The following is a 57671-nucleotide window of genomic DNA, read 5'->3' on the forward strand; positions in this document are numbered from 1 at the left end:
ACCAATTTTAATTGCGATACTCAGATTTTAATTGCATTTTTACCAATTTTAATTGCGATTCTCCTCTTATTTAAACTTTATTTGCGGTTCTCCCATGTTTATTTGCACCCCTTCGTTTATTCAACGACACCCTCTTTTTATTTGTACCAATTAAGAACATTAACGGACCTCCCATGTTTATTTGCACCTATTGAGAACTTAATTGTGGTCCACCCAAATTTACTTTCACCAATAAATTCCCCATAAAAACAAAAAAGCCTAGAATCACTAAAATTCTAAGCTACTTTCATCATTTACTTTGTTGATTGTCTAATTTGAAGATGATGCGGAAGAATGACTGTATGATCTTCCACTGTCTCTTTATTCATATACTTCGTTAATAATCTCATTGCAACTGCACCAATATCATACATTGGTTGAGCAACAGATGATAATTTTGGACGCACCATTAATGCCAATCTTGTATTATCAAACCCAAAAACCTCAAGATTATTCGGAACTAATATACCGTGGTCTTGGGCACTGTGGATAACGCCAATCGCCATTTCATCAGATGCTACGAAAATCGCGGTCGGAATAATATTACGCTCATGGAAAGCTTCAAAAGCTTCACTTCCTGATTCATACGTATTATCACCATAAGTTACTAACTCTTCATCGAATTCGATTCCATTTTCTTGTAAAGCACGTTTATATCCTTCTAACTTACTTAATCCGATAATATTCGTTTCAGTAGGTCCGTTTACGAATGCTACCTTTTGGTGACCTTTTTTAATTAAATAATCTACTGCATCAAATGCCGCCTGAGTATAGTCGATATTTACTGAAGGGATTTTATTAGCTTCATCATATGTAGTCGATAATACGATTGGAACGCCAGCCTTTTCGTACTCTTCTTGATGAATATCCGTAATTGTTCCACCAATAAATAAAATTCCGTCAACCTGTTTTGCTAACATATTATTCATTAATGTAATTTCTTTCTCAACATTCTCATCTGAGTTACTTAAGATAATATTGTATTTATACATTGTTGCAATATCTTCAATACCACGTGCTAGTTCTGCATAAAAAGTATTTGAAATATCTGGAATTATTACACCAACTGTAGTTGTTTTTTTACTTGCTAGTCCTCTTGCTACTGCATTTGGTCTATATCCTAAACGACTGATCGCTTCGTTTACTTTTTTTCGTGTAGTAGGTTTAACATTTGGATTACCATTAACTACTCGTGAAACTGTAGCCATGGAAACGTTTGCCTCACGTGCTACATCATAAATCGTAACCGTCATATTCATCACTCCTCTATTTTATTCTATCTATTATGTAGTTTGTTTTTTATTTAGGTAAAATAGTCATAAAACGTAATATTCCACAAAAATAGTGCTTCATTCTATCTTATAGTGAAACGAATATTCGTTCAATACACCTATTAGAAAAAAATGTAAATTATTCGTAGTTTATCACTATATATTGCTAATTTAAAACAAACGTTCACAAATTATTCAAAAAGCGCCGACTGATTTTGTTCAGCCAGCGCTTTTATGTTGATTATCGATTTATGAAAGAATTAACTTCAGACATAAATTGGTCAAATTGATCAAAATTCATTTGCTGAGATGAGTCACTTAAAGCAGTAGCAGGATCTGGATGAACCTCTGCCATAATACCATCAGCTCCAATTGCTAGTCCCGCTTTTGCTGCAGGTATTAGTAAGTCTCTTCTACCTGTCGAATGTGTAACATCTACTAATACTGGTAAATGTGTTTCTTGTTTTAAAATTGGAACAGCTGTTATATCTAATGTATTCCTCGTAGCTTTTTCATAAGTTCTTATGCCACGTTCACATAAAATAATTTCTTGATTGCCTTCTGACATAATGTATTCAGCTGCATAAATGAATTCTTCGATTGTCGCTGATAAACCTCTTTTTAATAAAATTGGTTTATTTACAGAACCTGCTGCTTTTAGTAATTCAAAGTTCTGCATATTTCTTGCGCCGATTTGAATGATATCAACATAATCTAATGCCATTTCAATATGTTCTGGGCTTACTATTTCACTAATAATTGCCAACCCATGGTTTTGGCCAACTTCTTTTAAAATCTTTAAGCCCTCTTCACCTAGTCCTTGGAAGTCATAAGGCGAAGTACGTGGTTTAAATGCACCACCACGCATAATTTTTATTCCTTGTTCCTTTAATACTTTCGCTACTGAATCAACTTGTTCATAGCTCTCGACTGCACATGGACCAGCAATAATAATTGGGCTTCCATCACCAATATTAACACCATTTACATTTACGATTGTGTTTTCTGATTTTCTTTTTCTTGAAACAAGGAGAACTTTTTTATCGTCTTCTTCTTGAAGCTCTAAGCTACTTTTAAAAATTTCTTTAAAAATATGTTGGAGGGTAGCCGTACTAAAAGGACCTTCATTGATTTCGGCAATATGATCTAGCATCTTACGTTCCCTCACTGGGTCATAACGTTTAACACCTTGATCAATTTTTGCTATACCAATTTTCTTAGCGATTTCGCCTCTTTTATTTAATAACTCAAATATTTGATGATTAATCTCGTCTATTTCAATTCTAAGTTGTTCTAAATCATTTTTAGTCAAATTAAATCCTCCTTGCAAATACCAATATCCAATATCTCATTTGTTATTATGACACTTTATTGAAAGCTAATCAAAACATGAGCATTATTTTAAAAAAATGTTTTTTTAGTGAATATTTTGTATTCTCGTTGGGGATATTTCCGACGCAAAATAAAAAGAAGAGTTATCAAAGTAACTCTTCTTTACGTTGTTGAAAAAAGAAGTTGTCAATTAAATAAGTAATGTGATGTGGATTTCCACTACAGGGTGCTCGCTTTCCGCGGGGCGAGACCTGAGCCTCCTCGGCTAGCCTGCGGGGTCTTTAGCCTTCCCGCATATCCCACAGGAGTCGAGCCCCCTTTCGTTCCAATCAACTTATTCATCAAAAAAAGTTTATATTTAAAAACTTTAGAATAAATTTTCAGGTATTAAGATAAAAAGAACAAGAAATATAAAAATAGAAATTACGTTAAAATTTAAAAATAAATAATCCTCTAAATTCGTATCCAAAAAAGGCCATAACTTTTTATCAAAAATTTATGTATTATAAACAAAAATAACTCTAAACCAAAGAAGACCAAAATCTTTATCAATTAATTTTACTTAGTAATCCATTCTTTAATATTGACTGTTTTTTTAAACAAGCAAAAAAAGAAGAGTTGTTAAACAAACTCTTCTTTTTTAATCTTAGGAAATACTACGTCCTTCTTCGACATCTAATACTCTGTCCAACCATTCGTTAATCAGTGAGTTGAATAGATTCTCTTGTTCTATTTGAAGATTATGGCCAGCTTTATCTAAAATTGCAAATGATGCTCTTGGAAAATTTTCAAGAATAGTAAATGCGTCTTTAAACCCTACGACCGAGTCTTGTAATCCTAATAAAAATAGGCTAGGTTTATTAAACTTAATTTTATCTATTTCAAATGAAAATCCGTAGTTATTCCTTATTTTAGATAAAAATTCTTGATCAGCAATTGAACATCCGCTAACAATTTCCTCCTTATAGCGAACCCAAGTTTTTTCATCTAAAATTACGTTATTTGAACGAAAATCAGTTTTTTCAAGTTCATTTAATTGATTTAAAAAAGTTTTATCTTCAACTATTATAGTATGTCTTGGTAACGACCTTTTCTCAAATTGTGGAATAATCATTGGGCAAATAATGCAACACCTTTGACTTTTTCAGGTCTATTAGCAATAATTCCTCTTGCTAAATATCCCCCGTAAGATTCTCCGGCTAATAAAAATGAGTGACTCGGTATGATCGTATCAATAAATTTTAAGACGATATTCAGCATATCATCTGTCGTATTAATGTTTGTTCCGCCCTTAGTTTTACCCATACCTGGAAGGTCAAAGTAAATCCTTTTATAACCGTTTTTCTTAGTAAAAATCGGTTCCATGCAACCTTGCATTAACCTAGAGTCTGGAGTAAACCAATGAATCATAACGATTGGTTTTCCGTTGCCAAAAATTTATAAAAATCAATAAATAACTATTATTTTTATAGATTTCGTTTATTTCCCTTTTCTACGTGTCAGATTTTGCCTAGTCAGGCTACTTTCGTTTGGTATAACACTCCAAGGGCGTAAATTCGGATACAACGAATCCTACATGTTCAGTTATGACGTTTAGGTAACATTTACTAATTTATATCGTGACAAGTTGATCGCACCGTTTAAATCTCGATCAATTTCATGACCACATTCACATTTGTATATTCGGTCTGATAGCCTTAAATTTTTTTTCAAATTCCCACAATTTGAACACATTTTAGAAGATGGGTACCAAATATCAGCTTCAACAAATTCAATGCCATATTTTTCACATTTATATTGAATTTGGCGTTTGAATTTCAATAAACACTGCTTTGCAATTGCTTTTGACAGGTGCTTATTCTTCATCATCCCTTTAATATTTAGAATTTCCATTACGACGCGATAAGGTTTGGTTTTCACGATCTCGCTCGTGGATTGATGAAGATGATTTAGTCTGATATTTGTCAATCTTCTATGGAGGTGTTGTATCTTTTTTTCGATTTTTAGTATGTTACTTGTTTTGACGAAACGGTTTTCCTCCTTATTCATTTCATATTTACGAGAAACTCGACGCTGTAACCTACGTAGACGTTTCTCTGCACTTTTAGCAGTATCTGTCTTGTTAATATTGTTCTTCTTGGTGCCATCTGAACAAACGGCTAATTTTTTTATCCCTACGTCAATACCAAGTGAGACATCTGTATGTTCAATTGTTGGTTTTAATTCTTCAATCCCTACAGATATATACCAGTATTTCCCATCGTTACTAATTCTAGGATTAAAGTATTTTTCATCCGGTATCAATTCAGAAGTTACAACCCAACCGACTTTTTCAATCAACACTTTCTTTCCTTTTACTTTTAACTTTACATTATCGTTATAAAAGGATGGTTTTGATTTTCTTTTACTTTTGAATCGTGGTTTATCTGCTAACCCTCTAAAGAACTTTTCATACGCATGACAAAGATCTTTTATCGCTTGTTTTGTAATATTATTTGATACCCCATACAACCAAGAAAACTCATCAGTTTGTTTTAATAAAGTTAATTCTTTTCTTAATATGCCATTAGAAATAAACTTCCCACCGTTTTTATAACTTTCTTCTTGTTTGGACAAGGACCAGTTATAAGCCCATCTGGCAGTTCCCACTGATTTCCATAATTGTGTTTCTTGTTCTTTAGTTGGTCTTAATCTTACTCTTTTCGCAAGTATCATTGTTTTATTCACAATATTAAGAGTTTGTTTAGTTCCACCGACCCAATCAACTTTCAAATTACTCACCTCATGTATTCTATATAAACACAATGAGTGATTTGCATTTAGAACAAATTGTGATATTTTTATAAACTTTTATAAATTTAAATTAACTTTTGTGACCCTCCAATTTTCAAATCTATTCATTCTTATAAATTGAAGTGATATTAATATTATGAGGCAAAACAGCATGGACACCCTTAACATGGTTAACAATTTGAGTTATTCTCAAATCAACACAAACACTAGCTAAAGCAACCGCTTCTGTTTTTTCAATAGCATATAGCTCTTGAATTAATTCGACCATACCATTTAATGCTGTTTTAGTTGCTTTATTTAAGTCTTCATCAAAGCCAAAAGTAAGCCACCCTACCGGCGTGTTAGCTCGTGGCATATTAATCTGCATGTCTTCTCTTACTGTAAGAGTTAGATTCACTTTATCAAATGGAGATTCGATCGCTTGACCAGATACTTCCCCATCTCCTTGTGCAGCATGTCCATCACCCGCAGATAAAAGTGCTCCTTCAACGGCTATAGGTAAATACAAAGTACTACCTTCTACCAACTCTTTACAGTCGATATTTCCCCCACAATATCTCGGCGGTATAGTCGAATGTACACCTGATTCAGTAGGCGCTGTACCTAGGACTCCTAAAAATGGTACTAATGGTACTGAAACTTCCTTATCTCTAATTTTAGTATTCGCCGTATTGTTTTCTTCATTGATTAGCCAATTTAATGTCACTTCTAGTTCTTCTGAAATACCTAATGCGTTATTTTGCCAGTTCTTTTTACCACCTGCACAATTCCAGCCGTACCAGCCAGCTTTTAATTCGTTTATTTTAACTTCAAGTGTCATACCCGGTTTAGCACCTTCTACAAAAAATGGACCAATCATAGGATGACCCCATTCTTCTTCCTTTTCCCTTGACACGAATTTTACTCTTTCTCCATTTTGATGCGAATAACCCCACCCGATATCAATCGTATCAAACTCAATCGAATCACCAGAACGAATGATTTGAATTGGTTCATATTCGTTACTAAAAGATGCATGCAAATGCTGATCTGATGTCTTAAATTTAAATGTTTCTGGCATATTTACTCCTTCTTTCAACGCTCGATTTTAATATGTAAAAATAATTTAACTATAAATAATTTCTGCACGTAACTTCATTTCCCTTGTTTTAATTATAAATTTTCATTACTTTTTTCCTATAAACCCTATGATTTGCTCCATCAATTTGAATTGCATAAGACTTTCGGTGTATTGTATAGATGAGATTTCCAAATTTAGGGATTTCTAATTTCATTATACTGGAGGAGTAATAATGGCAATTACTTTTAAACAAATGGTTGCAGAAGCACGTGACAATGTACAAGGAATCAGTTCAGCAGATGCTCGTGAAAAAATTAATTCAAATCCTGAAACATTAGTAATTGATGTTCAAGACGCAGCTGATGCAGGTGCATGCGGATTAATACCAAGCAGTTTGAATATCTCACTTGGAATGCTACCAATCCGTGCTGATTTAGAATTACCTGAACATTTACGCGAGCCTAAATTAGCAGATCGAAATCGCCCTGTTCTTGTTACATGTGGCGCAGGTGGTCAAGCATCTTTAGGAGCATATATACTTAAAAAAATGGGATTCACTGATGTTGCATATATCGATGGTGGTACTGCTGCGTGGAAAGCTGCTGGTTTTGACGTAGAATAACTCTCTGACTGTCCGCCAAACGCTCGCTTTCTTCGTTGCTTCACCTGCTGAGCGGTGCTCATTACCGATAAAGGTAACTCCGCTCCTCATCAGGCTTCGCGCCTCGAAAGGCAAACGTTTTCAATCAGTCTGAGAATCAAACTTTTTGGGTATTTTTCAAACTACATAAAAAAACTGCACCTTAAGTTACGATTTAAGGTGCAGTTTTTTTATTTTTTTAATAAAGCATTTTCAATTGAATCTTTCTTAATTGAAAAATGAGAAGTATTATAAACTGCTTCTCCATTTTCAAAAATAAATAATTGAGGAGATTCATGTTTGATTGCCGTTTTCTCAGCAATATAGTTAGACAATTCTCTGTCATCTTGAACTTGTAAAAAATACAATGGTACATTCTCATATGCAGATGCAAATGCTAAAAATTCAGTATAAGCTGCATGACTAATTGGGCATGTTGTACTATGCTTTAAAAATACAAATTTCTCTTCGTTGTTAATTAGTTCATCAAACTGTTGAATCGTTGATATTCGATTTACCATTTCTCTTTTTTCCCTCACGCTTCGTTTTATACTTTTCCCATAAATCCATTGCTGTATTACCCCAATTAACTACTTGGGACATTTTTTCAGTACTAACTTTTACAGTATTCGATACATTATTAGCAGTATCTCGTACTTTTTCATTCATTTCTGAGATTGTAACTCCGACTTCTTCGACTGATTTAGCTAATACATCAAGGGATTTTGCTCGTTCACGCATATCTTTCGTAAGTTCATTCGAATTATTCACAAAAATTTTAGCCTCATTTGCTAAATGATTCGAAGTATGTACTAATTGAACGGCTTCAACACAAACATTATGTAAATCTTTTTGTGTTTCAGCAATAGTAGACTCTACACCTCTAAATACCCTTTCTAGTCGGAATAAAGTACGACTAATAAATACAACTAAGATCACAAATGCAACTGCTGCGATTAATGCACTAATTGAAATTAAATCCATTCGAAAAAACCCCTTTCATTCATAGCCTTCCACAAATTTAATCACTTATTTCGTATTATACTACAAATTTTACCAAACACTAAACTAGTCGTAAAACAAGTTTTCAAATTCTTTAGTAAAAAAAGAATACTTTAGTAAACAAAACTGACTAAATAGTTTACAATAGGTATATAGTTATAATTATTGGAGGGAATTTTCAATGAAAGATCCACGTATTTCAAAATTAGCTAAAAACTTAATCAATTACTCAGTAAAATTACAACCAGGAGAAAAAATCTTAATTGAAAACTTTAAGCTAGAAACTGAATTAGTTACAGCTTTAGTTAAAGAAGCATATGCTGCTGGTGGTTTTCCTTTCGTATCAATCAAGGATCATAAAGTAGATCGTGCATTATTAATGGGTGCTACTGAAGAACACTTTAATAAAGTAGCAGAATACGAAGCAAATGTAATGAAAGATATGGATGCTTATATCGGTTTACGTTCAGGTGTTAATATTAATGAACTTTCTGATGTACCAGATGAAAAAACTAAAATCCATGGTAAAACTGTAGGCCAAAAAGTACATAGAGCAATTCGTGTTCCAAAAACTAAATGGGTTGTACTACGTTACCCAACTGATTCAATGGCTCAATCAGCAAAAATGAGCACTGAAGCATTTGAAGATTTCTATTTTAATGTATGTAATTTAGATTACGGAAAAATGGACAAAGCAATGGATGCTCTTGTTGAATTAATGAACCGTACAGATAAAGTTCAAATTAAAGGACCTGGAACTGATCTTACATTCTCAATTAAAGATATCCCAGCTATTAAATGTGCTGGTGAAATGAATATTCCTGATGGTGAAGTATTTACAGCACCTGTTCGTAATTCAGTAAATGGTACACTTTCTTATAACACGCCATCTCCTAACAATGGTTTTACTTTTGAAAATGTTCAACTTAAATTCAAAGAAGGTAAAATTGTTGAAGCAACTGCTAACGACACTGAGCGTATCAATAAAATCTTTGATACAGATGAAGGTGCACGTTTTATCGGTGAATTCGCAATTGGTGTAAATCCATACATCTTACACCCAATGGGAGACATCTTATTCGATGAAAAAATCGATGGAAGCTTTCACTTTACACCAGGTCAAGCTTATGATGAAGCTTACAACGGTAACAACTCAAATATCCACTGGGATATGGTTTGTATCCAACGTCCTGAATACGGTGGAGGAGAAATCTATTTCGATGACGTTTTAATCCGTAAAGATGGTCTTTTCGTAATCGAAGAATTAAAAGAATTAAACCCTGAAAACTTAAAATAATTTTTTAAAAATGAGAACACATATTAAGCTATGTGTTCTTTTTTGTATCGATTAATTTGAAATATATCTTGCTTCTGATGGCTCTACTTATGTAACAGGCCAAGTACTTCATGTAAATGGGGATATTATGACTGAAACTTGAAAAATGAGAAGACAAGGAATAATACTCTTACAAAAATAAAAGACTGGGAGATTCCCAGTCTTCGTTTTTATGCAGCCTTTTTCCCGTTAGTCAATCTCTCAACTAACATGCTTACAGATAAATCACCTGTTGCATTTAACATTGTTGCAGGCGGATCAATTAACGTACTAATTGCCGCAAGAATTGGTAAAGATTCTACTGGTAAACCAAACAGAGAAAGAATTAACATTTCCCCAATCATTCCACCATTCGGAATTGCTCCCATTACCATACCAACTAGTAATGCAATACCGATTGTTACAAGATAAATATTCAAACCAGAGAAATTCATTCCAAATACACCAAAGGCAAAAGCAATTTTTACGACTCCACCCATAACAGATCCATCTTTGTGTAATGCACTAGCTAAAGGAATAACAGTCTCTCTAATATTTTTAGATACGCCCATTTGTTCAGCTGATTCAAAATTTGTTGGTATCGTTGCTGCACTACTACAAGTTCCTAAAGATGTTAACGTTGAAGGTAATACATTTTTCCAATAAATTCTAAATCCATAACTACCACCGGCCATATAAGCAATAATACTATAAACAATAAAATAAAATAGAATAGCAGTTACATAATATAAAACAAAAACTCGCTCATATGAACCTAGTAATTCCTTTCCGTATGTTGGAACAAGATAAGCAAAATAAGCTCCTAATCCTACAGGTGCAAGATACATAATATAGTTAACCATATTCATGATCACTACATTACCACTTGATAATAATTTTTTAACAATGTCTGCTTTATCGCCAGCTTTATTCGTTGCTAAACCAACTAATACAGCAAATACAATAATTGCTAACATGTTACTTCTTGAAAACAAGCCTGAGAAATCATTCACCGTAAATGTATTTACAATTTGCTCGGCTACTGATACTTTATCAGTTGCATCTGGCTTAACAATTGGGATATGAACCCCATGTGCAGGTGGATAAAACTTCATAACAACAAGCATTATGATCGCTGCAATAATACCTGTAAATAAAAATACTCCTGACATATTTCGCATAATCTTACCGAATTTTTCTCCTCCACCATTTGCAAAGCTTGAAGCTACAGAGAAAAACACAAGCGGTACAACTACTACGAATAATAAGTTTAAAAAGAAATCCCCTATTGGTTTAAGGGCTATTCCTACGCTTTCGTTAGTGTAACCGATGACTGAACCTATGATGATACTACTTAGTAAAATCAAAGGGAAAGCGTAATTTCTAAATGAAAATTGCATAAGCTTCCTCCTAATATAATTGCTATTTGTAGTATACCGAAAATTTAATAGTTTGTACTCCTAATTTTTAATAAAACCTACATATTTCTACATAAACATACAAAAAAGAACACTTTGTATGATCTACAAGTGTTCTAATTTTATTAAAATTATGAAATACTTCCTATTCCTTTACCCGTATTCCAATGCTTTAATCCTACTTATTTCTGATCTTATTATCTTAAGACTTCATCAAAAGCAGCTGAAACTTTTTCAAACTCTTCTTCTGTTTCTATATCGTAAAACTCGCCATCTTCTTCGACTCTTAGGAAGAAAACATCAATATCCTCTTCACTTTCTTTTTCTACTTCTTCTAGTAAACCTACTGCTATGTATTCATGACCCTCAATCGTAATTGAGCCTAGTACTTCGTAATCTTGCTCGTCTCCTTCATCATAGCTAAGTGTAAGAATTTCGCCTACTTCAATCTTTTCCATAAATCTTTACCTCACTTATTTCAAATTCATTTTGCATAAAGAAAAACCTTTATGTTCCTTTAGTGTAACAGAATGATGCAAAACGTTAAATTGTAAATACACTTAAAGCTTTTCTAAATCGTTCTATTTTTAAACCATCTTTTTCTGGAGAATCAATTTTAGTAAAAAAAATTGATTTTTTAAAAATTTACATGAATATACTTACCAACGCTGTAATAAGATTTAGAACAACCAATTCTTAAGTTTCTTTCAAGTTTATTAAGTTGGACAAGCCTATGTCTTCAAATAGTAGATATTTTCTATATTTAGGGAGGATTACAGAATGTCAAAATTAATAACGAGTCAAGAACAAATTAGTAGAAAAACTGAAAAATTTAAATCATTCTTTCAACGTTTTACTAAAAACCAAATAATTGATGAAACGCCATCACAACTTTTACATAATGAGTTAAGAAGCTTACAAAAACTTTTAGAGCTAAAAGAAATTAATTTTATTTATGCCGATCCCGAATACATTGATGTGGCTATTATGGAATTAGAAGCTATACGTACAAAATACAGTATTACTGTTAGACAATTAAAGGAAATACAGTCTGCTAGTGTTGTATGAAAAAAAGAGATAAATAGCATAGTAGCTATTTATCTCTTTTCATACTGTTGAAAAAAGAAGTTGTCAATTAAATAAGAATGTCTTGTTGATTTCCACTACGGGATGCTCGCTTTCCATGGGGCATGAGCTGAGCCTCCTCGTTCCTGCGGGGTCTCACCCTTCCTGCATCTCCCATAGGAGTCGAGCATCCCTTCGTTCCAATCAACTCTTCAAATATAAAAATTAATCTTTAAATCATTAGAATAATCATTATAGCCTTTTATTGTCTAAACTGTACCTAAAAGTCAAATTCAAATTCTACTTATGCAACCTTACACAAATATGTAAATACCTTTATGATCTTACTCTTTCGCTCAAATAATTTTTTAGCGAAATCATTATTAGATCAATTAAAAACGTAAAAAATAATACTTTATTCAACGAGTAACAGAGCCTCTTATATAAAGTTAAACATACTTTTCATATTTACTTTAATATTATTCAACACTCTGAAAAGAGATAAATTGCATAGTTAGCTATTTATCTCTTTTTCTATGTTAATTTCTCTAGAATTAAAATTTTTCCTGATTAAGAACTAGCCTCATACTTAGTTTCATATGTCTTAACTTTTTTAAATACATTAATGACAATCGTTAAGCACGGAAGAAGCCATAAGAATATTGCATAAGGTAAATACTCATGTAACTTCATATTAATGACTGTACTACTCATGATTGCAAGAACATTCCAAGGGATCATCGCTGGAAATAATAAAGTTGTATCCGCCATTAACCTCGCCAATTCTTCTTTGTTATATTTAGTTGACCAATGCGTTAAAAAAGATCTCCCTGTTAAAATAATAGGCATCGTTTGGTTACCTGCTATTACACATATAACAGCAGTAGCACCAATTGTTTTCAAAGAATCGGATAACATCGAAGTTGAGGTTTGTAGCCATTTATCCAACATAGGCTGAATGATATTAAGCTCCTCTAATAACGCATTATAAATACCTGCTACAGCAATAAACAATAACAAGCTATACATATGACTTAGCCCTCCACCAAGTCCATTAATTCCGTGCCAAAAAGAATTCACAACTTTACTAAAAGAAATTCCATTAAACAAAGCTATTAAACTTCCAGACAAAATACTAATAACATACGAGTAAATAATATTGATTCGAAATAAAACAAGTACAACTAATAAAATCGGTGGAATAAATTGAATGAATGAAATATCCTTGCTGCTTACGACTGCATGATGAGCCTCAGTAATTCCTTTGGCAAATTGTAAATCCATTATACTAAAAAATAAGATTGTAGCGATTACAGCAGTAATTGATGAAAAGAGCATCGCTTTACCTTGTTTTTTTACAGTTGTTTCAAGAATATTAGCTAAAAGCTGATGTGCGCTCGAAAATGGTGACGTACGATCACCGACAAATGCACCTGATATTACCGCTCCCGCTGAAATTTCCACCGGTATATGCAGTAATATAGCACTACTAATCAGTGGAACCCCTAAGGCACTTAATGTTCCAATCGACGAACCCAAAATCATTGAAAAAATCATCGTCGTTAGAAAACAAAACACAAAAAAATGATGTGGATTTATTGCCTGTAAAGTAATCGAAACCATCGATGTGATCGTTCCTGATAAATACCAAGATGGAAGTAAAAAGCTAATTAAAAATAAGATAAAGAGAACAATTTTAACTTTTCCCATCCCTTGATAGCTTAACTTCATAATCTTTCTAACTGCATATCCTCTTTTTAAACTTAATACGATTAAAAAAATTAATCCTGGTAAAATTCCAAATACGAGAGAGATATGTAATATGACGGAACTAATAATTCCAGTCAAAGTTACTAATATTAGGAAACTTGCCTGTTTAACTGAAAATTGATTCTCCATCCTTCTCCTTCTTTCAAACAGATTTACTACACTAAAATTGATTAAATATCATTCATTAATTATATTAGCTTTCAAGTAATAATACACTTATATTTCAATTAAAAAGCACTACTTCATTTTGAGAAGTAATGCTACTTAATGTTCTTAAATTTAAGATGGCTAATTCTTTTGACATATCAATTACATATTCTCTGGTGGCACAATTCCGATAAAGAACTGCATTTAAATCCTCCTTTAACGATCTCAAGAGAATTATTTCTTAATATAGGTCAATTCAATTTATACATCCTTAACTAAAATGTAAATCCGTTCCATATTGAACTAATTTTAATTTTCGTGCGACTGCCTGCGATGCATAATTATCCCAAGAGGTACTATACAAAGCAGTTCGTCCTTGGCCTTGGATGTCCGCAGCCCATGCATTTGAAACGATTAATCCATACTCTTTTCCACGAAAGTCCTCGAGTGTGTATACGCTAGCTTCAGCAGCTTCGGGTGATTGTCTGGCACTACAGCAAATCGATACGGCTATGTCATTTTCAATAATTGCATAACATGGTTCTTTAATTTCTAGCTCCTCATATGTATAAGGAAAGTTTGGTAATAATAATTGTTTATTTGCCTGGGTAATTTTAATGGCATTCCATGATGCCTTGCCAACTGTTTGAAATACATATGCCGGTCCCATCCATAAACTGTCTATCTGATGATTTTTACTTAAAATCCGCATGATATTTACTAATGGTATACTAGAGTTTGTGTCTAAGGCTTCCTCTAATTCAGTTAATTCCTCTTTTTTGAGACAATCCAAAAACCTTTTCACATTTCCCATTTTGGTGCTTCCTATATAAAATCTTGGTGCTTTTGTATATGGTGGTTCATTTATCTGTGTTATTTTTCCAACTTCATCGTGTTTAAATAATACGTTAATATGCATTTCCAAAAGTTCTAGCTCTGATTTCAAAAGGACTCCCCCTAGCTTCAAACTAGATAATTTACATACTTCAAATTTCTTTTTACTTTATCTTTTAATTTTTACAAATGTTCCTTTTTCAGACTTTTCAATTGCGATCTTATTCATTTTAGCAATTTTGTCTGATAAAAGAGATGATTGTTGGACAGTTTTTCCGTCTACTGATACAGACACATCGATAATCCTTCTTTTACCTTTTCGATGAATATCATAATCCTGATCATTTTCTTCGAGCTCAACTTTTGCATTTAAACTGTTTATTAATTCTAGAATTTCTTTATCATTGCTTTCTTGAATTAATGTCATTAACTGCATATCGTCCAATAATAAATCGTTTAAATTGATCATTTCTTTTTGTAATGCCAGTTTAATAATCTTTGCAAGTGAATCATATGAATAAATGCTAATCGGGCCTAAAAAATAATCAATAGCAAGTTGATAGTAAATCACTGTAAACCACTCCGCCATTTCAATAGAGTTTACACAGATTTCTCCATCTACAATTACTAATGAATTTAAAAATGCTTCAATTTCTTTTTTAGGTGTTCCAAAATAAGTATGCATATCTCTTAATGTATAATCTATTCGATCTGCACATAGCTTCGGAAGCTCTTTTTCAAGTATTTCCCATTTATCAATATCAAAAATTTCTTTAATATCGATATGATATTTCTCAAGTATAGAAGGGATCTCTGAATCTAAAATTACTTTTTCAAAGATTGTTTCATGATAATTTTCTTCACTATTATCAAATACAAAATCAATAACATGAGAAAATGCCGTGTGAGAAACATCATGTAATAAACCCGCTATTTGTTCGTTGACCGAACCCCCTAACCTTTTTATTAACAACATAACGCCAATGGAATGGTCATATCGAGTTCCATTAAAATGTTGATCCACTAAAAAGGTAGCACCAGCTTGGTGAATTTTTTTTAACCGTTGAATTGGTTTTGTATTGATTAATTCAACAAGTACTTGATCAATTTTGTATTGCCCATAAAGTTCATCGCTCAAAACCATATACTATACTCCTATTCAATTTATATTTGAAATTCCATCTCTTTAACATAAACAGCATTTCCAGTAATTTCTATATCATAAGTAGAATTTATTTTTTTAACATTTACTTTTACACGTCCGTCTTTCTGAATTTCCGTACCTTGTTCAACAACTAATTCAATTACATCATTAGCATCATTATCAATATATTTAGCATAATAAGCTCCCATAATCCCAGAAGCAGTCCCTGTAACCGGATCTTCAATCGTTCCTGAAAATGCAGAAGAGAAATGGCGAGCATGAAAATCTGCTTTTGAATCGTATGTTTCTAAACAAAATGGATGAACTGACGCTTTTGGAATTTCTTTCAAAATACTAGGAAAAAGTAGATTATTAGGTTGCATATTTTCAAATGAAGATAATTTTTTTATCGGTAAAAGTAAATTCCAGGCACCTGTACTTCCATAAAGAGTTGGTAGACTTGTATCGATTTCTTCTACACTAAGACCAATTGAGGACGCTACATCATTAATCGAGCCTTTAAACTCTACAAATTCTGGTTTTTTTTGTTTCATCGTTATGTAGATCTCATGATTCGAATTGTGAATCTTGATTGGCAAAATCCCAGCCTTTGTTTCGATCGTTAACTCACTTTTAAACTCAATTACCCCTCTTGTGACCAAAGCATATATTACTGCCATTGTCCCGTGACCACATAAATCCATTTCATGCCCTGGTGTAAAATAACGAATTTTATGATCAGCGACTTTCGAATTTAATAGAAATGAAGTTTCATTAAATCCCACTTGTTTTGCAATATCCTGCATTTCATAATCAGTCAAAGAATCGCAATCTAAAACGACTCCAGCCGGATTACCTTTATTGGGCTCTTTACTAAAAGCATCGTAATGGTATACGGTAATATTTTTCATTTTCTCACCTCATTAAGTTTTTATATTCTATTCTCTACCATCAAATCAAACATAAACTAATTTTTTTAGATTGTTAGATTAGTACTTCTATTCAATTGAAATATACATTATTAAACTAATTAAATAAAACGATTACATTTTCTATATGATAATACATTTTCCCAATATTTTTAATTTTAAAAGTTTGATAAAATATTATTAATCATTAAAATTTGGAGGAAAATATGTCATTATTCATAACAGCTTTCGGAGTAAAACTTTTAGTATGCTTAGTCTTTACCTTATTCTGTTTCTTAATTGCATGGCCAGTCGGATTATATTTTCGATACAAAGATGGACAGAAAATGAAAGAGGTATTGCGCGACCAACCAATCAATCGACGCAGTTACTGGCTTAAACAATTCTTAAAATTAAGTCTATCGATTATAGTTTTATATTTTATATCTTTTTTAATTGCACTTTATTTTGATATGTCATTTTCATCTACTGCACCGTTTGTCGGTCTTTTTGCTCTATTACTCATGCTTTATATTAAATTTGCTCCACGTACAACCGGTGAAGCAACACCTGATATTGGTGGATGGCATACAACATCTGTGATCATTGATCCTGATGAATATTTCACTTCAACAGGAGCAACCATTATTTTTGGATCTTTTATTTTTACGGCCTTTGAATTTATAGGCGTTCTATATTAAAATCTTTAGCAATTATTTTATATTTTTCCAAAAAAGCATTAATGATCAAACTGATTATTAATGCTTTTTTTATTACTTTTTTCATTTACATGGTTAGTTGTCGAAAATAAAAATGAAATAAAGTGAAGGGATTCTCAGGAATAAAGTTAAATATATTCAATTATCAAAGCTTTAGGAGGAGAAGAAATGTCAAATTGGAAGACTGCATTATTTGAGTTACAAAAAACAGATATGTCTTTTTCTACATTTAATGAAGTAAGAGCTGAACACTTAGACTTTAATAATGTAAGCTTGGTGAATTCGAAATTTACAAATGCAAACATGAGAAATCTTGAATTAAATGACGTGAATTTATTCGGAACTCGCATTTCAGATGTTAATTTATCTAATACAAAAATAACAAATGGTAATTTAAGAGACTTAGTAATTGATCATGTTCATTTAGCTGGTACAAGCTTCCGCAACATTGTCATTCCGGAAGATCTAAATCTTGACGATCACGCTAATTCTATTAAATTTGAAAAATGCAATTTAACAAATAGTCAGTTCACGGACTGTGATTTAAGTCATATCGAAATTAATAACTGCAATTTATCAGGAATGAAAATTAATGGCATTTTAATTGAGGAATTGTTAAAGAGTTATAGTCAGAGAAAATAGTTTCTACATACAAAAGAAGTAGTCAGTTAAATAAGTAAATCATGTTGTTTTCCAAAAAGTGTTATGAGTAAGGTAATTTCTTCTTTTTTGCTGTTTTACTTACTCTTGAACCCCTTGAGTAACCTACACATTTCAACGCGCAGTAAAAAAAGAATCTTTAATCAGATTCTTTTTTCGTGTCTATTTTTGTAACTTGCGTTGTTCTTAATGGTCGTCCAGTACAATATTTCTGTTTCCATTCCCTGTTAACTGTGCTTCGAACGCGTCAATTATATGCAAAAATCGGTCTGCTTCTCTAAATACATGGTCAGCCAGCAGTGGGTGAATGATACTTTTAATTCTACAAGCTTCTATTAGGTCGCGAGCTGTTTTCTTAAAATCTCTAAGTGATTTTACCGATACTCGGTTTTCATCAAGGAATTGGTCAAGTATCGGAACAGTTTCCGATTGTGGTCTCATTGATTCTAAATCTACGGCTTGGTATAAAAGTTGATCAAAATCATGGCTAAATTCCCTGGCTTGATCTACTAATTTTCTTTCTGACGGATCTAATAAATGCCCGATAAATTTTGCATGGTCTGCCATAATTCTTAAAAAGAAAACATTTTCCTGGATAATTGCAGCAGGTAGTGGCTGGAGTTGACCATTATTTAATTCAGTCAAGCGATTTGCAAAATAAGCCGCTTCCCTACTTGTATGGTCAACTAATAAAGGAAAGTTATTGCCCGTTATTTTACAAGTAAGGAGTAAATTAAGGATTTTCCGCTTATACGCCCAAATCATGGAAGCTGCCTGGTGAACCTCATTATTAAACTGTTTAATTTGCTGAGGATCCGTTTGAAGCGAAAATGATTGGGCTTTATTTCCTATTGCTTCAAAAACTTGATAAAATTGATCTGCTTCTTGTATTAGCTCAGTATCATCACAATTAAAGCCTAATTTAAGAAATAGTGAATGCTCTTTCATGATCCTTGACCAAAACAGGATCTCATCTAAAGATCGTGCTATAAATGCATCCGACAATCGGACCCCTCCTAACATAATTCATTTCACTTTCTAATATATTTATGAAAAAATGAATTATTACAGATACATCTTTATTACGTAGATTAGCTATTAATCTCATAAAATTTAAAATTAGTTTATAAAAAAAGCATTACTTCGATAGAAGTAATGCTAAATTATTTATTTAATCATAAATTATGATTTCAAAACATCGTGATCAACATATCGCTTCCCATCTAATTGACTAATAACATTAATCGCAACTTTTGCTCCATCACCTGCTGTAATAATCGTATGAACACTTGTTCCTGCAACAGTTCCCGCTGCCCATACTCCTTCTATATTTGTTTTACCATTCGAATCTACATCAAGTACGGTCTTTATGCGAGGTTCTGTTCCAGCCTTTGTTTTTAGTCCCACATTTTCAGCTATATCCACACTTAAGCCTGTAGCTAAAATCACTTGATTTGCTTCATAAGTTGCTTTTTCAGTTTCAATATTGAAGCCATTTTCTGTACTCACAATGTTACCTACAGTACCTTGGATAATTTCAGCTCCAAATTTTCTAACTTGATTTTTTCCTGTTTCTATTAAATTTGGGCCTGTAATTTCTGAAACCCCATAATGATTTTCAATCCAAGCTTTTTTCGTTATACTCTTGTCGTTGTCTAAAACTAAAGTTTTTTTACCAGCTTTTGCTGCAAATAAAGCAGCACTTGCTCCCGCCGGTCCGGCGCCGATAATTACGATATCATACATTATTAAAATCGCTCCTTTTTACATATAAGATTGATTTAAGTACTGTCACTATTATTCTGTCGTCGCCTTATTAATCCCTGCATATATAGATCGCAAATTAATTAAATCCCGGGAAACTTGAGAGATCAGAATAATTAATCCATAAAAGTACAAACGCAATAATACCTAATAATAATATTGTAAAAGTTTGTTTAAACGAATCCTTAACGCGGATATGTGATATTATTCCACCAATTGCCACAACTCCTAATAACAAACCACCCGCTGGAACCCAACTTTTTTCCCAAAATCCAATAATTAATCCAACTGCTCCAATCAATTCTACTAATCCAGTGATTACTCTAAACCATTGTGCTAATTTCAAGTGATTAAAACTTTCAACACTCGTTTTTGAACCAAAAACTTTACCCAAACCAGCAATTAAAAACATAAGAGCTAATAAAATTTGCAAGATAATTGATAAAATATCCATTTTTTTATCACCCCTTTACTAATATATATGCAATTGAAAAAAGCACATATTACTACAAAAGTAACTATTCAATTTAAAATTTTGATTAGAATGCAATTTAATTTCTTTTTCCTTCATTTTTATAAAAGCAATTTAAAAAACAGAATTTAGACAAAATAAAAAAGCAGTGTCACCTGCTATATTATTTAGTACTTTTAATTCCTTATCAAGCTAGTATACTAAGTTTAATCCTTAAAAAAATCAATTCGATTCATAACATCTTCAATTGTAAATTGCTTTAAATAATCTAAAGCCCGGCGTTCCGCTTCAAATAATATTCTTTCTATTTCTAAATCTAGCTGTTCTGCAGCTTCACCACAGTCAACTGACATTTCTTGTTCTATGGACCCCCTATAAACAGCAGTATAGATTTCACCTAAGGTAATCGAATCAATCGCCTTTTTTAAAATATAACCACCTTCACGGCCACCTTTGGAATCTACAATACCTGCTGAGGATAAAGATTGCATGACTCTTCGCATAAATGTCGCATGAGAATCCACTTGCTCTGCAATCATTGCGCTTGATAACATTCCACCACTATTTGCCAACCAAACTATTGCATGAACTGCTATTTTAAAACGAGGTGGACCAATATTGACACCTCTGTTTGCACTACTCATTGCTTTTCACTCCTAAAATTACATGGTTGATTACTTATTAAGCAAATGATAGAACATTAAATTTTCATAGGCAATAGGATGGTTAGAAGAAAGTTATTAACAATTTTTACCAATAATTATTCAGATGTTTACTAATAAATCTTTAGAGCCCAAAATGTTGCTTTGCTAATTCCTTATATCTCACTTCATCAATATCCTCTTTAGTGACTACACCGTTAATCCATTGTGTAAAAGAAGTATTCGTTAAAGTTTTATTCCCCTCATTTGTCAGTTGAGTCATTAAAGGGTTTTTATTAAAAGGAGATTCCTCATGCTCAGCAATAATTGTTTGAATCTCATTAAATTCGGACACATCCGAAATCACATCGCGTGAATCAAATGCATATCCAATTCTCCAATTGGGATCTTTATGTTTTAGTTTTAACAGCAATACATAATCCCCGAATTCTGTGTCTTCTTTTTTAATTCGAAACTCACCATTACTAGAAGTAATCATCTCACCGGTAAAGGGAACTGCTTTTAAAGGAAGATTCGCTCCAAATCCCGTATCAATTAAGTAGGTTTGTTCATTTTGTGTTAATAGGATTGTGACATGTGTTCTTCCAAAAGTAGGATATTTTTGAGCTATATTGTCATAAACAACCCCTCTTGCTAACCTCACGTTAAACCCATTTTCAAGAAGAAATAAATAAAGTAATGAATTCAATTCATAACAGAGACCACCTTCATTTTTTACTAATAATTTACTAATTAAATTTTCTCGGGTGATCTCCTTTGTTTTATTTCCTATAATGCAAAGATTTTCAAAAGGTATATTTTTGGCAGTTTTTTCAAGAACGTCATTTAAATTATTAAAATTAATCACTTCATTATCTCGTAATCCGATTCTTTTTCGAAACAATAAATTAAGCTCGCTCATTAATTATTCCTCCTGTCACATCAAACTTTTAATTAATCATACCATTTTAGTTTATAAGCTAAAAAAAATAAGCTGCAAAAGCAACTTCATGTCGTCAAAAATTTAGTTTGTTTCTTATAATCTTTTTTCAAAATAATATTGATTATTCCCTTTAGGATGATTCTCAATTACTCCAAATACTTTAAAACCATGCTTCTTATAAAATTTTGGAGCTTGAAAACTAAAAGTATCTACTTTAATAAGGCGACATCCATTTTCGATTGCAAATTCTTCCATTTGATTCATTAGCTGACTACCAAAACCTTCATGTCTATATTCATCTGACACCCATAAGAAGTCTATCGATAAATGGTGCCAATACATCCTTCCTGTAATTCCACCTACTATTTCCTCTTGATCATTTCTAACGACAAAGCTTATATTTTCAGACGGTGCTTTCCTCTCTTCAGGTAGGTTTTTAGCATTAAATTCAATTACTTTTTTTCTAATAAAATCACTATCTTCTTGTATCCATTGTTTTACTATTTTCATTTTTATTTCTCCTACTATTATTTTCGACTTATAGCAATTTCTTAATTAATAGTACATTCTCTAAATAACGCAATTTTCCTTTTAAAATCATTCTTAAACAAAAATCTAACTGAATAAGTTATAAATAAATAAACCTTCAATAATAAGAAGGTTTTAATCCAAATATTATGGTATAATCTTCCAAAAGGAGTGAAATTAATATGCATAACATGTTTTTTCCTCTATTTTCAATCATACCGATTTTGTTTTACATAGCACCTTTTGTCTTTATGATTTGGTTTCTTTTAAAATTCCTAAAAATTCAACAGGAGAAAAATCAAATTCTTAAAAGTATTTCAAATAAACTAGATCACTTAAATAACAATCATTCAGAAACCTGAAAGAGCGTATGCCTCTTTCTTTTTTTTATTTTTTAGAGACTGGTATCCAAATTTCGCTCTTAAAAGTTGGTGATGTGATATCTTTCTGTTCATTCCATAAAATTTCGGGACCTTCTACTTGATGGTAATTAGAAGATGGAAACCATTCAGAATAAATTCGTCCCCACACTTCTTGCAATGCATCTGGAAATTTTCCAACTGCTTCGAAAACTGCCCATGTAGATGCAGGAACTTCAAGCTGAGTTAACTCATTAGGACAGTCATTTGTAGTGGCAACACCAATATAATGATCAAGCTCTCCTTTTTCTTCCATTCTTTCTTCAGAAAAATTTGTTGAAGCACTTATTATGCCATTCGGTTCAACATTGGAGAGTTCTTTTAGTTTCGTTATTTTTTCCATCGTTAAAGTTTTCCACATGGATGCAATTTCCGGATTGACTCCATTAAAAATAATCGGAACTCTCTTTTTTATCCCTACGATTCGAAATGCTTCTTTTTCTTCAATACGATAGTTCATTTCATTTCCCCCTTTAATTGATAATTGGAAGGTCATTCGTGGAAATGCTTTGAGCGAATTGCCGTTATTTCTAGCTTCTGACGGAGTAATTCCATGTAAGTTTTGAAAGGCTCGCGTAAAGGAATCCGGAGAATTGTATCCGTAGTTTAAAGCAATATCAATTATTTTCTTGTTATGATCTTTAAGTTCAAATGCTGCAACGGTAAGACGGCGGCGACGTATATACTCTGAAAGAGAAATTCCAACAAGAAACGAAAACATTCTTTTAAAGTGATACTCAGAACAAAAAGCCCGTCTAGAAAGCTCTTTATAGTCAATCTCACTTGTCAGATTTTCTTCAATATATACTAGAGCATCATTCATATTCTTTAACAAATCCATTTTATAACCTCCTTCATCAATAGAATAACAGATACGAAATTAATCAATCCGACATTTCTTGTTAAGTTATGTAGGGTACTATTATTAAAGGGAGCCACATTAAGTAGCTCCCAAAAATTAAACTTTTTACATCGATAATTTAAATTCATCTTTTACATTCAATTTCTTATTAACTTTAACATAAACCAAAATTGCATTAAGTAGCAATAATGCACTTGTAACAAAAAATACATATTTCACACCTAAATATGCTCCAATTTGCCCACCTAAAATGGAACCGACAAATACACCTAAATATCCAGCTGACATATTAAATCCAAATACTCGACCGGTAATGGCATCTGGTGTAATACGTTTAACTAATGTATTAACAGACGGAGTTAAGCCCGCCGTTGCCAAACCTAAAATAAATCGCAGTCCCATCAATTCCCAAGCGTTTTTTACAAATGCTTGGGGAATAACCATCAGACCTGAAACAATCAGTGCAACGAATATAACTTTTTGTGGACCAATTCGATCTGAAATTTTCCCTAATCTCGGAGCAGCAATAATGCTTGCCAAGCCTGATGCTGAAAATGCCATTCCCGCTAACAATGCAACATGTGTAGAATGCGCAGATAGCTGAGAAATGTAGACAGTAATAACTGGTTCAATCGAATAAAGCGCTATTGTTAAAACAAAAAAAGTAATGAACATTGTAATCATTAAGCTTTTATCCGGAATAATACTCCATATTTCCTTAAACTTAAGCACTTTTTTATCTTGGCGAGTAAATGATTCTTTTACAAATAATGCTGTTGTAATAAACGCAATCATCATAAGTCCACCTGTTACAAAAAACACATTTTGTAAGCCTACAGTCTCTCCAATATAACCACCAATCATTGGACCAAGTAATGAACCTGCTATACTTGCAGTTGAAAGTGTACCTAATGCAGATCCCGCATGCTCTTTATCTGTTTGCGTTGCGATTAAAGTTGTACAAGCTGTACCGTAACCGGTAATGACACCTTGTAAAAGTCTTAACCCAATTAAAACATAGACATTATGTGCGAAACCCATACAAAAAATAATAATTGACATACCAAGACTTGCTCTTAGCAGCATTGGTTTTCGTCCAAACTTATCGGCTGCCAAACCCCAAACAGGAGAAAAAATGGCTGAAATAATAAAAGTTACTCCAAAAGCAATCCCTGAAAATTGACTAATTAATGCAGAATTATGAACACCAAGTTTATCAATATATAGGGGTAATACCGGACCAAGTTGGCTCATCCCAATGCTCGTTACAAACATTCCAAACCAACAAACAATCAAATTTCTTTTCCACAATAACAAGATTTCCCCCTCCTTTTTGATAAAAATAAAATCAATATTAAAAAGTCCCGAGAATGAGACAAATAAAAAATAACAATAAGTTTTAATATACACATAACACTAAACTATATTTTATAGTTTGTAAATTATATTATATAGTTTACTAATTATCATCAGAAGTGTTAAACTATTTTCAGTAATATAGCCTCTCTTTAAAAATACTTTGTATTTAGGTATTGTATCTTTAGGGACATAAGTTGATTGGTATTGGAAATCAGCCTATTTATTCTAAAAAAAACAATATACCTAAACATGAGACGGGAGCAAAAAAATGGTTCAAAAAAGAAATTTAACAAAAGAAAAAATTATTGAAGTAGCTTTTTCATTAGCTAATGAAATCGGACTTAATCAAGTTACTTTTCCAAAAATTGCAGAGAAGCTAGATATTAAATATCCATCTTTATATAACCATTTTGCGAATATGGATGATTTAAAATTGAAAATGACGATTTCACTTTTAAATAAATTAAATTCGACTTTAATGCAAAGATTAGTCGGTAAAAGTGGTGAACAAGCGATTAGAGAAATTGCTTATGTATATCGTGATTTTGCATTTGATAATAGAACTGGTTATGGACTTTTTATGAATATCCCGAGTACGGAAAATGATGATGTTAAACGACTTGCTAGGGAAACAACTGGAATTATTCATCAAATTCTCAAGTTTTATATTACGGACCCTACTTTATTAATTCATCAAGGCCGAGCATTAAGAAGCATTTTACACGGATTTGTCTCGATGAATTTCCTTGGATATTTCCAACATCCAGTAAATGTAGATGATAGCTTTGACGTTATGATTGATGACTTTATTTCTTCTGTTTCAAAAACACAGGAATAAGTTTTTAGCAACAAAAAATGTGAACACTAAACTAGGCAACTCTCTTTAGATGTCTAGTTTAGTGCTCACATAAAACAAAGGGAGGTGTGGTAAAGGTAATAAAAGCTTTTACCATTTAAATGAAAATAGCTAAAGGTATTGAAACAATTGAATTAGAAATGAACTTTACAGGTCAGGTAAATATTATTCATCCAACATTACTTTGGGATGAACAAGAAGTGATCCTAGTAGATACAGGAATGCCAGGGCAGACTGGGGAAATTCGTGAAGCGATCGAAAAAGCGGGATTGGAATTTAACAAGCTGTCTAAAATCATTCTTACACACCAAGACATTGATCATATCGGGAGCCTTGCTGAGCTTTTAAAAACACCTGATCAAGAAATTGAAGTGCTAGCACATAATGAAGACAAGCCATATATTGAAGGCGATAAAACTTTAATTAAAGTAAATCCAGAGCGAATCGCAAAAATGATTGAATCTGTTCCTGAGGAAATAGGAAAAAAAATAAAAGCAATCTATGATACACCACTAAATGCTAAAGTTAATACAACTTTATCTGACGAAGAAGTTTTACCATATGCTGGTGGAATCACTGTGATTTTTACACCTGGACATACTCCTGGTCACATTTGTTTATATCATCAAAAAAGCAAAACATTAATCGCAGGTGATGCTGTTGTCGCAACTGATGGCGTAATTATGGGTCCAAACCCAAATGCTACACCTGATATGGAAACCGCTCTATTGTCCATTAAAAAATTCACAAAATATGATATTGAAACAATCATTTGTTACCATGGCGGAGTTGTAAATGAAAATGTAAATAAACAGCTTTTAGCATTGGCTAACAATAATTAATATACTGTATTAAAATTGGGCACCAAATAAGGTGCCCTTATTTTTTTGTTTATTGGGTTTGTTTTTTACCATTTATAAATGAACATAAAATTAATACAACCAACATCCCTAAACAAACAAAAATACTTAATCTATTCTGTTCACTGAATGCAAATGCTATACAGCTCACACCTAATGCAATTACTGTAAAGGTTGTTACGTACGGAAATCCCCATACTTTATAGTGTGGCATCTTAGTATAAGTTTTGCGAAGCTTCAATTGTGCTAAACAAATACTGATCCATACTAATGAAACAGTAAATCCAGGAATCGCCATTAAATAACCGAATACGCGATCAGGTGAAAAATATGCTACAAAAGTGCCCCCAATTAAAATAATTGCACTTACAATAACCGTATAAACTGGTACACCATTTTTAGAAATTTTTGCAAAAACCTTTGGAGCTTCACCTTCAGTTGCTAATGAATACATCATTCGTGTACAACCATAAATTCCTGAATTTGCAGCAGATAAAACCGCCGTAATTAGAACAAAGTTCATAATATGAGCTGCACCTTGGAAACCTACTGTTGATAAAACTTGAACAAATGGACTTTCTTGATTACCAATTTCATTCCATGGAATTAATCCGCAAATAATCAGAATTGGAAGCGTGTAGAATAAAACAATTCTCCAAATAACCCCTTTTATAACATTTGGTATTACTTTTTCTGCGTCTTTTGTTTCTGTTAAAGTCAATCCAATTAGTTCTGAACCACCGTAAGAAAAAATGACTATTAATAAAGCAGAAAATACTCCTGACCAGCCATGTGGGAAAAATCCTTTATGTTGAACATAATTTTGTACATAACCGCTATGATCACTTGGAATAATTCCAAATAAAATTCCAGCGCCTAACGCAATAAATAAAACAATCATTGTAATTTTAATTCCTGCAAACCAGAATTCTATTTCACCATATCGTTTCACATTCATAAAATTAACAGCCACAATAAAAATTGCACTAATAAAACTTAAAGACCATAACGACATTGAAGGAAACCAATATTGTAGAAAGCTACCGGCTGCGATTACTTCAATAACACAAACAACTAACCACATAAAACAGTACAACCAACCAATTACGAAAGAAACTCTTGTACCAAACGCTTTACGAATAAATCCTTTCATATTCAAACCTGGAAACGCAATAGCCATTTCCGCAATCGCACTCATCACAACAAGAAGCAATAATCCAGCAAACAAATATGAAAAAATAACTGCAGGTCCTGCAATCGATACAGTTTCTGATGTTCCTTTAAAAATACCAGTGCCAATTGCTCCACCGAGTGCCATGAACCGGATATGTCTTGGTAGTAAATTTTTTTGTAATTCCATTTTCTATCTCCTCTTTCTAGCTTGTAATTTTATAAAAAAAAATCGCCCCTGTCACTAACGACAGGGACGATTTTCACCGTGGTACCACCCTAATTGCAGAATTAAATCTGCCACTTGTTTTATTTAACGATCGATGACCGTCTTTTTCAAAGTAAATGTCGACCTTTACTTCGAAAAAGATGCTCCAGGATTGTAATTCATGCTTGTTTTTGTACTGATTCACACCACCCACCAGCTCTCTTAAACAGTGAAACAAACATTACTGTATTCCCTTCATTGCATTTTCTATATTCAGTTTTAAACTAATAAAAAAGTCCCTACTGATTGTATCAGTAGGGACGAATTATTCGCGGTACCACCCTAGTTGCAGAAATATTCTGCCTCTTAAAAATTTGATAACGATCAAATTTGACCGTTTTCCCCTCAGTAAAGATTAAACTTTACTTCGAAAAAAATAGCTCCAGGATCGAAATTCATCCTTATCTTTGTACTGATTTCCACCAACCATCAGCTCTCTATTACATTGAGATAAGTATTACTTAAATTCCCTTCATTGCTTAAAACTATATTAATCTCTCATTAGTAGCTTGTTTCTTTTTTTAATATGTTTTGTATTATAGGGGTTATTTCATAATTCTGTCAACATCTTTTTATTTCATTTTGTTCAACTACTATACAAAATGCTAGTTTAAATAGTTTGTAAGCTATAAAATTAATATAATATAATTAAGAAAAATGGAGGGAATAAATCATGCTAAACATACGAAATGTAAGATTGGAAGATTTAACTGAACTGGTAGAAATTGAGCATCTTTGTTTTTCAAAAGAAGAGGCAGCAACAAAACAGGCATTCGAAAAACGCATTAAATTAATTCCCGATAGTTTTTTTGTAGCTGAGGAAAATGGTAAATTAGTTGGTTTAGTAAACGGTCCTGTTATAAATGAGACTTTCATTACAGATGATTTATTTAGCGAAATTAAAAAAAATCCATCTACTGGTGGTCATCAAAGTATCTTAGGTATAGCAGTTGCTCCACAAAACCAGAATAAAGGGATCGCATCAAAATTGCTTTCTCATATCGAAAAAGTTTCAAATGAAAATAAACGTGATTCAATAACTCTTACATGTAAAGAAAACTTAATTCAATTTTACGAAAACCATGGCTACATCAATAACGGTATTTCTAGCTCAACACATGGTGGTGTAAAATGGTATAACATGATAAAAAAACTGTAATAAGGCTATAGCTTTATTACAGTTTTTTTTTGCTATTTATATAAGACTTTATGATTCAATTTTATACCACTCCAATACTTCAGAAAGCTTTTCCCTTATACTTTGGATTAGCACGGTCGGTTCCTTCACAGACGCATCTTTTCCAATTGCAATGAATATTTGGACTAAAAAAGGGATTTCATTTTGTGTAATCCAATCTTCAATCCACCCAGTTCCGTCCTCCCTGGTTTGTACTTTAAACCTCGGATCAATTACCGTTTCACATCTTTGGACCCCTTCCCTACTAAGCTCCACGTAAAACTTAATTAATTTCTCTTCTCTCATACTTTTCAATTTCTTTCCAAGCGGTATTAGCGACAAATCAAGCGGCTCATTATTCACTTCATGACTGATCGAAACAATTTTATCGCATCTAAATAATCGATAATCATGACTATTAAAACAATATGCAGGACAATACCATAATCCATTGCTCGCATAAATTCCAAGTGGCTGAATTTCTCGAATCGACTTTCCTTTATACGACTCGTAGTCAATACTAAGTACATTTTGACGAATTGAGGTCTCTAATAGTATTGGAAGAAATGGGGATTTTGCTTGTTTTGTTGGTATGAAAAAATCAAAGCGATTTTTCATTTCATCAATATGATCTTTAACGTCAGTAGGTAAGTAAGCATAAAATTTCTTCAAAGCAGATTTAGATTGCGCTTCAAATGGAAGTGTGGAAAAGTGACGTAATGCATGACTAGCAAAAAATATTGAAACTGCTTCTTCTTCTGTAAAAGTAATCGGAGGTAAAACTCTTTCGTTCAACACTTGGTATCCACCATGAGGACCAACCTCAGAATATAAAGGCACGCCTAATTCACTTAACTCCATTAAATCTCTTAAGATTGTTCTAGTAGAAACGTTAAATTCATAAGCTAATTCCTTAACTGTAAACTTACGCTTCCGATTGACGAGCATCATTAGTTCAATTAATCGTTTTGATTTCGCAGACATATTTTCACCTTATTTTATAACTATGACAGTTTTTGTCACTATTATAATTTATCATATGTGTTAAGCCAAACAAAAAGGAGAATCAAGTTATGCAATCAATCGAACAGAATAACAAAGAATTAGTAAAAGAATTTATTGAGGTATTCTGGAATCAGAATAAACTAGACAGCACCACTAATTTTTTATCACCTGACTACAAAGATTACTCTTACGGTTCAACAGAAGGACTGAAACAATTCGCTACCTCAATTTTCACAGGCTTCCCTGATCGCCATTACACGATTGAAGAAATCGTCTCCCAAGGAGAAACTGTTATCACAAGACTGGAATTCACAGGAACAAACTCTGGTTATTTTAGAGGGAGTGCCCCAACTGGAAATTCAGTAAAAGTATCTTTATTTAGAGAATTCAAAGTAGAAAATGGTAAAATTTTATCTCATCGTGGGTTATTTGATACACCGACACTCATGAGTCAATTAATGGAAAAATAAATGAAAGCTACCAACAATTCTTATTTAATGTTGGTAGCTTTTTTATCGTTGTAATTACTGTACGATCCTACAATTTAGATAAAACCTCAGTGACATTTTCCCACTTATAAATTAGTAAATTCAATTCAGTTCCTGAAAATGTAATCTTATCTGTTTTCAATAACTCAGCACCATAATATTCATAGAAAAAGCGCGTTTTATTGTCTTCTAAAACCTCAACGAAGACCCGATTATATCCCCATTTTTGAAACTGAAGGAATAATTGTTTCATTAATTGCTTCCCTACTCCTTTACCTTGATATTCCTCAAGAAGATAAATTGATGTTAAGTCACCAGAGTGATCGACTTGATTCCTCTCTCTTTTTCCACAATCTGCAAAACCGATAATTTCCCCATTAGCATTTTCCGCAACAACCACATAATCCTCTACTTTTGAAAGATTATGCTCCCACAATTTTTCTCTTTGTACATATGACAACTTCTCTAAAAACTCGTTAGGAATTATATTTCGATAAGTAGTTTTCCAACTATCAACGTGAACTTTAGCGATCCCTTTTGCATCTGACATTTTAGCTTTCCTTATAATCAAATCTTCCACCTCGCACCACTCTTTTTAAAATTATATATACATTTAAAGTGATGAAAAGTCCTTCAATTTTTCTTGAGTTTTCCTTCTGTGACATAAAAACAGTAGTTATCTCCTAATTAAACTAGCTACTTAATAAGAGCATTTCAAGGGTTTAATTGTGATTTTGCCATTTTTAATTGCAATCCTCTGTTTTTATTTGCGTTTACTCTTTTTTATTTGCGATTCCCTGTTTTTAATTGCGTTTCTCCATTTTTAATTGCGATCCTCTGTTTTTATTTGCGTTTACTCTTTTTTATTTGCGATTCCCTGTTTTTAATTGCGATTACTCTTTTTTATTTGCGATTCCCTGTTTTTAATTGTGATTACTCTTTTTTATTTGCGATTCTCTATTTTTATTTGCGATCACCCAATTTTATTTGCGATTCTCTGTTTACAACAAAAAAAAAGCACCATCATGGATGCTTTCACTACCTTTTCCGATTATACTTCTCAAAAGAAATCGATTGAACCTCATATTTCTTTCCATTCCAATCATATAAAAGCTTCAAATTTCCAATCGCTCCTCCTCCTTCGGTTGAAATCATTACGACAGCATCGGCAACTAGTTTTTTCTTCTCAACAATATAGTCCACTGGCACGTGGGTATATACACTATCGTCAGAAGACGTATCTTTAAACCCTAATGATTTTAAATTAACTTTATAAGTTTTTTGTTTAGTTGTTATCGTTACAATATCCCCTTTTTTCTCCATTTCTACAAGACGTTTAACGGCTACTGGCACCGATTCAATTGGAACTTCCTTATATTCTTCGCTTTGGTCATCGTTGGTACTAATTTGCAATAAATGAATCGGATCATTGAAATTATCCAATACGATAATGACTTCATTCTGCTTATCTTTATTCAAATCTTCACTAAACATTTTCGTACCATACTTCCCACTTTTCCACGTTGGAAAGTGATATAAAAATCCTTCATTTCCAATTTGAACGTCAAAATCCCGATATTCTTTCCCATCTATTCGGTCAGCGATTAAATAGATATTTTCCTGCCACACATCACTTGGGATCCCATTCATAACCACTCGTTCGGCTTGTCGCGCACTTACGGATGAAGAAGTAAAAAATGTAAAAGTACTGATTAAAGCAATGATTAAACGTCCGTTCATCGAAACACCACCTTTACCATTAAGGTATCCTAATATGGTAAATATAACCTCAAGCTAAAGGATTTACCTATTCACCTTCTCCACCCCAAAAAAGAGAGCCGCATAAAGCAACTCTCTGTAAATTAAGAATTTATTCCAGCCGAATGTGCCTGCTCCTGCAATATTTCACCTTTAATTCTTCTTTCCAACGCAGGGGTAATTCGAACAAATATAAGAATACCGATTACACCTAAACTTGTTAAAAAGAATGATGTCGCGAAATTCGATAAGTATGCACTTAGAGAAACCGTTATCGAGCAGATAAACATCGCTAAATTAAATGTTAAACCTGCAACCGCCATATAGGAACTCCTTGTTTCATCAGCTGGTAAGTTAGCCATATAGTTTTGTTGAACTGGTACTCTTAATACTTCCGCAACTGTTGCTATGAACATTGCTATAAATAATAGCCAAATAGAGTTACTATATGAAATCACTGCATATCCACCAACAAATGCAATACAACTCCAAATTAACGTTTTTCGATCATCCAATTTCCCTACTATTTTAGAAGCGAAAAGTGCCATTACTACTACTAATATCGTATTTTCTGTACGCAGGAAACCATTCATCTCGATTCCACCAAATGTCCAATTTAATAAATGTTGTGTGTGGAAATCATTCGCTAATCGAATACTTATATAATTTGTTAATTGGAATTCCATTGAAAGCACTAGCAAACCTGCCAATACATAAAGAATAAAAAGCTTATCTTGAAAAACGTCACGATAATTTGAAATCATTTTTTGAGCGTGATGACCAATCGTCTTCGTTTCCGTCTTTTCAGTAACTAAGCTTTCTTCAACAAAGAACGTAATTAAGACCCATGTAACAAGTGAAGCAACTGACAGTGCTAATAATAATTCAAATAAATATGATTTAAATAAAAATCCTCCAAGCATACCACCAATCGCAATTGATAAATTGTTCGACCAGTACATGATTGAGTACATAAGCTTTCGTTCCTCTGGCTTACTCACATCTATTAACATTGCTTGATTTGCAGGCCCTGCTAGCCCCCAACAAACGCTATTTAAAGTCATCATAAAGAATGTAATAAGGGATGATGAAAACCAAGGTGAATTACAAAGCATCATTGTAATAAACGCGAGTAACCGAATTGTTTCGGCAAACACCATCGTCTTTTTTCGACCAAACTGATCCGAAAAATATCCACCAAAAAAGTTCATAATAATTCCTACAAATACATTTGCAAGCAAAAGTAAACCTGCTTGTTTCACCCCAAAATGCTTAGATAAATAAATCGCCATAAATGGAAAAACCATACTTCCAATTGACGAACTTAAGAACGATTCGAGTAATCGAATTTTTATATTTTTGTGAAACTTAAGTATCCCCATGCTGTTTCAACCTCTCTTTATCTATTGAATCCCCTTCGTTTTAGACTAGTACCAGATAAATCCATTATTTGCATGAAAATTCCCCCTTTTTAAATTTTTCACTTAATTAGCATAGCAGTTATTTCCGATTATGCCAATATGCAACCCTAATACTTTTTACCTATATAAATGAGAAATATTGGAATGCCTAAAACAAACCAATTTGACTTGATTTAAAAAACTGTATGAGTATTACTTTGTAAGGCTCCCAGTTCAAATAAAATAGCTGCGTCACTATTTTCACACCACATTTCTTTTACCTTAGAGCCTTCGAAGTAAAATATTAAGATTCCTGATTCTTTCACACGTTGATTTTCTGAAGGTAAATTGAACCATCCACCTTTATATGTCATCCACCCTGTATACCGTACAACTAATTTATGGTTTTGTTCTATTAAGTCATCCACAATCCATTCGTCATCATGAAATACAGAACGATACCAGGTCATAAACTCCTTCATCTTTTCTTTTGAATTCTCCCCATTTCTAGAGTGATAGACAAAATCTTCAGTTGTAAGTTCATCTAATACTTCCAGATTTCCAGTTGTAAAGTATTCTTTAAACCATCTAATTGCAGCATTCTTTTTATCAATACTTATCACCTAGTACACCCCCTTCTAAAATACTTTTTCACTAGTGCCTTGTTCAACATTCGTTACAAGCTTATCGTTATCCTATCTATTTCATTAAATATAAATTTTTAGTAAAAAATAACTAAATTTAGGTTCGGTTACAGCTACTTATTGAAAAACAACTGTAATTAGACTATCATCTAATTAGATAAATATAAAAGTAGGTGTATATTAAGTGCAATTAAGTAAAATTGTTGATTTCCATAAAGCTTTGGGTGATCTTACTCGTGTACGCATTATTGCTTTACTTCAGCAAGGTCATTTAAGTGGGCAAGAAATTGCCAGTAAATTAAGTCTTAAACCTCCAACAATTACCCATCATATGTCGAAGCTTAGAGAGGTTGGTCTGATTAAAGAGCGCCGAGATAAAAATACAATCTACTTCTCTCTAAACACAAAAATTTTAGAAATGAATGCGAAAGCAATTTTTACAGTAGGAACAGGAGGAGATTCCAATATGGAAATGACAGTTACTGAAAGTGAACGTTCAAGCATTATCAATAATTTCTTTACCCAGGAAGGCAAACTTAAAATTTATCCTGCTCAGCGAAAGAAAAAGCTTGTCGTTTTAGCGCATATGATTAAAGGTCTAGAATTTGGTAGAGTTTATCAAGAGAAAGAGATCAATGAATATTTAAAGGAATTTCATGAAGATTACGCCACACTGAGACGAGAGCTCATTATGTGCCAATATATGTATCGTGAGAATAATCAATATGAATTAAATCCAGTTGAATTATGGTGGTTAAAATAATTGGGTAAAAAAGAAGAGAAAAAGTAGCATGTTAGTATAATAAAATCTATGAAAAGTACCTAAAAAAAGAAAAAGAGATATTTTAAAATATCTCTTCTTCTAAATAATTATTTACTTGGATTTGTAGAAATATATTTCTTAACTACTTCCATTACATACCCCTGACAAGCATCAGCTGTAGTTGGATCATATTTACCGCCATTTGTTTTATTGTTTGATAATACGCGAATTCCTAAAAAAGCTACATTATATGCTTGAGAGATTTGAGCTGCAGCAGCGCCTTCCATTTCTTCTACAGAAGTTCCGTATTTAGTATGGAACCATTTAATGCGATCAACTTCATTGTTCCAAACGTCTGCAGATCCGATTGTACCTTCTACAACCTTACCTTTAGTGTATTTGTTTTTCACTGCATTTGCAGCTGCTAATAAATCTTTGTTACCTTCGTAAAAACGAGGTTTTTCAGCGTTTGGATCTTCACCTGCACTACCTTCTGAAGCCATTAAGTCCATTGGTTTCCACTGAGTTGCATCAATACCTTGGTTTTCGTCTTTCGTTTCTGTTTTTAAAGAACCAATATTAGTTGTATTTTTACCTAATACGATATCAAAAACATTTAAATTTGCATCATGACCACCAGATGTACCTTGGTTAATAATTGCGATTGGTTTATATTTTTCGATTGCAATTGCTGTAGCAGCAGCAGTGTTTTCCATGCCTTTACCTGTTTTTGCTACAATAACTGGATAATTATCTAAAGTACCTTTGTAAAATACGAAACTACCTGATTTTTCAATTTTTACATTTTTTAACTGACTTGCAAACTTTTCAGCCTCAATTGGCATTGGTCCCTCAATAATAATTGGTTTAAGATGTTTAGTTTTTGCTTCTGCAGTGTTCGATTTAAAGTTATAACCTACAGATACAGAGATTAATAGTGCAGAAATGATTCCTAATAAACCGTATTTTTTTAACAATGTCTTTTCCCCCTTGATGATGATCTCACTCGATGTTTTAGTCAAAAAAAAATGGTCTAGATAAAGTAGAACAATCTCTACCTTCTAGACCTACGAAAGTTAAAGTATAGATCAGCAATAAATAAAATTTAATGCTAACCATCATTATTGGTTACAAAAAATGAAACCAAGTATACTTTAACCCGTAGTCTAGTTCTTTCATTGGGAACCAGGTAGAAACGCTCAGACCATATTACTGAGCATATACGAGTAATGTTTATGAATGATTACACTGCTAATATATCAAATTCGAAATATATTTTCAATACCAAACATGAACTTTTTTTATAAAAAAATACAACAATGTTCGTATTTTAAAGAAAATCATAGATTTAATTTGTAAAAACAGTAAAAAAAACAATGGATTTATTATTTTTCTTAAAATAACCGTAATAAAATTTCATTTTTTTAGAATTCGAACTTTATTGGTCGTAAAAATAATTCCTCTAAAGTGTCTTTCGCATTTTTATGTTCATAAATAATTTCAAACAATGCGTTACAAATCGGTAGTTCAACATCATACTGATCAGAAAGTTCCTTTAAAGCCTTAATTGTAGAAACCCCTTCCGCCAATTTATCGAATGATTTCCCTTCAGCAAATGCCTGTCCAAACTTTCGATTATGACTATGCATTGAAAAGAGTGTTGCCTCATAGTCTCCTAAATGACTTAAACCGTAAATTGTTAAATCATTTCCACCCATTGCTCTTATTAAACGAGAAATTTCCCTAGTGCCTCTAGCCATCAATGATCCTTTTAAACTACTATATTTCAATCCATCTAGCATTCCTGCAGCTATTCCCATGACATTTTTTGTTGCAGCTCCAATTTCATTACCAATTAAATCTTGGCCGTAATAAAATCGGATTAACTCGCTGTTAAATGCTTTAGCAATCTGTTTTGTTACTTCAATATTCTCCGAACCTATAACCATACAATTTGGTATATTTCTTACAAAATCCTGCACATGACCAGGTCCTACCCAAACCGCTACATTACTATTTTTACCAACTTCTTCACGAAAGACTTGTGTGAGCCTTTTTCCAGTAGTAGATTCTATGCCTTTCATACAGAGGATAAAAGTTTTACCTTGTATTTCATTATATTGACTTAAGCGGTTTGCAAATGTCCTTAGCTCTTGGGCACTAATTGATATAATAATGACTTCTGCAAATGATAATGCACCTTCTAAAGAGCTCGTTAACTCAATTCCATCTGGTAGGATTAAGTAGTCATTTTTCCTTGACTGATTTAAACCATTAAAATTTCTAGAGCTTTCTCTTCCCCATAGAATTACATTGTGGCTAACTCGATTAGCGTACCAGGCTAAAAAAGTTCCCCATCTACCGCAGCCTAAGACAGATACATTCATACATTACTCTTCCTTCCAAAATTTATTATCGAGGAACTGGACCAAACAAAAAACAAGCAAGAAGTCTAATAAGGTAACCTATTAGACTTCTTCAGATTGCTGGAAAATTTGTCTCTCAATTATAGTCGGTTGTTACTGGAGCCTGTTATGAGGAACTTATTTTCATTTTTTTTGCTGTTTTACTTCCTCATGAACACCTCATGAGGAACCTATTTTCTTCTTCTCGCTGTTTTACTTACTCATGAACCCCACATGAGGAACCTATTGCTTTTTTACAAAGTCCAATTAATAAGTAATCCTGCATGAGTTAATCCACCACCAAATCCATACAGTAAAACCTTATCCCCATATTTAAGTTTTCCTTCCTCTACTCCCTTAACTAAAGATAATGGGATAGTGGCTGATGATGTATTTCCGCAATCTACTAAGCTATTTAATGTTTTATCGATTGGAAATTCACTTCTTTCGCAGATTGATTCAATCATTCTTAAATTTGCACTATGTGGAACAAACCAATCGACTTCATTTAATAAAGTGGATCCATTGTTTAGTACAGCTTGCATTCCTTTTGGTACTGTCGTAACTGCCCACTTGTATACCTCGCGTCCATTTTGAATGATATTATTGTTATTAATTATCTCTTCACCAAACATTTGATTTGATAAATTTGAACAATATAAATGTTTCCCTTTTTCACCTTCTGATCCTAAGTATGAGGAAATGAAGCTAGGTTGTTCTTCATCGTACTCTACTAAAGCTGCACCAGCGCCATCACCAAATAAAATGCAAGTAGTGCGATCATCGTAATCGGTTATTTTAGATAAAGTTTCTGCCCCAACTACTAAAATTTTTCGATTTAATCCTGATGTAATTAATCCATTTGCCATATACAAACCGTAAGTAAAACCTGCGCAAGCAGCATTTAAATCAATTGCCCCAGCATTTTTAATTCCAAGCTTTGCTTGGATAATTGAAGCAACACTTGGCGTTTTGAAGTCTGGTGTTAACGTACAAACGATAATCATATCAACATCTTCAACAGACTTATTGTATTTTTCCATCAAGTCTTTTATTGCCCTAAAGCTTAAGTCGCTTGTATATTCATTTCCATTTGCAATTCTTCTCTCTTTTATGCCAGTTCGCTTTACAATCCATTCATCATTTGTTTCAACTATTTTTTCTAAATCCTTATTTGTTAATACTTTTTCTGGTACATATGAACCTATTGCAGTGATACGTGCTTTTGAATTATGCATTATGGTCACCTCAGTCATATTTTTTAATATCTTTTCAATATTATATCACCAGATATTAACACTAGGTACTAATTTTATTTTAAAATTTTTTTATTCTTTTAATTTAGGGGGTGACTAGTTGGGGGTATTAAACTAAATAAAGTTGCTATAACAGCAACTTTACTTAAAAAATATTACAATTCTAGTGTCATAAAAACACTATTAGGGTCATCTTTATAATCAGCAAAAGGCTTACAATACTTAAAACCAAAGCGTTCATACAATTTTTTTGCTGGATCAAATGCTTCCATAGAACCAGTTTCCAAACTTATTCTATTGTAGCCTCTACTTTTCGCCTCTTCGATGATATGTTGGAGCATGCGCCTTGCCACTCCTTTTCTTAAATGAGCTGAAGAAGTTCTCATTGATTTTACTTCCCCATGTAATAAGTCAAGTTCTTTTAGAGCTCCACATCCAACTAATTCATTTTGTTCCCATACACTCCAAAACGTAATTTCCGGTTTCTTTAAACCTTCAAGATTTAAAGCATGTATGCTTTCAAGTGGAGAATGCTGTGTCATACCTTGAAGGTGCTCACTAATAAGCTTAGCAACTTCAGTTCCAGTTAAATCATCAACCTTAATATCCACGAAATGACCACCTCATTCCTTTTTTATGATTGCAATCATTATACTAAATTTTGATAAACTTCTAGCTAGTTTTTTAGTCAAAAAAAATAACTTAATTAACTCTTAAATAAAATAGAACTTTATGGAAAAAATAATCATCTAGAAGAAAAATTAGAAGTCAAAAGAAGGAATTCAAATGAATCGTAAATTAAATATTAGTGGTTTTCAATTCTTTTCTATGATTTTCATGTTTGGGGTCGGTGCTTCTCCACCAGTTGAAATATTTGCTAGAGCTAAACAAGATGGATGGATTAGTTTATTGATCGGACTCATTTCAGCTTGTATTATCTTTGGTGTGTATATTAAGTTATATTCAATATTTCCTGAACTTCCCTTAACAAAATATATTCAAATTATTTTAGGAAAATATGTAGGGAAAATACTTGCATTAATATATATCTTATATTTTCTTTATATTGCTGCACGTGCTTTACGTGATTTTGAGGATTTATTAACAATCACTCTATATAATGCTTCTTCTCTAATTTCAATTGGATTAATCATGATGTTATTAATCATGTATGCAATTTCTAAAGGACTAGAAACATTTGCTCGATCAACTGAATTTATATTTATCATGATCATGTTTCTTGTTTTTATCTTTATAGGATTTGAAATCATTTCAAAATTAATAAAGATTGATAATTTAAGACCCGTTTTAGAAAACGGATGGACACCAGTATTAAAAGCGGCTTTCCCAATTTCTTTAACTATTCCTTTTGGTGAAATCCTTACATTTACAATGATTATGCCACATTTAACTAAACAAGATTTAGCAATAAAGGTAGGAATACCCGCTTTATTATTTTCGGGTCTTATATTAACCTTATTTGCAGTTTTAAATACTGCAATATTAGGACCTTCCGTTATTGAAAGAACAACCTATCCACTTCTAACAGCTGTTAGTTATATTAATATTGCCGATTTCATCCAAAGATTGGATACTTTCATTGTTATAATTGCAGTATGCAATGCCTTTGTAAAAATTACAATCTACTTTTATTGTGCGGTATCTGGAGCTGCGGATTTGTTTAATGTAAAAAAAAGCGATCAGTTAGTCTATCCTATTGGTATGATTACAGTTGTTTCTTCATTATGGGTAGCTTCTAGTTTTCTTGAGCATCATTTAGAGGGGATCCATTTAGTACCTTATTTGCTTCACATTCCACTTCAAATTGTTATTCCAGTTAGTTTATTACTCATTCTCTTAATTCAAGGAAAACTAAAAAGTAAGAAAGACTTGAATTACACTTAACAAACTTGTATTTCCCTTTTATCAGTCGTTAATTTGAAATACAAAAAGGCTCCAGTTTTCACTAGAGCCTTTTATTTATTCACATATTTCCTGTTAATCTTTCCCTATACTATTTACCTAATGAAAAACCTTCAAAGAGCTGACCACCAAATGGTTGTAAAATATTATTAACTAATTCTATAATTTGCTTTTTATCACCTGTCGTATAAAATAAATCAAAAGCTTCTACAAAACGGAGTGCGAAATCTTCATTATAGTTTCTTAATGAACGGATGATCCACTTAGATGAACCAATCCATTTACATTTTGTTCTTAAAACAAATTCACTTACTAGTTCTGCTAATGTATTCGCTATAAATAAATCTTCCTCCCTATTGGAAGAACCGATAAAATCGGTTAATGCATCCGTAATAAAATACCGCTTCACTTTAATCGTTTCGTCTGACCATTTTTCTGGTCCTTTATCTAATAGCTCTTTTGCTTCTCTTTTTATATCTTTAATGATTCCTTCGTCTTTTAAAGTAATCCCCTCTGAAACCATCCGAGGCATTGAAGGTCTAGCTCTCTCATAATCACTTTGAAAAAATTGTTTATAAGTAGATAAGTTATGTACAAAAACTTCAATAGCCCAGCCAAATTCGATAAATGATTCTCTATATGATGAACTAAGGTATTTATCGAAAATAACGATATCAAGATCTGAAGTTTCTATTGCTTCACCACGAATTACACTGCCTGCTAATAGTGCTCCCTGACAGTTTGGAAAATACTTATTTAGAAATTGATTTGCTGCTTCAATAGGGTTTAACTTATTTAAATGATTCATAAATTTCTCCTCTAGTTTAAAATCTTCGTCCAATTAAAGAGTAATTAAGATTACTAAGCGCTATAAACAAAGCCCAGAATAAAATTTATAAATTTGGATAAGTAATTTTATATTTTTTTGACACCTCAATCAACTTCTGGAGTTTCTCAGCTGAAGGAGGACCTTCAGGCTTTTTGAATTCTTTATGAAATGGTATAGATAATTCTTTTACAAATTGGTCAAAACCTGATGGATAAGCAGTAACTATAAATTTAGTTTCTTCCGAACGTACTTTAAATGTATGAGTAATTCCTCTAGGAGCAAAAACATAATCACCGGCTTTTGCTAAAATAATTTGATCTCCAACAAAAAAAGTAATTTCCCCTTCCAATACATAAAACGTTTCATCTTCTAATTCATGAATATGTAGAGGAGGTCCTCCATCTTTTTTCCCATTACAATATAGAACACAAAAAGCTCCGTTTGTGTCTTCCCCACTTACCAATATGGAAGTAAAGTCATTTAAAAAGAAGTATGTATTCTCTTCCGTGATATATCGGTGCATAAAACTTGCTATACTTTTCTGTTTGGAAGTCATTTTTTCTACCTCTCTCCTAAACTTCATAGTTAATTTAAGCTTTGTTTAATGTACTAATTAATGATATTCATATAAATAGCCTATTCATTACTTGAAAAGAGTTAATGTCACTTTTATTTGATAATATCAATTTTCCAATCAAATATATTAGTATTTTTTTACAATATTTAAAGAAAGTATAAAAAACTAAAATAACTCTCCTTATTAGCAATCACATCTTCAAGCACGTGAAAAAAGGCTAGCTCTGCTAACCTTTTTCTTTAAAAACTATCTATTTATTAAATTAATTATTCGGATAAAGAATCTCATCAATGATCCCGTATTCCTTCGCTTCCTCTGCGCTCATGAAATAGTCTCGATCTGTATCCTTTGCAATCTTTTCAATAGACTGTCCTGTTCGGTCAGCAATTATTTGATTAATGTGTTCACGTAATTTTAAAATTCGGCGAGCAGATATTTCGATTTCTGTTGCCTGGCCTTTAGCTCCTCCTAATGGTTGATGGATCATGATTTCACTGTTCGGAAGTGCAAAACGTTTCCCTTTTGTTCCAGCCAGCAAAAGCATCGCACCAAAGGAAGCTGCCATTCCTGTACATATCGTTCTAACATCAGGCTTGATATATTGCATTGTGTCATAAATAGCAAATCCCGCTGAAGTAGATCCACCAGGGCTATTAATATAGAGTGAAATTTCTTTATCAGGTGCATCTGCCGCTAAAAATAGTAATTGTGCAACTACACTATTTGCTACGTGATCATTTATTTCATCACCGATAATAATGATCCGATCTTTTAATAAACGGGAATAAATATCATATGAACGTTCACCACGATTAGATTGTTCAATTACATAAGGAACAGTTGTCATTTAAAAATCCTCCTTGAAAGCGTTAATTGGCTATGCAGCCATGCAGAGAGTGCTTGAAGGAGTTTGAGTTCGAGTTGACTGGAAATTACAGAAAACCATTTTAGGACTATCAGCTAGACTATCTAAAGAAGGTAAAGCTTCAATAAGAATAGCAGGATCTTGAACTTCTAAAGCCATCTGAAAAAGCTCATCAAGCTTCTCGCGCTCTTCCTCATTCCAAAAATATTCAATAGATAGTGTTTGCTCATCTTTGTTAGTTTTTTCCAAACGCTTCTTTGCACGATGAAGACTAGACTTAATGGCTATTTCTGTTGTTCCTAAGATGTCTGCAATTTCCTTAAATTTATATTGAAATGCTTCTTTTAGAAAAAAGATAACCGCTTGTTTTGGAGTGAAATGTTGAAGTAAGAGCTCTACACTATTGATTTTATTATCAATTGGAATATTTGTTGCATATTGAGAAATTACGATATCAGAACTAACTGTTTCATCTTTTCTTTTTCGCAAAGTATCGATCCAGTGATTGTAAGCTATTTTATTTAATAAAGCTGAGCTCAACTTCTCATGATGATAGTATTTTACTGCTTTAAAAAATGCTTCTTGAGCAACATCGTCACCATCCCATTCATTTTGGGTAAGAAAACGACAATAGCGTTGCAATTTTATATAGTACTCCTTCCAATAATATTCATCAGACTTTTCAACTTGATTTCCCTTTTCAATGCTGTGCAGATTATGCTTACTTAACATTCCTGTTCACTCCTTTTTCAACCACTCTCTACCCTATAAACGTTCAGGATGTATAAAAAGATACGGGGTCAAAAAGTTTTTTTATTTAATGTATGTAATTTAAATAAAAACTCTTCTAAATTTATCCTTTGTTTTCTACTTTAATGCATTTTAACATAATTATTAAAAAATCTAACAACACAAAAAAGCGTGAACCATTTATCCCCGCTTCTGTTTGTATTTAACGTACACATTAGAGGTTAATAATTTTTAAATTTAAACGATGAATCCTTAGAAAATAGGGGGCTTCTAGTAATTAAAAACGTAAGTCCTTTTTCCAGTTAATTAGCCTGAGTACCTTCTTTAACTGCTCCAATCACTGAAATAACAGAGCCAATTGCTTGGATCCAGCTACCTGTTGCTACCAACGATTCTGATTCGGATGGTTCATTACTTTTTTTTATATAGTCCTCGTAATAGCCAACCTCTTTTTGCTTATTCACATCTTCTCTAATTTCAAAAAATGCCTCTGACCACCCAATTGCCTGTAAAGTGTTTCCTATAATTTGTGTTATGCCTCCAACAATGGTTTCGGATTGACCAGGGAATGGAGTGGTATCAATTGTTTCTCCAGTGTTAACTCCTAACCCTAACGCTTGTAACAAGTTACCAGCAATGAATAATTTATAGGAGGCTTCTTTCCCGATGTCAAAAACTAGGCCAGTTATAACGGTCAAATTTCCACTTGCTGTTATTTCTTTTCCGACTGCTCTAAGAACAGAACCCTTTGCCTCAGCATCAATCGCATTTCCTTCAGCCTGTAAAACGTTACCGATCAGTGTTAAATCATCTCGAACACTACTATTTAAATAGTTGGACGGAGTAGAACCGACTGCAGCTACTATTGTTCCAATTGATACGATCACAGAACCTACTATCGCTTTAGATTCGCTTCCCATTTTAACCACCAACCTGCTAAAGAAACCTTTATCGTAGTATTATGAAATAAAATCAGATTATGTGCCTAATTATTTAAACTAAGTTTCTTCATAAAAAAAGCTACACACTTAATTGATTTAAACCTATTCCCTTCCACAGGGAATAAAAAAATCGGTAACGATACTAGATCGTCACCGACTAAGGATAAAAAACTTATATTCTATTACTCTAATCCAAGATCCTTTAAAACATCATCTAAAGTTTCACCTTTAAATTTCTTGACTGCCTTTGGTGCATTGTCATTCCATGGATTTTGCATAAAGTAATTATTAATTACATACTGCATATCTTGCTCATCAACTACACCATCATAGTTGATATCTGCGACACGCTTATTTGTGCCCCAATATGTTTGGATGTATAGAGCATCTTTCACGTCGATTACATTATTTTTATCTACATCTCCACCAGGGATATAATCATAATCAACTGGTTTAGATCCCGCTGTTACCTTACCGTCTTCTTTTAAGCCAACTGTAAAATCTTTCTTGAATGTGAAATGTCCTGGAACGTCAATTGATAATGAAAATGGCTTATCTGTGATCGGTAATCTAGTCGTAAAGCCATTTGGAGCACTTGAGCTATATCCTAGAGGATCAGATACTCCGTATTCTTTTCCATTGGAATCTTTTACACTAATTTTTGTTCCGGCTTTGTTAAAGTCAATCTTTTTCGCAACAATTACTCCTGCAGTACCAATTCCTGTAACTAATCCTTCTGGCTGAACTGAACTCCTCATTAGGGAATAAGTAGGAGTAATATAGAAATAAGGTTGGATACCCTGCGTTGTTACCTTACTATCATCCACATTCGTATAAATAGCACTAAAGAAAGTAGATGACCCAGTTGGATCTTCAAATGTCATTGGACCTTTGTAGTATTGGTCTTTTGCTTTAAACGTCAAGTCTACTAAAGAAGTATCTCCAGTAATTCCTGTAGTCGCAAGGTCACCAAGTGCTGTTGCTGTGATCGTCATTTTATTGTAAGTACTGTTAAAAGAAGTAGTTGTATATTGAACATCTAGTTTTCCACTATATGTTCCATGCGGCTTAACACTCACAGTATCTAAGAACTGGACTGGATATAAGAATGAGTATTCAGCTTTTTTCACTTTAGTTCCTACATTTTTTGATGAGAACGTTACTGTTGTTGTATCTCCCATGTTGATTCTCTGTTTATCAGAAACTGCTGTAGAATAAGCAGTGCCTTTTTTCACAAAATAAACGTCTCTAAAACTTCCATAATTTTCAACAGTTGATTTATTTCTGTCATAGAAATCATAATGTGTAATTGGCAATGTGTTTGGACCGGCTGTAGCCAATGGAATTGTGGAATTAAAGTTCCCATTTTGGTCTACAGGAATGTTAATTTCACTTGAATTATTTGGATTATAATAGTACATTTTATTTTCGCCTTGTGAAGCAGTAATTCCTGCAGCTTGCATTTCAGCTATGTCTTTATCAAATGCCGCACCTGATACTGAAACAGATTTATCAGTTGGATTAGCTGTTTCAACGATTTGGCCAGCTTCATAGTTCATCGTAACCGTTGGCTCTTTCTCTCCATAATAAACAGGTGCATCACTAGTGAAGGTTTCACCATTATCATTTGTACCTACTAATCTAATTTTCCATAATCCTGGGTCGACTTCCTTATAATCAAATGTAATTGGATTATCCGGATTTCCAGTTAATGGATAATACTGGCCATTATTCAATACACCTTGGAAATAATAGTCAATATTTTCATCCGCACCCATTCCATCAGCTGAACCAAGGTAACCGATCTCTTCGTTTGTTTTTGGATCTACTAGGAAGAAATCAAAGTTACGCATATGAGAGTTTAGCTTAAAGTTTACTCCAATTGACCATCTTGTCGCATTACTACCTGCTTCATATGGTAGGGTAAATGCTTCTGGAGCTCCTTTAACATAATCAATGCCTTCTTTTACTGTATGAATAGCAAATGGAATTTTATATGTTTCATCAGAATTCTTTTGATTCGTGTATACTACATAGCCTTCATATGTTCCAAGTTTAGCAGTTTTAGGAACATTAATTGTAGCATCCATATTCGCACTGCTGTATCGTTTCACTTTAACCGTTGATTTAACGTCTAATGTAACGCCGTTAGCTGCAGCATCTTGGTCTGCTCTAGAGTCATTTGTAAATCTTCCATCCAATGTTTGGAATTGGACTTTTACATCAAACGTTTTATCTTCAGAACTTTTATTAAATAAAGTCATTGAACGTTGATCTGCTAAATCCTTTCCGTCAGCAGACTGTTCACCAAAACTTAATGCTCCAGTAATATTTTTAATTGTTTTAATACCTTTACTTGCAAGCGTAATTGTACTATCTGAATTATTAGCGTTACTACCTAACGTTTTAGTCTTGTCTTTTACTTGAATCTCCATTTGTGCATGAACAGCTTTGTATGGATTAACAAGGCCTGCACCAACTTCATATACACTATATTTATCATTTAAAGGATCAGCTGTATTCATAAGTGATGCCTTAATATCTGCTGGCGTCATATCTGGGTGAGCTTGTTTTAACAATGCTGCAACTCCAGAAACGTTAGGTGTAGCCATCGACGTACCAGATAAGCGCTCATAAGCATTTTGATAATCTGTTAATGCATTCCCATTATCGTCCTTATGCATATATGCAGGTACAGTTGAGAATACGGAAACACCTGGCGAAGTTACTTCTGGTTTAATATCATATAATACACGTGAAGGACCACGGGAACTAAAATCCGCTAATTTATTACCTGTTGTTACGGTTTGGCTCATATTACCAAATGTAAAGTCAATAGATTTTCCTTGATTTGCTCCACTTAGAGGTAATTGAGTGTAAATAGCATTACCTTGTTTGTTGCTTAATAAGAATGTTGGAATATAACCATATGTGTTACCTAAAAATACATCTTGTAAAGTATCTCCAGGTGTATTTAATAAAACGACAGCTTTTGCTCCATGAGATTTAGCTGTACGGACGATATCTGCGATGGCTAGGTTACCACGTTGCGCAAGTACAATTTTACCTTTTACATCTATTGGTTCGTATACATCGTTTGAAATTCGTTTTGAATAAGCAGTTTCTGCACCAGATCCTACGTTGACCATTTGCAATGTTTGTCCTTGGAAATCAGCTATATTATCGGAATTTCCTTGTCCTGCTAACTTTAGATCAGAAGGTGAATCACCTGTTGCTAGATGTGCTGTTGCTGTATATTTTGGAATCGTAACAGACGTATCACTCGCTCCTACTGTAATTGCCAAAGGAGCATTTCCTGGCGACCCTAGTGTATACATTTTATTTCCAGAATTTCCTGCTGCAACGACGGCTGTTACCCCTGAAAGTACGGCATTATTAACTGCAATTGCCGTAGGATATAATGGATCATTGTAGTTTGCTCCAAGTGACATACTAATAATATCCATTCCGTCTGAGACTGCTTTGTCAATTCCGGCTAAAATTGCTGAAGTTTGCCCAGATCCATATCGACCTAAAACACGATAAGCATAAATGTCAGCATCTGGTGCAACACCCGTAACCGCATAGTCCGCATTATTTTTACCTTGTCCCGCAATAATTCCGGCTACATGTGTTCCATGCTCAGTATAGAAAGCTTCACCGTTAGCAGTTTCAGGCATTCCAGAGTTCTTCCAATCAGCATATGTTGTTTCCATTGGATCATTATCATTATCAACGAAATCGTATCCACCTTTAAATGCACCTTTTAAATCCGGGTGATTGTAATCGATTCCCGTATCAAGAATACCAATTTTTACACCTTTTCCTGTATAACCTTCTTGATGAAGTTTTTCAACTCCAGGGAATGTTACCATATTATGAGTTGGACCTTGTTGCCCAGATTCTTGTACTTTAGTAGTTGGATCATCCAACTGAACTTGTAAATCACTCCATACTGCTTGAACAGCATTCGATTTAAGTAAAGATTTTACTTTATTAGCAGGGAGTGTCATTGAAACCCCATTAAATGCTTTTTTGTAAGAACGTTTAATTTTAAATGGGTTTTTCTTTTCTTTTAACTCTTTACTAAAAATCGTTTTTAAATCTTGATCAAACGTTTCGTGTGAAGCGTCTACTTTTGCTTGTGCATCTGATTCAGAAAGATTTGAACCTGCTGTCTCAGCTACCATTACCGCTGTTTGTGCAGGCTTGTCCTTAAATTCAACAATAACTGATGTTTGTGCATCACTTGTTAAATCTAAATCAGGAGCTACTTGAAGTCCTTCTTTGTCACTAACTTTTAATTGTTTAATTGCCTCACGTTGAGCTGGTGTAAGAGCTGATAAAACTTGCTCCACTTTTGAAACTGGTTGTGCATGAACATTGTGTGTAATAGACATCGGATTAAATACGCTAGCTACAAGACCTGTTGTAAGTGCCACTGTTGTAACATTTTTTTTGATTTTTTTCATCTTTCCCCCATCTTCCTCTCTCTCTTGATAGTCTCATTATATTGAGATTTGACATAATTTTAGATTTCATAAATTTCATCAAATAACATTTTTTTTATAATTCGAACATTTCCAACAAAAAAGGACAAGAAAGCAGAATGAATATCTGCAATCCTATCCTTTTTTATAACAAATGAACTTTACATCATAATTGTCACTGGCTTTTAATTTTAATTTTTTAAAAAAACAAACGTTTTTTTGATCGGTTCAACTTCAACACAAATATTAATCATTTGTGGCAATATCGTTTTTTTGTTTTGTTAACTAATCTTTCTAATAACCTTTTCAACTCGTTTTCTTTTAGACTCTTTTTCAATTTCATCCAACCTAGAAGTTAATGTTTCAATAAATAAATTTTTATTTTCTTCATTAATAATAGACATCGTTCTTTCCGCATACATCGGGAGTTGGTTTGTTGGGCTTTTAACTAATTGATTAATAAGCAAATTAAATGACTCTTCAGCATATGTCTTAATGGAACATAATTTTATAAGGATATTTACAACTTGATCTTTTGTAATAACTGAACCATTGTCACCTGCAACAATGATTTTTTTGATATTTGAAAATATTATTTCAGAAACGTCACTAGTAATACTGTTTAAAGCAGTCATTGCTCCCCATTGAAGTCTATTATTTCTACTTTCTAAAAGTGATAAAAATTCATTAGTATAATCGGATATTAAAGATGGGCTGCGATCACCGATTTCATATAAAACTTTTATGCAATCATTCTGGATGTTTTTATTTTTGTTAGTAAGATTTTCGATCAGTTCTTTCACGGCACTTTCATCATTTTGATCCGCAACTTCAATCGCTAATTCGATGTTAGGCTCTTCATCTTTACGGTTTAAAGAACTTGCTAATTTCTTGATTACTGTCATTCATAATTCCACCTTTTTAGTTGAACTATCTCTTTAAACATTATGTTAATCAGTATGTACATTGCCAAAAGCAAGTACACTTCCTACGAAATATTTTAATTCCTATCACTTTTTAATTAAATTCAATTCTATCCTAAATACATAATTTCCCTTGAAGAAACCATCCTATTGTCAGGAGGTGGTTTTATGTCTGAACCATTACAACCAGGGAGTAAAAAACTTCCTGATTTTAATGAATTATATGATCGGATTATTGCCGAGCATGGTACAACAGGACCAACATTGGTGATTAAAACGAATTTAGATCCAAAAGATTCTACTGAAGATAATCCTTACTATCGAAACGAAACGCATACACCTAAAAAACCATTTAAAAATTATTTCGAGGAGTAATACAAAAATGAGCGCGGTCTATAACCGGCTCATTTTTGTATCCAAACCGTAGTTGAATGATTTTAACTCTTCGGTACATACTAAGAAATATATGGCAATTTCTTCAAGGAAAATGTTTATACTTTTCAATGTACTAGGAGGAATAGGATTTTGAGTCCAACAAAAAGTATGCTATCAGTCTTTGCCTTAGGTGGAATTAATGAAATTGGAAAAAATATGTATGCTATTCAATACTTAAAAGAAATTATTCTAATAGACTGTGGTTCGAAGTTTCCGGACGAGAGTTTATTAGGCGTTGACTTGATCATTCCAGATATTACTTATCTAAAAGAAAATCAAGAAAAGATTAAAGGTCTATTTGTTACGCACGGTCATGAGGACCATATTGGTGGAATCCCGTATCTTTTGAAACAATTGAATATTCCAGTCTATGCAACGAGATTAACGCTTGGATTAATTGAGCTTAAATTAAAAGAGCATGGACTATTAGGAGAAACTGAACTAATTTTAATAGATTCTGATTCGGTGATTAAATTTGAACATTTTTCGATTTCATTTTTCAAGACAAATCATAGTATACCTGATTGTTTAGGAATCGTATTTGAAACACCTGAAGGCACTGTTGTGCATACAGGGGATTTTAAATTTGATTTAACTCCTGTTAATAATCAGTATCCAGATATTCATAAAATGGCTGAGATAGGTAGTAAAGGTGTTTTATTACTATTATCTGAGAGTACGAACGCTGAACGGCCAGGTTCAACACCATCGGAACGGATTGTTGGAGAGCATATAGTAGATGCTTTTATGAAGGCAAAACAAAGAGTCATTATTTCCACATTTGCTTCTAATGTACATCGCGTGCAACAAATAGTTGATGCATCAATTATCACAAATCGGAAGTTAGCTCTACTAGGTAGAAGCATGGTGAATGTTGTTCAAGTTGCGATGGAGCAAGGATACTTATCAATCCCTGAAGGTATGTTGATTGATAAAGATGAAATTAATAATTTGGCACCAGAAGCAATTACAATTTTATGTACAGGTAGTCAAGGTGAACCCCTTGCAGCACTTGCTCGACTAGCTAGCTCAAGCTTTAGAGGCGTTGACATTTATCCTGGTGATACTGTGATTTTAGCTGCTTCACCAATTCCTGGTAATGAGCGCGGCGTTTCTCGAATTATCGATAATTTTTACAATCTCGGAGCAAATGTCATTTATGGTTCAGGAAGCTCGACCGGAATGCATGTTTCTGGTCATGCTTATCAAGAAGAGCTTAAACTCATGCTTACATTAATGAAGCCAAAATATTTTATTCCGATTCATGGTGAGTACAGAATGCTTCACCATCACCGCTCACTTGCTGAATCTGTTGGTGTCAAACGAAATAATATTTTTATTATTAAAAACGGTGATGTTGTCGATATTCTTCAATCAGAAGCAATACAAAGCCGTAGAATTCCAGCAGGAAATATTTACGTAGATGGAATGGGAATTGGTGATGTCGGAAACATTGTATTAAGAGATCGTAAACAACTCGCAGAAGATGGAATGCTAGTAATCGTCATTACCATTAGTAAATTGGAAAGAAAGATTATCTCTGGTCCTGATACCATTTCAAGAGGATTTGTCTATGCCCGTGATTCTGAACATTTACTGAAGGAAGTAAATCAAATCGTCACATCATCTGTAAACGAATTACTTGATGAAAACAAACTCCAATGGGGAGTTATGAAGCAAAATATTAAAAGGTCACTTGGACAATTTTTATTTACGAAAACAAAGAGAAAACCAATGATTTTACCAATAATCATTGAAATATAGAAATAAAAAAACTCCCTATTCAATTTATAATTAGGGAGTTTTTACTTTGAATCGTTTTCTTTTATTTTTGAAATTAAGCCAATTAAAGAATTGTTTTCTTGATCAAAATAATCATTCATTGGACAAGAACTATTTTCTAACCGCTTTAGTACAAACGGGATTGTAAAAGTTTCGATTTTTAATTCATCATTTACCTCATCCCAAAATAGAGGCGTTGCAACAGTTGGTTTTTCTTTTCCCCTTGTTGAGTATGGGGAAATAATGGTTTTTCCTTTTGCATGCTGTACATAATCAATATAAAGACGATTCCCTCGATTTTTTTTAAATCTTTCAATCGTAAAATCATCTGGAAATTTTTCAATTAAATAATGTGCAATAAAAGATGTAAATACTCTTGTTGCATCATAGGTAAGAGAATTTTCTTTAATCGGAATATGAATTTGAATTCCTTTACTTCCAGATACCTTTGGGTAGCTTTTTATTTGAAAAGAATCAAAGATTAATTTCATTTCCAATGCGGCTTTTATTGCTAAAGGAAATGCATCTGTATTAGGTGGATCTAAATCGAATACGATTTCAACCGGGTTATTGGCTTTATATGTTTGAAAAGGTATATGGTATTCGATTGCTAATTGATTTCCTAACCAAAGCAATGTTGATACATCATTACAGATAATAAAATTATTCCCTTCATGTGCTTCGGTTTTAATAAAACTCGGAGCATAATCAGGACGGTTTTTTTGAAAAAAAGATTCACCGTCTATTCCATTAGGAAAACGAATCGTTGTTAATAAACGATTTTTTAGAAACGGAAGCATATAAGTGGATATTTGAGCTAAATACGAAACAAAGCTCTCCTTATTTATAAATGGATCCTTCCATATTATTTTTTCAGGACTGGTAAGCGTTAATTCTTCCTCCAAATTAAGATTACCTAATAGTAAACCATCCAAAGTACATTCATTCCATGCATGCTTTAATTGAAAGGATATAAATTTTGCATTTGTTAATTGGTTGTTTTCTATACTTTGAAACTCAAGTTCAATACAGATTCCAGGCTCGACAAATTTTATATTACCTTTTTTGCTTTTTTTATTTGATTCGATTGCTTTAATCAATATACCCTTCTCTTCCTCGCTAAGTCCATTTGAGAAGGATCCCATTTGCAAAATATCATTTTCTTTTTTAAGTCCTACTAAAAAGGTTTCCTCTATTATGTTGAAACCTAAAATAAAGAAAATGCCTGAATAAATTTTATTACGTTTTTGAATAAAGTAATGATTCATATCTTACTTCCTCTAATCTGTAAGAGTACATTCTTTAGGATCTTTTTCGATAAAAGCTTGGATACTTGGTTGCCTTAATGAATGACCTTCAGTCCATTCAATGAATTGGACTTTTACAGTTAACAATGGCTGAATCCATTGAATTTCCTTTATTCTTTTTGGTTGGCTATTGAATGGATTATTTTCTATTTTTATCGTATTAATGACTGTAGTAAGGTCTCTCCATTCTGATTTCGTTAATTTCCCTGTTCCAACATGCCCTATAAACACGAGTTGATTATTTTCGTTATAAAGCCCTACTAAAATAGAATTAACAATTCCAGAACGATACGTTACCCCACCGATTACAGCAATAACATCCTTATAATTTTTTACTTTTTGCCAAGCATTGTGCTTTCCATTGATCAAGTATTTACTATTTAAATTTTTACATACGATACCTTCTAAATTATGTTGTTTCGCAACTTCAAATAAGGCAACTCCATCAGTATTATTTGGAACTAACTGAATTTGCTTATTAGGTTGGATTGCTTCTAATAATAAATTTTGTCTCTCTTGGAGAGATAATTGCGTAATCCATTCTCCATTGTAAAAAAGAATATCAAAAATCATATAGTAAATAGGTACAGCTTCTATAGCGGAATCAACTCGATCCATGCGTCTAATTCCATCCCTTCGCATTACCTCATGAAACGATGGATTGCCCTTTTGATCGAGAGCGATGACCTCCCCGTCTAAAATGATTGATTGAGCATTCGAATAGGCTTTTATATTTGTTAGCTCTGGAAAAATATTTGTACGATCATTTAATTTCCGGTTAAATAATTTAACTTCTTTCCCATCAAAATAGGTTAGGATTCTAACACCATCCCATTTAATTTGCGAAATCCACTCAGGACCATTTGGTACAATATCTGAAGAAATAGGCTCAAAAGGAAAAATTGGATTCAGCTCCATTACAACCTCCTATTTAACTTGTTGCTTTTTTAGGCGCTCTTGTTTTAGGCTTTTTCGGAGGTGTTGCTTGTCCTTTTGTTCGATCAATACTTGCTTGTAATGCAGACATTAAATCAACAACATTTTTTTGTTCTGCCGGTTTCTCCTGCCCTATCGCGATATAATCATTTTTATTAACTTTTTCCGAAATTAATTGCTCTAAAGCTGTACGGTATGTATCGGTATAGTTTTCTGGATTAAACGTTGTCGTTAATTGTTCAACTAGCATCATACCAGCCTGTAATTCACGCTCCGCTAATCCAGCCTTTTCAGGAACACCTCCTGGCAGATTTTCAATTGCTCTAATCTCATCTGGAAAATGTAATGTTTCAAGAATAATCGAATTTTTATATGGGCGAATAGCAGCTAACCGCTGTTTGCTACGAATTGTAATTTTTGCAAGACCGATTTTCTTACTTTTCTTCAATATTTCCGAAAGTAAAGCATATGCCTTTGTTCCACCAGAATCCGGACCAATATAATATGTTCGATCAAAATAAACTGGATCAATTTCTGCTAGTTTGACAAAATCAATGATTGATACAGTTTTTAGTTCAAATTCTTCTTTTAATTTATTCATTTCCTCTTCTGTTATTTCCACAACTCTACCATTTGGAGTTTCAAATACTTTAATAATTTCTTCGGGAGTAACTTCATCGTCACAACTAGCAACCTTTTTATAAGAGATCGGTGTTTTACAATCTTTATGATATTGACGAAACTTTATATCCTTATCCTCAACTGCTGAAAACAACTTTACTGGAATTGTAACTAATCCCATACTGACTGTACCTTTCCAAACTGTATGCATATCTTCACTACCTTTTATATTTTTATGATTAGCTTTTGTTAAATGAATGGGTTTAATTCAATTTGCTTTTTTAGTTATATCCATCAGAATAAAATATAGTGTTGTTTGGTTTGCAAGTAATAATAGGTAAAATTAAAACTCCATACTATTGTAAGGAGTTTTTTTAAATTTAATTATTTAAATCATTCGGCATATCAGGAAATTGTAGAACAGGAATACCTTTGGTGGTTCAGTTCGTTTATATCTCCACTATTTCTACTTGATATTTTACCTTTAAATATTTCTCCCAAGAGTGTCACTTCAAGATCCAGGTTTGCCTAGCTTTTCTTTTGATTAATTCTTATAATTCCTCTATTTAGATTTGTTTTAATTGGATTTAGCGGTTTCTGTATCTTGGCTAGGCTTAATATATTTGATGGACAAAATTAGTCCAAGCACTGCTAAAATGATGGAAAAATACATCATATAATTATCTGGCTTATTCATCAAATAAGCAAAAACAGGTGGTCCCGCAGCTACCCCCACAAATCGTAAAGAACTATAAAGAGAAGTAATAGTCCCTCTTTGTTCCTTCTCAATCCCTTCTGTTATTAATGCATCTAAGCTTGGTAACGACATTCCGATCCCAATCCCACTAATCAATAAGCCCGTGATAATCATATAAATATCTTTGTTAATAATCGGCATAACAAAGGCAATACTTATTAAGATAAATCCGATAACAATGCATTTTTTCATTGCACCTTTTTGATTTCCAATTTTTTTACCTGTCTTATAAGAAGTGTAGGATAAAGCAGCGAGTGGGATTGCTAGCACACAACCTTTCCATATTCCAATTATGTGATAACGCTTTTCTAATATTTTTGATAAATAAAAAAGCATACCAAATAAAATGAACATGATAATGGCACCTAATATAAATATAGTATAAAGCCATTTGCCATTATTTCGAAATATTTTTCGAATTGATCTGATAAACATGTTAAACTTTTTCTTTCTTTTATCTTTTCTTTTTGCCCTCATAGGTTGTTTTGGAGGTTTTACAAAAATTAAAATTAAAATAATTGATAGTAAGCAAAGAAACGGTATTGATAAAAATGGTAAATACCAAACAACCGCTGCTAATACTGAACCAAGTATGGGACTTAGTACTTTTCCAAAGGTATTCGATGTCTCAACTAAGCCTAATCCTTTACTAACTTCATTTTCATCCTTAAACATATCTCCCACACACGGAATAACAACAGGCATTGCTCCAGCAGAACCAATCCCCTGAATAATTCTGCCAACAATTAACCACGCGTAAGGATTTTCTAATTTCCAACAAACGAAGCCGGCTAATTCTCCTCCAATTCCCGCAATAATTAAACTTGGAATGATTACTTTTTTTCTTCCAAATAAATCCGACAAATAACCAGCTATAGGGATAAGAATGATTGCAAAAACTGAATAAACAGTAATAATCATTGAAACTTTAAGGCCAGATATATTTAATTGTTGTTCTAATTTTGGAAGTACGGGAATCAACATTGAATTACCTAAAGTCATTACAAGAGGTACTGTAGATAGCGCCCATAAACTCCGCTTTTGTTTTTTATCCATATTACCTCCGCGTTTTGTGTAACTAAAAACAATCACAATCCTTATATTTCCCAAGTATCATTTTTGGTTGAATTGTAATTTTTACTAATTACGATTTGACAAGTAAAATTGGGGCAAAATGAAAAATATACCATTTCGAAAGGAGGAATCTTTATGACAACTATAGAGAATTCAACTAATTATTTACATTTAAATTTATGGTCTGGAATTTTATTTGGTCTTGGATTGGTGGCATTTTTTGATGAAGCAGTTTTTCATCAACTTCTTCATTGGCATCATTTTTACGATAAGTCTACAACAAGTTTGGGACTAATCTCTGATGGT

The 57671-nt window shown here is 32.8% G+C and carries 57 protein-coding genes, 1 riboswitch and 2 other annotated features (1 of these 60 running past the window's edge); of the genes, 14 read left to right on the forward strand and 43 right to left on the reverse strand.

Going from position 1 to position 57671, the window contains the following annotated elements; genetic code table 11:
- Positions 1 to 293: 293 nt before the first annotated feature.
- The 6 genes from ccpA to CN946_RS12325 form a co-directional block, all read right to left on the reverse strand.
- Positions 294 to 1292, reverse strand: a complete 999-nt coding sequence (ccpA, locus tag CN946_RS12305; protein WP_098861378.1) for a catabolite control protein A — start codon at positions 1290 to 1292, stop codon at positions 294 to 296.
- Positions 1293 to 1551: 259 nt separating this feature from the next.
- Entirely contained in the window at positions 1552 to 2622 is a 1071-nt protein-coding gene (locus CN946_RS12310; RefSeq protein ID WP_056473486.1) for a bifunctional 3-deoxy-7-phosphoheptulonate synthase/chorismate mutase, read from the reverse strand.
- Positions 2623 to 3288: 666 nt separating this feature from the next.
- Positions 3289 to 3756: an alpha/beta fold hydrolase gene (locus CN946_RS24020; protein ID WP_353616195.1), complete on the reverse strand. Its 468-nt coding sequence runs from the start codon at positions 3754 to 3756 to the stop codon at positions 3289 to 3291.
- Entirely contained in the window at positions 3753 to 4052 is a 300-nt protein-coding gene (locus CN946_RS24025; protein ID WP_353616196.1) for an alpha/beta fold hydrolase, read from the reverse strand. Before CN946_RS24025 ends, CN946_RS24020 begins: the two co-directional genes overlap by 4 nt.
- 183 nt (positions 4053 to 4235) lie before the next feature.
- Positions 4236 to 5357: an RNA-guided endonuclease InsQ/TnpB family protein gene (locus CN946_RS12320; protein WP_098861456.1), complete on the reverse strand. Its 1122-nt coding sequence runs from the start codon at positions 5355 to 5357 to the stop codon at positions 4236 to 4238.
- Between the two features lie 178 nt (positions 5358 to 5535).
- The gene (locus CN946_RS12325; RefSeq protein ID WP_098861379.1) at positions 5536 to 6495 is read right to left on the reverse strand and encodes an acetamidase/formamidase family protein; all 960 of its coding nucleotides are present in this window, start codon (positions 6493 to 6495) and stop codon (positions 5536 to 5538) included.
- A 232-nt stretch (positions 6496 to 6727) separates the two neighbouring features.
- Here CN946_RS12325 and CN946_RS12330 point away from each other — a divergent pair, with 232 nt between their 5' ends.
- Positions 6728 to 7117 (forward strand): rhodanese-like domain-containing protein, encoded by a 390-nt coding sequence (locus tag CN946_RS12330; protein WP_098861380.1) that lies wholly within the window; start codon positions 6728 to 6730, stop codon positions 7115 to 7117.
- A gap of 209 nt (positions 7118 to 7326) precedes the next feature.
- Here CN946_RS12330 and ytxJ read toward each other — a convergent pair whose 3' ends face one another.
- The gene (ytxJ, locus tag CN946_RS12335) at positions 7327 to 7656 is read right to left on the reverse strand and encodes a bacillithiol system redox-active protein YtxJ (RefSeq protein WP_098426527.1); all 330 of its coding nucleotides are present in this window, start codon (positions 7654 to 7656) and stop codon (positions 7327 to 7329) included.
- Positions 7622 to 8119, reverse strand: a complete 498-nt coding sequence (locus CN946_RS12340) for a DUF948 domain-containing protein (protein ID WP_097979145.1) — start codon at positions 8117 to 8119, stop codon at positions 7622 to 7624. Before CN946_RS12340 ends, ytxJ begins: the two co-directional genes overlap by 35 nt.
- Before the next feature lie 199 nt (positions 8120 to 8318).
- Between CN946_RS12340 and CN946_RS12345 the strand changes: the two genes are divergently transcribed.
- The gene (locus CN946_RS12345; protein ID WP_098861381.1) at positions 8319 to 9434 is read left to right on the forward strand and encodes an aminopeptidase; all 1116 of its coding nucleotides are present in this window, start codon (positions 8319 to 8321) and stop codon (positions 9432 to 9434) included.
- Positions 9435 to 9643: 209 nt separating this feature from the next.
- Here CN946_RS12345 and CN946_RS12350 read toward each other — a convergent pair whose 3' ends face one another.
- Positions 9644 to 10852: a dicarboxylate/amino acid:cation symporter gene (locus CN946_RS12350; protein ID WP_098861382.1), complete on the reverse strand. Its 1209-nt coding sequence runs from the start codon at positions 10850 to 10852 to the stop codon at positions 9644 to 9646.
- A gap of 215 nt (positions 10853 to 11067) precedes the next feature.
- Complete coding sequence (locus tag CN946_RS12355) at positions 11068 to 11328, reverse strand: DUF1292 domain-containing protein (protein ID WP_049819710.1); 261 nt, start codon at positions 11326 to 11328, stop codon at positions 11068 to 11070.
- A gap of 322 nt (positions 11329 to 11650) precedes the next feature.
- On the opposite strand from CN946_RS12355, the gene CN946_RS12360 reads away from it, so the two are divergent.
- A complete protein-coding gene (locus CN946_RS12360) occupies positions 11651 to 11938 on the forward strand; it encodes a hypothetical protein (protein WP_098861383.1) in 288 nt (95 codons plus the stop codon).
- A 567-nt stretch (positions 11939 to 12505) separates the two neighbouring features.
- Here the strand turns inward: CN946_RS12360 and CN946_RS12365 are convergent.
- The 4 genes from CN946_RS12365 to CN946_RS12380 form a co-directional block, all read right to left on the reverse strand.
- On the reverse strand, positions 12506 to 13834 hold the full coding sequence (locus CN946_RS12365; protein WP_141546906.1) for a Na+/H+ antiporter NhaC family protein: 1329 nt from the start codon (positions 13832 to 13834) through the stop codon (positions 12506 to 12508).
- A gap of 289 nt (positions 13835 to 14123) precedes the next feature.
- Positions 14124 to 14798: a GNAT family N-acetyltransferase gene (locus CN946_RS12370; RefSeq protein ID WP_098861384.1), complete on the reverse strand. Its 675-nt coding sequence runs from the start codon at positions 14796 to 14798 to the stop codon at positions 14124 to 14126.
- Positions 14799 to 14855: 57 nt separating this feature from the next.
- Entirely contained in the window at positions 14856 to 15830 is a 975-nt protein-coding gene (locus CN946_RS12375; protein WP_098861385.1) for an HD domain-containing protein, read from the reverse strand.
- Between the two features lie 20 nt (positions 15831 to 15850).
- Positions 15851 to 16741, reverse strand: coding sequence for a PhzF family phenazine biosynthesis protein (locus CN946_RS12380; RefSeq protein ID WP_098861386.1), 891 nt, complete (start codon positions 16739 to 16741; stop codon positions 15851 to 15853).
- 224 nt (positions 16742 to 16965) lie between these two features.
- Here CN946_RS12380 and CN946_RS12385 point away from each other — a divergent pair, with 224 nt between their 5' ends.
- Together CN946_RS12385 and CN946_RS12390 are read left to right on the forward strand one after the other, a co-directional pair.
- Positions 16966 to 17439, forward strand: a complete 474-nt coding sequence (locus tag CN946_RS12385; RefSeq protein ID WP_098861387.1) for a hypothetical protein — start codon at positions 16966 to 16968, stop codon at positions 17437 to 17439.
- Positions 17440 to 17625: 186 nt separating this feature from the next.
- The gene (locus tag CN946_RS12390) at positions 17626 to 18099 is read left to right on the forward strand and encodes a pentapeptide repeat-containing protein (RefSeq protein WP_098861388.1); all 474 of its coding nucleotides are present in this window, start codon (positions 17626 to 17628) and stop codon (positions 18097 to 18099) included.
- Between the two features lie 204 nt (positions 18100 to 18303).
- Here the strand turns inward: CN946_RS12390 and CN946_RS12395 are convergent, their stop codons facing one another.
- The 8 genes from CN946_RS12395 to CN946_RS12435 form a co-directional block, all read right to left on the reverse strand.
- Positions 18304 to 19122, reverse strand: coding sequence for a DUF2935 domain-containing protein (locus tag CN946_RS12395; protein WP_420488126.1), 819 nt, complete (start codon positions 19120 to 19122; stop codon positions 18304 to 18306).
- A 177-nt stretch (positions 19123 to 19299) separates the two neighbouring features.
- Positions 19300 to 19863 (reverse strand): FAD-dependent oxidoreductase, encoded by a 564-nt coding sequence (locus tag CN946_RS12400; protein ID WP_098861389.1) that lies wholly within the window; start codon positions 19861 to 19863, stop codon positions 19300 to 19302.
- Positions 19864 to 19960: 97 nt separating this feature from the next.
- Positions 19961 to 20335, reverse strand: coding sequence for a DoxX family protein (locus CN946_RS12405; RefSeq protein ID WP_098861390.1), 375 nt, complete (start codon positions 20333 to 20335; stop codon positions 19961 to 19963).
- Positions 20336 to 20559: 224 nt separating this feature from the next.
- Positions 20560 to 20997, reverse strand: a complete 438-nt coding sequence (locus CN946_RS12410; protein ID WP_098861391.1) for an RrF2 family transcriptional regulator — start codon at positions 20995 to 20997, stop codon at positions 20560 to 20562.
- Positions 20998 to 21139: 142 nt separating this feature from the next.
- Positions 21140 to 21916, reverse strand: a complete 777-nt coding sequence (locus tag CN946_RS12415) for an arylamine N-acetyltransferase family protein (RefSeq protein ID WP_098861392.1) — start codon at positions 21914 to 21916, stop codon at positions 21140 to 21142.
- A gap of 114 nt (positions 21917 to 22030) precedes the next feature.
- A complete protein-coding gene (locus tag CN946_RS12420; RefSeq protein ID WP_098861393.1) occupies positions 22031 to 22447 on the reverse strand; it encodes a GNAT family N-acetyltransferase in 417 nt (138 codons plus the stop codon).
- A 405-nt stretch (positions 22448 to 22852) separates the two neighbouring features.
- The gene (locus CN946_RS12430; RefSeq protein WP_098861394.1) at positions 22853 to 23725 is read right to left on the reverse strand and encodes an AraC family transcriptional regulator; all 873 of its coding nucleotides are present in this window, start codon (positions 23723 to 23725) and stop codon (positions 22853 to 22855) included.
- A gap of 126 nt (positions 23726 to 23851) precedes the next feature.
- On the reverse strand, positions 23852 to 25063 hold the full coding sequence (locus CN946_RS12435; RefSeq protein WP_098861395.1) for a multidrug efflux MFS transporter: 1212 nt from the start codon (positions 25061 to 25063) through the stop codon (positions 23852 to 23854).
- A 310-nt stretch (positions 25064 to 25373) separates the two neighbouring features.
- Between CN946_RS12435 and CN946_RS12440 the strand changes: the two genes are divergently transcribed.
- A complete protein-coding gene (locus CN946_RS12440; protein WP_098861396.1) occupies positions 25374 to 25943 on the forward strand; it encodes a TetR/AcrR family transcriptional regulator in 570 nt (189 codons plus the stop codon).
- 119 nt (positions 25944 to 26062) lie between these two features.
- Positions 26063 to 26803: an MBL fold metallo-hydrolase gene (locus tag CN946_RS12445; RefSeq protein WP_098861397.1), complete on the forward strand. Its 741-nt coding sequence runs from the start codon at positions 26063 to 26065 to the stop codon at positions 26801 to 26803.
- Between the two features lie 49 nt (positions 26804 to 26852).
- Here the strand turns inward: CN946_RS12445 and CN946_RS12450 are convergent, their stop codons facing one another.
- Entirely contained in the window at positions 26853 to 28181 is a 1329-nt protein-coding gene (locus CN946_RS12450; protein WP_098861398.1) for an amino acid permease, read from the reverse strand.
- Positions 28182 to 28240: 59 nt separating this feature from the next.
- Positions 28241 to 28467: a binding site (T-box leader), on the reverse strand.
- Positions 28468 to 28512: 45 nt separating this feature from the next.
- Positions 28513 to 28744: a binding site (T-box leader), on the reverse strand.
- Between the two features lie 188 nt (positions 28745 to 28932).
- On the opposite strand from CN946_RS12450, the gene CN946_RS12460 reads away from it, so the two are divergent.
- Positions 28933 to 29418: a GNAT family N-acetyltransferase gene (locus CN946_RS12460; protein WP_098861400.1), complete on the forward strand. Its 486-nt coding sequence runs from the start codon at positions 28933 to 28935 to the stop codon at positions 29416 to 29418.
- Between the two features lie 48 nt (positions 29419 to 29466).
- Here the strand turns inward: CN946_RS12460 and CN946_RS12465 are convergent, their stop codons facing one another.
- Positions 29467 to 30420, reverse strand: a complete 954-nt coding sequence (locus CN946_RS12465; RefSeq protein WP_098861401.1) for a helix-turn-helix transcriptional regulator — start codon at positions 30418 to 30420, stop codon at positions 29467 to 29469.
- 89 nt (positions 30421 to 30509) lie between these two features.
- Here CN946_RS12465 and CN946_RS12470 point away from each other — a divergent pair, with 89 nt between their 5' ends.
- Entirely contained in the window at positions 30510 to 30911 is a 402-nt protein-coding gene (locus CN946_RS12470) for an ester cyclase (RefSeq protein ID WP_098861402.1), read from the forward strand.
- A gap of 67 nt (positions 30912 to 30978) precedes the next feature.
- On the opposite strand, the gene CN946_RS12475 is transcribed toward CN946_RS12470, so the two are convergent.
- The 4 genes from CN946_RS12475 to CN946_RS12490 all read right to left on the reverse strand — a co-directional run bounded on the left by CN946_RS12475 (position 30979) and on the right by CN946_RS12490 (position 34710).
- On the reverse strand, positions 30979 to 31500 hold the full coding sequence (locus CN946_RS12475; protein WP_098861403.1) for a GNAT family N-acetyltransferase: 522 nt from the start codon (positions 31498 to 31500) through the stop codon (positions 30979 to 30981).
- Positions 31501 to 31967: 467 nt separating this feature from the next.
- Entirely contained in the window at positions 31968 to 32669 is a 702-nt protein-coding gene (locus CN946_RS12480) for a hypothetical protein (RefSeq protein ID WP_098861404.1), read from the reverse strand.
- 122 nt (positions 32670 to 32791) lie between these two features.
- Positions 32792 to 34069: an MDR family MFS transporter gene (locus CN946_RS12485; RefSeq protein WP_098861405.1), complete on the reverse strand. Its 1278-nt coding sequence runs from the start codon at positions 34067 to 34069 to the stop codon at positions 32792 to 32794.
- Positions 34070 to 34281: 212 nt separating this feature from the next.
- Positions 34282 to 34710, reverse strand: coding sequence for an ester cyclase (locus CN946_RS12490; RefSeq protein WP_098861406.1), 429 nt, complete (start codon positions 34708 to 34710; stop codon positions 34282 to 34284).
- Positions 34711 to 34915: 205 nt separating this feature from the next.
- Here CN946_RS12490 and CN946_RS12495 point away from each other — a divergent pair, with 205 nt between their 5' ends.
- The gene (locus tag CN946_RS12495; RefSeq protein WP_098861407.1) at positions 34916 to 35494 is read left to right on the forward strand and encodes a DUF2087 domain-containing protein; all 579 of its coding nucleotides are present in this window, start codon (positions 34916 to 34918) and stop codon (positions 35492 to 35494) included.
- Positions 35495 to 35601: 107 nt separating this feature from the next.
- On the opposite strand, the gene CN946_RS12500 is transcribed toward CN946_RS12495, so the two are convergent.
- The 4 genes from CN946_RS12500 to CN946_RS12515 form a co-directional block, all read right to left on the reverse strand.
- Positions 35602 to 36426, reverse strand: a complete 825-nt coding sequence (locus CN946_RS12500; protein ID WP_483295390.1) for a 5'-methylthioadenosine/S-adenosylhomocysteine nucleosidase — start codon at positions 36424 to 36426, stop codon at positions 35602 to 35604.
- Positions 36427 to 36636: 210 nt separating this feature from the next.
- Positions 36637 to 36740: riboswitch (purine riboswitch) on the reverse strand.
- Positions 36741 to 36918: 178 nt separating this feature from the next.
- Positions 36919 to 37881 carry an NAD(P)H-dependent glycerol-3-phosphate dehydrogenase gene (locus tag CN946_RS12505; protein ID WP_098861408.1) on the reverse strand — a complete coding sequence of 321 codons (963 nt, stop codon included), beginning with the start codon at positions 37879 to 37881 and terminating at the stop codon, positions 36919 to 36921.
- 272 nt (positions 37882 to 38153) lie between these two features.
- Entirely contained in the window at positions 38154 to 39137 is a 984-nt protein-coding gene (locus CN946_RS12510) for a ketoacyl-ACP synthase III (protein WP_176547311.1), read from the reverse strand.
- A 173-nt stretch (positions 39138 to 39310) separates the two neighbouring features.
- Positions 39311 to 39766, reverse strand: a complete 456-nt coding sequence (locus CN946_RS12515) for a GNAT family N-acetyltransferase (RefSeq protein ID WP_098861409.1) — start codon at positions 39764 to 39766, stop codon at positions 39311 to 39313.
- A 175-nt stretch (positions 39767 to 39941) separates the two neighbouring features.
- Between CN946_RS12515 and CN946_RS12520 the strand changes: the two genes are divergently transcribed.
- Entirely contained in the window at positions 39942 to 41060 is a 1119-nt protein-coding gene (locus tag CN946_RS12520) for a GerAB/ArcD/ProY family transporter (RefSeq protein ID WP_098861410.1), read from the forward strand.
- Between the two features lie 109 nt (positions 41061 to 41169).
- On the opposite strand, the gene CN946_RS12525 is transcribed toward CN946_RS12520, so the two are convergent.
- The 7 genes from CN946_RS12525 to CN946_RS12555 form a co-directional block, all read right to left on the reverse strand.
- Positions 41170 to 41886, reverse strand: coding sequence for a nucleotidyltransferase domain-containing protein (locus CN946_RS12525; protein ID WP_098861411.1), 717 nt, complete (start codon positions 41884 to 41886; stop codon positions 41170 to 41172).
- Between the two features lie 85 nt (positions 41887 to 41971).
- Entirely contained in the window at positions 41972 to 42463 is a 492-nt protein-coding gene (locus tag CN946_RS12530; protein ID WP_098861412.1) for a quercetin 2,3-dioxygenase, read from the reverse strand.
- A gap of 283 nt (positions 42464 to 42746) precedes the next feature.
- Entirely contained in the window at positions 42747 to 43331 is a 585-nt protein-coding gene (clpP, locus tag CN946_RS12535) for an ATP-dependent Clp endopeptidase proteolytic subunit ClpP (protein ID WP_098861413.1), read from the reverse strand.
- A 30-nt stretch (positions 43332 to 43361) separates the two neighbouring features.
- On the reverse strand, positions 43362 to 44081 hold the full coding sequence (locus CN946_RS12540; RefSeq protein WP_098861414.1) for a sigma-70 family RNA polymerase sigma factor: 720 nt from the start codon (positions 44079 to 44081) through the stop codon (positions 43362 to 43364).
- A 320-nt stretch (positions 44082 to 44401) separates the two neighbouring features.
- Entirely contained in the window at positions 44402 to 45019 is a 618-nt protein-coding gene (locus CN946_RS12545) for a DUF6944 family repetitive protein (RefSeq protein ID WP_098861415.1), read from the reverse strand.
- 203 nt (positions 45020 to 45222) lie between these two features.
- Positions 45223 to 49512 (reverse strand): S8 family serine peptidase, encoded by a 4290-nt coding sequence (locus CN946_RS12550; RefSeq protein WP_098861416.1) that lies wholly within the window; start codon positions 49510 to 49512, stop codon positions 45223 to 45225.
- A gap of 299 nt (positions 49513 to 49811) precedes the next feature.
- Positions 49812 to 50435 (reverse strand): HEAT repeat domain-containing protein, encoded by a 624-nt coding sequence (locus CN946_RS12555; RefSeq protein ID WP_098861417.1) that lies wholly within the window; start codon positions 50433 to 50435, stop codon positions 49812 to 49814.
- Between the two features lie 186 nt (positions 50436 to 50621).
- Here CN946_RS12555 and CN946_RS12560 point away from each other — a divergent pair, with 186 nt between their 5' ends.
- Together CN946_RS12560 and CN946_RS12565 are read left to right on the forward strand one after the other, a co-directional pair.
- Positions 50622 to 50828 (forward strand): hypothetical protein, encoded by a 207-nt coding sequence (locus CN946_RS12560; RefSeq protein ID WP_098861418.1) that lies wholly within the window; start codon positions 50622 to 50624, stop codon positions 50826 to 50828.
- 168 nt (positions 50829 to 50996) lie between these two features.
- Positions 50997 to 52652: a ribonuclease J gene (locus CN946_RS12565; RefSeq protein WP_098861460.1), complete on the forward strand. Its 1656-nt coding sequence runs from the start codon at positions 50997 to 50999 to the stop codon at positions 52650 to 52652.
- A gap of 41 nt (positions 52653 to 52693) precedes the next feature.
- On the opposite strand, the gene ligD (CN946_RS12570) is transcribed toward CN946_RS12565, so the two are convergent.
- The 4 genes from ligD (CN946_RS12570) to CN946_RS12585 form a co-directional block, all read right to left on the reverse strand.
- On the reverse strand, positions 52694 to 53938 hold the full coding sequence (gene ligD / locus CN946_RS12570; protein WP_098861419.1) for a non-homologous end-joining DNA ligase: 1245 nt from the start codon (positions 53936 to 53938) through the stop codon (positions 52694 to 52696).
- A 12-nt stretch (positions 53939 to 53950) separates the two neighbouring features.
- Positions 53951 to 54895: a non-homologous end-joining DNA ligase gene (gene ligD, locus CN946_RS12575; RefSeq protein ID WP_176547312.1), complete on the reverse strand. Its 945-nt coding sequence runs from the start codon at positions 54893 to 54895 to the stop codon at positions 53951 to 53953.
- A gap of 13 nt (positions 54896 to 54908) precedes the next feature.
- Positions 54909 to 55745, reverse strand: a complete 837-nt coding sequence (gene ku, locus CN946_RS12580; protein WP_098861420.1) for a non-homologous end joining protein Ku — start codon at positions 55743 to 55745, stop codon at positions 54909 to 54911.
- Between the two features lie 366 nt (positions 55746 to 56111).
- Entirely contained in the window at positions 56112 to 57347 is a 1236-nt protein-coding gene (locus tag CN946_RS12585; protein WP_141546908.1) for an MFS transporter, read from the reverse strand.
- 153 nt (positions 57348 to 57500) lie between these two features.
- Here CN946_RS12585 and CN946_RS12590 point away from each other — a divergent pair, with 153 nt between their 5' ends.
- Positions 57501 to 57671, forward strand: the beginning of a protein-coding gene (locus CN946_RS12590) for a DUF2243 domain-containing protein (RefSeq protein WP_098861421.1). It continues 300 nt past the right edge of the window; only the first 171 of its 471 coding nucleotides appear in the window; its start codon is at positions 57501 to 57503; its stop codon lies off the right edge, out of view.

It is taken from the genome of Bacillus sp. AFS053548 (assembly GCF_002575105.1).
GTDB lineage: Bacteria > Bacillota > Bacilli > Bacillales > Bacillaceae_G > Gottfriedia.

Bases quoted from the DNA above. Each gene is read 5' to 3' on its own strand.
- CN946_RS12390 (WP_098861388.1), top strand. From the start codon at position 17,626: ATGTCAAATTGGAAGACTGCATTATTTGAGTTACAAAAAACAGATATG.
- CN946_RS12470 (WP_098861402.1), top strand. From the start codon at position 30,510: ATGCAATCAATCGAACAGAATAACAAAGAATTAGTAAAAGAATTTATT.
- CN946_RS12320 (WP_098861456.1), bottom strand. From the start codon at position 5,357: ATGATACTTGCGAAAAGAGTAAGATTAAGACCAACTAAAGAACAAGAA.
- CN946_RS12460 (WP_098861400.1), top strand. From the start codon at position 28,933: ATGCTAAACATACGAAATGTAAGATTGGAAGATTTAACTGAACTGGTA.
- CN946_RS12480 (WP_098861404.1), bottom strand. From the start codon at position 32,669: ATGAACGGACGTTTAATCATTGCTTTAATCAGTACTTTTACATTTTTT.
- CN946_RS12415 (WP_098861392.1), bottom strand. From the start codon at position 21,916: ATGAGCGAGCTTAATTTATTGTTTCGAAAAAGAATCGGATTACGAGAT.
- CN946_RS12485 (WP_098861405.1), bottom strand. From the start codon at position 34,069: ATGGGGATACTTAAGTTTCACAAAAATATAAAAATTCGATTACTCGAA.
- CN946_RS12540 (WP_098861414.1), bottom strand. From the start codon at position 44,081: ATGTTAAGTAAGCATAATCTGCACAGCATTGAAAAGGGAAATCAAGTT.
- CN946_RS12355 (WP_049819710.1), bottom strand. From the start codon at position 11,328: ATGGAAAAGATTGAAGTAGGCGAAATTCTTACACTTAGCTATGATGAA.
- CN946_RS12330 (WP_098861380.1), top strand. From the start codon at position 6,728: ATGGCAATTACTTTTAAACAAATGGTTGCAGAAGCACGTGACAATGTA.
- CN946_RS12410 (WP_098861391.1), bottom strand. From the start codon at position 20,997: ATGAGTAGTGCAAACAGAGGTGTCAATATTGGTCCACCTCGTTTTAAA.
- CN946_RS12350 (WP_098861382.1), bottom strand. From the start codon at position 10,852: ATGCAATTTTCATTTAGAAATTACGCTTTCCCTTTGATTTTACTAAGT.
- CN946_RS12430 (WP_098861394.1), bottom strand. From the start codon at position 23,725: ATGGATTTGTTAAAGAATATGAATGATGCTCTAGTATATATTGAAGAA.
- CN946_RS12545 (WP_098861415.1), bottom strand. From the start codon at position 45,019: ATGGGAAGCGAATCTAAAGCGATAGTAGGTTCTGTGATCGTATCAATT.
- CN946_RS12510 (WP_176547311.1), bottom strand. From the start codon at position 39,137: ATGCATAATTCAAAAGCACGTATCACTGCAATAGGTTCATATGTACCA.
- CN946_RS24020 (WP_353616195.1), bottom strand. From the start codon at position 3,756: ATGATTATTCCACAATTTGAGAAAAGGTCGTTACCAAGACATACTATA.
- CN946_RS12520 (WP_098861410.1), top strand. From the start codon at position 39,942: ATGAATCGTAAATTAAATATTAGTGGTTTTCAATTCTTTTCTATGATT.
- CN946_RS12530 (WP_098861412.1), bottom strand. From the start codon at position 42,463: ATGACTTCCAAACAGAAAAGTATAGCAAGTTTTATGCACCGATATATC.
- CN946_RS12340 (WP_097979145.1), bottom strand. From the start codon at position 8,119: ATGGATTTAATTTCAATTAGTGCATTAATCGCAGCAGTTGCATTTGTG.
- ligD (WP_176547312.1), bottom strand. From the start codon at position 54,895: ATGGAGCTGAATCCAATTTTTCCTTTTGAGCCTATTTCTTCAGATATT.
- CN946_RS12550 (WP_098861416.1), bottom strand. From the start codon at position 49,512: ATGAAAAAAATCAAAAAAAATGTTACAACAGTGGCACTTACAACAGGT.
- ccpA (WP_098861378.1), bottom strand. From the start codon at position 1,292: ATGACGGTTACGATTTATGATGTAGCACGTGAGGCAAACGTTTCCATG.
- CN946_RS24025 (WP_353616196.1), bottom strand. From the start codon at position 4,052: ATGATTCATTGGTTTACTCCAGACTCTAGGTTAATGCAAGGTTGCATG.
- clpP (WP_098861413.1), bottom strand. From the start codon at position 43,331: ATGACAACTGTTCCTTATGTAATTGAACAATCTAATCGTGGTGAACGT.
- CN946_RS12400 (WP_098861389.1), bottom strand. From the start codon at position 19,863: ATGTATGATATCGTAATTATCGGCGCCGGACCGGCGGGAGCAAGTGCT.
- CN946_RS12585 (WP_141546908.1), bottom strand. From the start codon at position 57,347: ATGGATAAAAAACAAAAGCGGAGTTTATGGGCGCTATCTACAGTACCT.
- CN946_RS12440 (WP_098861396.1), top strand. From the start codon at position 25,374: ATGGTTCAAAAAAGAAATTTAACAAAAGAAAAAATTATTGAAGTAGCT.
- CN946_RS12385 (WP_098861387.1), top strand. From the start codon at position 16,966: ATGTCATTATTCATAACAGCTTTCGGAGTAAAACTTTTAGTATGCTTA.
- CN946_RS12465 (WP_098861401.1), bottom strand. From the start codon at position 30,420: ATGTCTGCGAAATCAAAACGATTAATTGAACTAATGATGCTCGTCAAT.
- CN946_RS12555 (WP_098861417.1), bottom strand. From the start codon at position 50,435: ATGACAGTAATCAAGAAATTAGCAAGTTCTTTAAACCGTAAAGATGAA.
- CN946_RS12445 (WP_098861397.1), top strand. From the start codon at position 26,063: ATGAAAATAGCTAAAGGTATTGAAACAATTGAATTAGAAATGAACTTT.
- CN946_RS12505 (WP_098861408.1), bottom strand. From the start codon at position 37,881: ATGAATGTATCTGTCTTAGGCTGCGGTAGATGGGGAACTTTTTTAGCC.
- CN946_RS12565 (WP_098861460.1), top strand. From the start codon at position 50,997: ATGCTATCAGTCTTTGCCTTAGGTGGAATTAATGAAATTGGAAAAAAT.
- CN946_RS12375 (WP_098861385.1), bottom strand. From the start codon at position 15,830: ATGGTTTTGAGCGATGAACTTTATGGGCAATACAAAATTGATCAAGTA.
- ligD (WP_098861419.1), bottom strand. From the start codon at position 53,938: ATGAATCATTACTTTATTCAAAAACGTAATAAAATTTATTCAGGCATT.
- CN946_RS12560 (WP_098861418.1), top strand. From the start codon at position 50,622: ATGTCTGAACCATTACAACCAGGGAGTAAAAAACTTCCTGATTTTAAT.
- ku (WP_098861420.1), bottom strand. From the start codon at position 55,745: ATGCATACAGTTTGGAAAGGTACAGTCAGTATGGGATTAGTTACAATT.
- CN946_RS12380 (WP_098861386.1), bottom strand. From the start codon at position 16,741: ATGAAAAATATTACCGTATACCATTACGATGCTTTTAGTAAAGAGCCC.
- CN946_RS12325 (WP_098861379.1), bottom strand. From the start codon at position 6,495: ATGCCAGAAACATTTAAATTTAAGACATCAGATCAGCATTTGCATGCA.
- CN946_RS12405 (WP_098861390.1), bottom strand. From the start codon at position 20,335: ATGGATATTTTATCAATTATCTTGCAAATTTTATTAGCTCTTATGTTT.
- CN946_RS12450 (WP_098861398.1), bottom strand. From the start codon at position 28,181: ATGGAATTACAAAAAAATTTACTACCAAGACATATCCGGTTCATGGCA.
- CN946_RS12525 (WP_098861411.1), bottom strand. From the start codon at position 41,886: ATGAATCATTTAAATAAGTTAAACCCTATTGAAGCAGCAAATCAATTT.
- CN946_RS12345 (WP_098861381.1), top strand. From the start codon at position 8,319: ATGAAAGATCCACGTATTTCAAAATTAGCTAAAAACTTAATCAATTAC.
- CN946_RS12365 (WP_141546906.1), bottom strand. From the start codon at position 13,834: ATGGAGAATCAATTTTCAGTTAAACAGGCAAGTTTCCTAATATTAGTA.
- CN946_RS12420 (WP_098861393.1), bottom strand. From the start codon at position 22,447: ATGAAAATAGTAAAACAATGGATACAAGAAGATAGTGATTTTATTAGA.
- CN946_RS12360 (WP_098861383.1), top strand. From the start codon at position 11,651: ATGTCAAAATTAATAACGAGTCAAGAACAAATTAGTAGAAAAACTGAA.
- ytxJ (WP_098426527.1), bottom strand. From the start codon at position 7,656: ATGGTAAATCGAATATCAACGATTCAACAGTTTGATGAACTAATTAAC.